The 56,958-nt window shown below is 71.6% G+C and carries 50 protein-coding genes (2 of these 50 cut by a window edge); 21 read left to right on the top strand and 29 right to left on the bottom strand.

The window, feature by feature from the left end; genetic code table 11:
* Window positions 1-1,141, top strand: the 3' portion of a protein-coding gene (locus IL992_RS32205) for an alpha/beta hydrolase (protein ID WP_319018962.1). It extends 107 nt beyond the left edge of the window; 1,141 of the gene's 1,248 nt are visible here — the last part of the coding sequence; its start codon lies off the left edge, out of view; the stop codon is at window positions 1,139-1,141.
* Window positions 1,142-1,205: 64 nt separating this feature from the next.
* Here the strand turns inward: IL992_RS32205 and IL992_RS32200 are convergent, their stop codons facing one another.
* From IL992_RS32200 to purN, 4 genes are all read right to left on the bottom strand, one after another.
* Window positions 1,206-2,051 (bottom strand): bifunctional methylenetetrahydrofolate dehydrogenase/methenyltetrahydrofolate cyclohydrolase, encoded by an 846-nt coding sequence (locus IL992_RS32200; RefSeq protein WP_193207087.1) that lies wholly within the window; start codon window positions 2,049-2,051, stop codon window positions 1,206-1,208.
* 38 nt (window positions 2,052-2,089) lie between these two features.
* Complete coding sequence (locus IL992_RS32195) at window positions 2,090-2,239, bottom strand: hypothetical protein (RefSeq protein ID WP_193207112.1); 150 nt, start codon at window positions 2,237-2,239, stop codon at window positions 2,090-2,092.
* Between the two features lie 143 nt (window positions 2,240-2,382).
* On the bottom strand, window positions 2,383-3,924 hold the full coding sequence (gene purH, locus IL992_RS32190; RefSeq protein ID WP_193207086.1) for a bifunctional phosphoribosylaminoimidazolecarboxamide formyltransferase/IMP cyclohydrolase: 1,542 nt from the start codon (window positions 3,922-3,924) through the stop codon (window positions 2,383-2,385).
* A complete protein-coding gene (purN, locus tag IL992_RS32185) occupies window positions 3,921-4,577 on the bottom strand; it encodes a phosphoribosylglycinamide formyltransferase (protein ID WP_193207109.1) in 657 nt (218 codons plus the stop codon). Before purN ends, purH begins: the two co-directional genes overlap by 4 nt.
* 167 nt (window positions 4,578-4,744) lie before the next feature.
* Between purN and IL992_RS32180 the strand changes: the two genes are divergently transcribed.
* Window positions 4,745-5,149: a hypothetical protein gene (locus IL992_RS32180; protein WP_193207085.1), complete on the top strand. Its 405-nt coding sequence runs from the start codon at window positions 4,745-4,747 to the stop codon at window positions 5,147-5,149.
* Between the two features lies 1 nt (window position 5,150).
* Here IL992_RS32180 and IL992_RS32175 read toward each other — a convergent pair whose 3' ends face one another.
* Window positions 5,151-6,626, bottom strand: a complete 1,476-nt coding sequence (locus IL992_RS32175) for a PucR family transcriptional regulator (RefSeq protein WP_193207084.1) — start codon at window positions 6,624-6,626, stop codon at window positions 5,151-5,153.
* Window positions 6,627-6,852: 226 nt separating this feature from the next.
* Here IL992_RS32175 and IL992_RS32170 point away from each other — a divergent pair, with 226 nt between their 5' ends.
* The 4 genes from IL992_RS32170 to IL992_RS32155 all read left to right on the top strand — a co-directional run bounded on the left by IL992_RS32170 (window position 6,853) and on the right by IL992_RS32155 (window position 11,062).
* The gene (locus IL992_RS32170; RefSeq protein ID WP_193207083.1) at window positions 6,853-7,950 is read left to right on the top strand and encodes an alcohol dehydrogenase catalytic domain-containing protein; all 1,098 of its coding nucleotides are present in this window, start codon (window positions 6,853-6,855) and stop codon (window positions 7,948-7,950) included.
* Between the two features lie 121 nt (window positions 7,951-8,071).
* Complete coding sequence (locus IL992_RS32165) at window positions 8,072-9,505, top strand: APC family permease (RefSeq protein WP_193207082.1); 1,434 nt, start codon at window positions 8,072-8,074, stop codon at window positions 9,503-9,505.
* A gap of 111 nt (window positions 9,506-9,616) precedes the next feature.
* Window positions 9,617-10,648 carry an MDR family NADP-dependent oxidoreductase gene (locus IL992_RS32160; RefSeq protein ID WP_193207081.1) on the top strand — a complete coding sequence of 344 codons (1,032 nt, stop codon included), beginning with the start codon at window positions 9,617-9,619 and terminating at the stop codon, window positions 10,646-10,648.
* An 18-nt stretch (window positions 10,649-10,666) separates the two neighbouring features.
* Window positions 10,667-11,062: a MerR family transcriptional regulator gene (locus IL992_RS32155; protein WP_193207080.1), complete on the top strand. Its 396-nt coding sequence runs from the start codon at window positions 10,667-10,669 to the stop codon at window positions 11,060-11,062.
* On the opposite strand, the gene IL992_RS32150 is transcribed toward IL992_RS32155, so the two are convergent.
* From IL992_RS32150 to IL992_RS32130, 5 genes are all read right to left on the bottom strand, one after another.
* Window positions 11,041-12,702, bottom strand: coding sequence for a cell division protein PerM (locus IL992_RS32150; RefSeq protein ID WP_193207079.1), 1,662 nt, complete (start codon window positions 12,700-12,702; stop codon window positions 11,041-11,043). The genes IL992_RS32155 and IL992_RS32150 overlap by 22 nt on opposite strands.
* Window positions 12,703-12,889: 187 nt before the next feature.
* Entirely contained in the window at window positions 12,890-13,765 is an 876-nt protein-coding gene (gene sucD, locus IL992_RS32145) for a succinate--CoA ligase subunit alpha (RefSeq protein WP_079318281.1), read from the bottom strand.
* Window positions 13,765-14,946 (bottom strand): ADP-forming succinate--CoA ligase subunit beta, encoded by a 1,182-nt coding sequence (gene sucC, locus IL992_RS32140; protein ID WP_193207078.1) that lies wholly within the window; start codon window positions 14,944-14,946, stop codon window positions 13,765-13,767. Before sucC ends, sucD begins: the two co-directional genes overlap by 1 nt.
* A gap of 157 nt (window positions 14,947-15,103) precedes the next feature.
* On the bottom strand, window positions 15,104-15,505 hold the full coding sequence (locus IL992_RS32135) for a cobalamin B12-binding domain-containing protein (RefSeq protein WP_076433118.1): 402 nt from the start codon (window positions 15,503-15,505) through the stop codon (window positions 15,104-15,106).
* 73 nt (window positions 15,506-15,578) lie between these two features.
* A complete protein-coding gene (locus tag IL992_RS32130; protein WP_193207077.1) occupies window positions 15,579-16,022 on the bottom strand; it encodes a MarR family winged helix-turn-helix transcriptional regulator in 444 nt (147 codons plus the stop codon).
* Between the two features lie 174 nt (window positions 16,023-16,196).
* On the opposite strand from IL992_RS32130, the gene IL992_RS32125 reads away from it, so the two are divergent.
* Complete coding sequence (locus IL992_RS32125; protein ID WP_193207076.1) at window positions 16,197-17,087, top strand: hypothetical protein; 891 nt, start codon at window positions 16,197-16,199, stop codon at window positions 17,085-17,087.
* A 275-nt stretch (window positions 17,088-17,362) separates the two neighbouring features.
* Here the strand turns inward: IL992_RS32125 and IL992_RS32120 are convergent, their stop codons facing one another.
* From IL992_RS32120 to pcrA, 5 genes are all read right to left on the bottom strand, one after another.
* Window positions 17,363-18,760, bottom strand: coding sequence for an APC family permease (locus IL992_RS32120; protein WP_226874155.1), 1,398 nt, complete (start codon window positions 18,758-18,760; stop codon window positions 17,363-17,365).
* Window positions 18,761-18,919: 159 nt separating this feature from the next.
* Window positions 18,920-19,504 carry a TetR/AcrR family transcriptional regulator gene (locus tag IL992_RS32115; protein ID WP_193207074.1) on the bottom strand — a complete coding sequence of 195 codons (585 nt, stop codon included), beginning with the start codon at window positions 19,502-19,504 and terminating at the stop codon, window positions 18,920-18,922.
* Window positions 19,505-19,628: 124 nt separating this feature from the next.
* The gene (locus IL992_RS32110) at window positions 19,629-21,698 is read right to left on the bottom strand and encodes an AMP-binding protein (protein ID WP_193207073.1); all 2,070 of its coding nucleotides are present in this window, start codon (window positions 21,696-21,698) and stop codon (window positions 19,629-19,631) included.
* A gap of 9 nt (window positions 21,699-21,707) precedes the next feature.
* On the bottom strand, window positions 21,708-23,156 hold the full coding sequence (locus IL992_RS32105; RefSeq protein ID WP_193207072.1) for an amidase: 1,449 nt from the start codon (window positions 23,154-23,156) through the stop codon (window positions 21,708-21,710).
* Window positions 23,157-23,742: 586 nt separating this feature from the next.
* Entirely contained in the window at window positions 23,743-25,986 is a 2,244-nt protein-coding gene (gene pcrA / locus IL992_RS32100) for a DNA helicase PcrA (protein ID WP_449843672.1), read from the bottom strand.
* A gap of 66 nt (window positions 25,987-26,052) precedes the next feature.
* On the opposite strand from pcrA, the gene IL992_RS32095 reads away from it, so the two are divergent.
* The 4 genes from IL992_RS32095 (at window position 26,053) to IL992_RS32080 (ending at window position 29,346) form a co-directional block, all read left to right on the top strand.
* A complete protein-coding gene (locus IL992_RS32095) occupies window positions 26,053-26,799 on the top strand; it encodes a PIG-L deacetylase family protein (protein ID WP_226874131.1) in 747 nt (248 codons plus the stop codon).
* 109 nt (window positions 26,800-26,908) lie between these two features.
* Window positions 26,909-27,397 carry a hypothetical protein gene (locus IL992_RS32090; RefSeq protein ID WP_193207071.1) on the top strand — a complete coding sequence of 163 codons (489 nt, stop codon included), beginning with the start codon at window positions 26,909-26,911 and terminating at the stop codon, window positions 27,395-27,397.
* Window positions 27,398-27,406: 9 nt separating this feature from the next.
* Window positions 27,407-28,564 (top strand): sensor histidine kinase, encoded by a 1,158-nt coding sequence (locus IL992_RS32085; protein WP_193207070.1) that lies wholly within the window; start codon window positions 27,407-27,409, stop codon window positions 28,562-28,564.
* The gene (locus tag IL992_RS32080) at window positions 28,561-29,346 is read left to right on the top strand and encodes a response regulator transcription factor (RefSeq protein WP_193207069.1); all 786 of its coding nucleotides are present in this window, start codon (window positions 28,561-28,563) and stop codon (window positions 29,344-29,346) included. Before IL992_RS32085 ends, IL992_RS32080 begins: the two co-directional genes overlap by 4 nt.
* On the opposite strand, the gene IL992_RS32075 is transcribed toward IL992_RS32080, so the two are convergent.
* The 6 genes from IL992_RS32075 to IL992_RS32050 all read right to left on the bottom strand — a co-directional run bounded on the left by IL992_RS32075 (window position 29,310) and on the right by IL992_RS32050 (window position 35,515).
* Window positions 29,310-30,104 (bottom strand): CPBP family glutamic-type intramembrane protease, encoded by a 795-nt coding sequence (locus tag IL992_RS32075; protein ID WP_193207068.1) that lies wholly within the window; start codon window positions 30,102-30,104, stop codon window positions 29,310-29,312. The two genes, IL992_RS32080 and IL992_RS32075, sit on opposite strands and share 37 nt — an antisense overlap.
* A gap of 603 nt (window positions 30,105-30,707) precedes the next feature.
* Window positions 30,708-31,175 (bottom strand): hypothetical protein, encoded by a 468-nt coding sequence (locus IL992_RS32070; RefSeq protein ID WP_193207067.1) that lies wholly within the window; start codon window positions 31,173-31,175, stop codon window positions 30,708-30,710.
* Between the two features lie 265 nt (window positions 31,176-31,440).
* Window positions 31,441-32,127 (bottom strand): neutral zinc metallopeptidase, encoded by a 687-nt coding sequence (locus tag IL992_RS32065; RefSeq protein WP_193207066.1) that lies wholly within the window; start codon window positions 32,125-32,127, stop codon window positions 31,441-31,443.
* 59 nt (window positions 32,128-32,186) lie between these two features.
* Window positions 32,187-33,647: a glutamate--cysteine ligase family protein gene (locus tag IL992_RS32060; protein WP_193207065.1), complete on the bottom strand. Its 1,461-nt coding sequence runs from the start codon at window positions 33,645-33,647 to the stop codon at window positions 32,187-32,189.
* 57 nt (window positions 33,648-33,704) lie between these two features.
* Window positions 33,705-34,343, bottom strand: a complete 639-nt coding sequence (locus IL992_RS32055) for a response regulator (protein WP_193207064.1) — start codon at window positions 34,341-34,343, stop codon at window positions 33,705-33,707.
* Complete coding sequence (locus IL992_RS32050) at window positions 34,340-35,515, bottom strand: ATP-binding protein (RefSeq protein ID WP_404804802.1); 1,176 nt, start codon at window positions 35,513-35,515, stop codon at window positions 34,340-34,342. Before IL992_RS32050 ends, IL992_RS32055 begins: the two co-directional genes overlap by 4 nt.
* 143 nt (window positions 35,516-35,658) lie before the next feature.
* Between IL992_RS32050 and IL992_RS32045 the strand changes: the two genes are divergently transcribed.
* The 6 genes from IL992_RS32045 (at window position 35,659) to IL992_RS32020 (ending at window position 42,588) form a co-directional block, all read left to right on the top strand.
* Window positions 35,659-37,698, top strand: a complete 2,040-nt coding sequence (locus tag IL992_RS32045; RefSeq protein ID WP_193207062.1) for a PspC domain-containing protein — start codon at window positions 35,659-35,661, stop codon at window positions 37,696-37,698.
* Window positions 37,688-37,894: a hypothetical protein gene (locus tag IL992_RS32040; protein WP_193207111.1), complete on the top strand. Its 207-nt coding sequence runs from the start codon at window positions 37,688-37,690 to the stop codon at window positions 37,892-37,894. Before IL992_RS32045 ends, IL992_RS32040 begins: the two co-directional genes overlap by 11 nt.
* Window positions 37,895-38,028: 134 nt before the next feature.
* A complete protein-coding gene (locus IL992_RS32035; protein ID WP_193207061.1) occupies window positions 38,029-38,565 on the top strand; it encodes a PadR family transcriptional regulator in 537 nt (178 codons plus the stop codon).
* A 56-nt stretch (window positions 38,566-38,621) separates the two neighbouring features.
* A complete protein-coding gene (locus IL992_RS32030; RefSeq protein WP_193207106.1) occupies window positions 38,622-39,302 on the top strand; it encodes an ABC transporter ATP-binding protein in 681 nt (226 codons plus the stop codon).
* Complete coding sequence (locus IL992_RS32025; RefSeq protein ID WP_193207060.1) at window positions 39,299-41,914, top strand: FtsX-like permease family protein; 2,616 nt, start codon at window positions 39,299-39,301, stop codon at window positions 41,912-41,914. The genes IL992_RS32030 and IL992_RS32025 overlap by 4 nt, the downstream gene beginning before the upstream one ends.
* Window positions 41,911-42,588: a hypothetical protein gene (locus tag IL992_RS32020; protein WP_193207059.1), complete on the top strand. Its 678-nt coding sequence runs from the start codon at window positions 41,911-41,913 to the stop codon at window positions 42,586-42,588. Before IL992_RS32025 ends, IL992_RS32020 begins: the two co-directional genes overlap by 4 nt.
* Here the strand turns inward: IL992_RS32020 and IL992_RS32015 are convergent.
* Genes IL992_RS32015 through IL992_RS32000 form a run of 4 tightly spaced genes read right to left on the bottom strand, consistent with a single transcriptional unit; the run spans window position 42,530 to window position 46,465 of the window.
* The gene (locus IL992_RS32015; RefSeq protein WP_193207058.1) at window positions 42,530-43,411 is read right to left on the bottom strand and encodes a sugar phosphate isomerase/epimerase family protein; all 882 of its coding nucleotides are present in this window, start codon (window positions 43,409-43,411) and stop codon (window positions 42,530-42,532) included. The two genes, IL992_RS32020 and IL992_RS32015, sit on opposite strands and share 59 nt — an antisense overlap.
* Window positions 43,408-44,241: a carbohydrate ABC transporter permease gene (locus tag IL992_RS32010; protein ID WP_319018961.1), complete on the bottom strand. Its 834-nt coding sequence runs from the start codon at window positions 44,239-44,241 to the stop codon at window positions 43,408-43,410. Before IL992_RS32010 ends, IL992_RS32015 begins: the two co-directional genes overlap by 4 nt.
* Entirely contained in the window at window positions 44,238-45,125 is an 888-nt protein-coding gene (locus IL992_RS32005; RefSeq protein WP_193207056.1) for a carbohydrate ABC transporter permease, read from the bottom strand. The genes IL992_RS32010 and IL992_RS32005 overlap by 4 nt, the downstream gene beginning before the upstream one ends.
* 14 nt (window positions 45,126-45,139) lie before the next feature.
* Entirely contained in the window at window positions 45,140-46,465 is a 1,326-nt protein-coding gene (locus tag IL992_RS32000; protein ID WP_193207055.1) for an ABC transporter substrate-binding protein, read from the bottom strand.
* Between the two features lie 374 nt (window positions 46,466-46,839).
* Here IL992_RS32000 and IL992_RS31995 point away from each other — a divergent pair, with 374 nt between their 5' ends.
* The 3 genes from IL992_RS31995 to IL992_RS31985 all read left to right on the top strand — a co-directional run bounded on the left by IL992_RS31995 (window position 46,840) and on the right by IL992_RS31985 (window position 49,907).
* On the top strand, window positions 46,840-47,841 hold the full coding sequence (locus IL992_RS31995; RefSeq protein ID WP_193207054.1) for an SIS domain-containing protein: 1,002 nt from the start codon (window positions 46,840-46,842) through the stop codon (window positions 47,839-47,841).
* Window positions 47,842-47,906: 65 nt separating this feature from the next.
* Window positions 47,907-48,785, top strand: a complete 879-nt coding sequence (locus IL992_RS31990) for a PfkB family carbohydrate kinase (RefSeq protein WP_193207053.1) — start codon at window positions 47,907-47,909, stop codon at window positions 48,783-48,785.
* A 24-nt stretch (window positions 48,786-48,809) separates the two neighbouring features.
* A complete protein-coding gene (locus IL992_RS31985; RefSeq protein ID WP_193207052.1) occupies window positions 48,810-49,907 on the top strand; it encodes a LacI family DNA-binding transcriptional regulator in 1,098 nt (365 codons plus the stop codon).
* Window positions 49,908-49,925: 18 nt separating this feature from the next.
* Here IL992_RS31985 and IL992_RS31980 read toward each other — a convergent pair whose 3' ends face one another.
* Window positions 49,926-50,966: a sulfotransferase family protein gene (locus tag IL992_RS31980; protein WP_193207051.1), complete on the bottom strand. Its 1,041-nt coding sequence runs from the start codon at window positions 50,964-50,966 to the stop codon at window positions 49,926-49,928.
* 124 nt (window positions 50,967-51,090) lie between these two features.
* The gene (locus IL992_RS31975) at window positions 51,091-51,981 is read right to left on the bottom strand and encodes a CDP-alcohol phosphatidyltransferase family protein (RefSeq protein ID WP_193207050.1); all 891 of its coding nucleotides are present in this window, start codon (window positions 51,979-51,981) and stop codon (window positions 51,091-51,093) included.
* A gap of 155 nt (window positions 51,982-52,136) precedes the next feature.
* Between IL992_RS31975 and IL992_RS31970 the strand changes: the two genes are divergently transcribed.
* Complete coding sequence (locus IL992_RS31970) at window positions 52,137-53,717, top strand: stealth family protein (protein ID WP_193207049.1); 1,581 nt, start codon at window positions 52,137-52,139, stop codon at window positions 53,715-53,717.
* On the opposite strand, the gene IL992_RS31965 is transcribed toward IL992_RS31970, so the two are convergent.
* On the bottom strand, window positions 53,684-55,324 hold the full coding sequence (locus IL992_RS31965; protein ID WP_193207048.1) for a glycosyltransferase family 39 protein: 1,641 nt from the start codon (window positions 55,322-55,324) through the stop codon (window positions 53,684-53,686). The genes IL992_RS31970 and IL992_RS31965 overlap by 34 nt on opposite strands.
* Window positions 55,321-56,958, bottom strand: partial view of a bifunctional glycosyltransferase/CDP-glycerol:glycerophosphate glycerophosphotransferase gene (locus IL992_RS31960; RefSeq protein ID WP_193207047.1) — the 3' portion only. It continues 1,308 nt past the right edge of the window; the window shows 1,638 of its 2,946 coding nt (coding positions 1,309-2,946); its start codon lies beyond the right edge, outside the window; it ends in the stop codon at window positions 55,321-55,323. Before IL992_RS31960 ends, IL992_RS31965 begins: the two co-directional genes overlap by 4 nt.

Below are 56,958 nucleotides of genomic sequence, written 5' to 3'. Positions count from 1 at the left end.
CGTGCTGGTCGCGGACCAGACCCTGCTGCTGCTCGCGGTGGCCGTCGTGATCAACGCGTACTTCGGGTTCTTCGGCTCGTGGGGAGACCTGCTGGGCACGAACGCGGCCGACGCGCCGGCGATCACGGCGGGTACGGCGGGTATGGCGGGCACGGCGGCCGGCGGGGCGGGCCTCGTCCGGGTGCTCGGCAGCAGACCGGTCGAGGTCACCAGGCCGAAGGCCGGCCTGCCCGCGGGTCGCCTGGAGCAGGTGACGATCACCGGGGCCAGGACCGGGCTGAGCTCGCCGGCGTACGTGTACCTGCCGCCACAGTATTTCGACAAGAAGTACGCCGGGCGGCGCTTCCCCGTGATCCTCGGGCTGACCGGCTATCCGGGCGACGCGGAGAACCTGGTCACCCGGCTCGACCTGCCCACGCTCACGGCGACCTCGATCCTCGCCCACGAGATCGGCCCGACCGTCCTGGTCCTCATGCGCCCCACCGTCGCACCGCCCAGGGACACCGAGTGCGTGGACGTGCCGGGCGGCCCGCAGGTCGAGACGTACTTCACCTCGGACGTGCCGCACGCGATGGCCGCGGCGTTCCGGGTCGGCACCGAAGCCGCGAACTGGGGCATTCTCGGCGGATCGACCGGGGGCTACTGCGCGCTCAAGCTGACCATGCGGCACCCCGAGGCGTTCTCGGCCGCGGTGTCCCTGTCCGGGTACTTCCACGCCCTCATGGACATGACGACGGGCGACCTGTTCGGCGGGAACCGGCGGCTCCAGGACGAGAACGACCTGATGTGGCGGCTGGCCAACCTGCCGGCCCCTCCGGTGTCGGTGCTGGTGACCAGCAGTCGTCAGGGCGAGTCGAACTACCAGGCGACCGAGCAATTCCTGGCGGCCGTGAAGCCGCCCATGCGGGCGTCCTCGCTGATCCTGCCGAGCGGGGGCCATAACTTCGCCACCTGGAACAGGGAGCTTCCCCAGGCCCTGCCCTGGCTCGCCCAGCAACTGCACGCGCCCGCGCAGCCACCGTCCCCGCCCGCGAGCACGGAGGGTCCCAGGCGCCTCGCCCGCGAAGCGCCCCTGCGCCTCGCTCGGCGGCCTCGCCCCGGCCATCACGCGCCCCGGCACAAGGTCGCGAAGAAGCGGTAGGCCGGCGAGAGGAACGTGCCGGTGCCCGCCTGTTCGCGGCCGGCGGCTGAGTGAGGGCGGTGGATCAGCCCCGCTCGGCGGCCTCGACGACGTTGGCCAGCAGCATGGCCCGGGTCATCGGCCCCACCCCGCCGGGGTTGGGGGCGACGAAGCCCGCGACCTCGCGTACGTCGGGGGCCACGTCGCCGGTGAGCTTCCCGTCGACGCGGGAGACGCCCACATCGAGCACGGCCGCGCCGGGCTTGACCATGTCGGCGGTCACGAGGTGGGGCACCCCGGCCGCGGCGACCACGACGTCCGCCCGGCGCACGTGGGACGCCAGGTCCTGGGTGCCGGTGTGGCAGAGCGTGACGGTGGCGTTCTCCGTGCGGCGGGTGAGCAGCAGGCCCAGCGGACGGCCCACGGTGATGCCCCGGCCGACCACGACGACCTCGGCTCCCTTGAGCGGCACGCCGTACTCCTGGAGGAGGACCACGATGCCGCGCGGGGTGCACGGCAGCGGGGCGTCGACCATGTGGACGAGCCTGCCCAGGTTGACCGGGTGGAGGCCGTCGGCGTCCTTGGCCGGGTCCATGCGCTCGATGAGCGCCTGGGTGTCCAGGTGGCGCGGCAGCGGCAACTGGACGATGTAGCCCGTGCAGGCCGGGTCGGCGTTGAGCTCGTCGACCGCGGCCTCCACGTCCGCCTGGGTGGCGCTTTCCGGAAGGTCCTTGCGGATGGAGGTGATGCCGACCTCGGCGCAGTCGCGGTGCTTGCCCGCGACGTAGATCTGGCTGCCCGGGTCGTCGCCGACCAGGATCGTGCCCAGGCCGGGGGTGACACCTCGGGCCGCCAGGGCCTTCACCCGCTCCGCCAGCTCACTCTTGATCTTGGCGGCGGTCGCCTTGCCGTCCAGAAGCCGCGCGGTCATGGCTCTCCCTGTCCTTCCGGATGGTCCTACCGGATGCTCTACTGTCCCCCCTCGCGACGCTCGATGATCCGCCGGGTGAAGGGGATGAACTCCACGATCCGCCAGCCGAAGTAGGCGGCCAGCGCGGCGATGGGCAGCAGCGCGATGGGGCTGTTCCACACGCCGCTCATCGTCGCGAAGGAGCTCATGATCGTATCAAGGGGCATGGAGGGACTCCGGGGGAGGATGGGGTGGGCGCTTCAGGCTAACCGCCCCATAGGGGTGATCGTGCCGTTTTCACCCCATCCATCCCAACAGACGCCCCTCCGTGGCGGTACGTCGGTCTTCTCGATCAGTGGAAGAAGTGCCGCGTGCCGGTGAAGTAGAGCGTGATGCCCGCCTCCTTGGCGGCCTCGATGACCAACTCGTCGCGGATCGAACCGCCCGGCTCGACGATCGCCTTCACCCCGGCGTCGGCCAGCACCTGCAGCCCGTCGGGGAACGGGAAGTACGCGTCGGAGGCGCCGACCGACCCGGCCGCGCGCTCGCCGGCCCGGGAGACCGCCAGCCGGGCCGAGTCGACCCGGTTGACCTGGCCCATGCCGACGCCGACCGTCGCCCCGCCGGAGGCGAGCAGGATCGCGTTGGACTTCACCGAACGGCAGGCCCGCCACGCGAAGGCCAGGTCGGCCAGCACCTCGGGCGAGGCCGCCTCGCCGGCCTTGAGCTCCCACGTGGACGGGTCGTCGCCGGGCGCGTCCACCCGGTCCACCGTCTGCACGAGCAGGCCACCGTCGATGCGGCGGAACTCCGCGGCGTTCGACGGCCCCTGCGGGCAGGCGAGCAGGCGGATGTTCTTCTTCTCCCTGAGCACCTCGAGCGCGTCCGCCGCGAACGACGGTGCGACCACGACCTCCGTGAAGATCGGCGCGATCTGCTCGGCCAGCTCGCGGGTCACCTCGCGGTTGACCGCGATCACCCCGCCGTACGCGGAGACCGGGTCGCACTCGTGCGCCTTGCGGTGCGCCTCGACGACGTCGGCGCCCACCGCGATGCCGCAGGGGTTGGCGTGCTTGATGATGGCCACGCACGGCTCGGCGAAGTCCCAGGCGGCCCGCCAGGCGGCGTCGGCGTCCACGTAGTTGTTGTAGGACATCTCCTTGCCGTGGAGCTGCTCGGCGTTGGCCAGGCCGTCCTTGCCGCCGGTGTAGAGCGCGGCGCCCTGGTGCGGGTTCTCGCCGTACCGCAGGGCGGCCTTGCGCTTCCACGCCGCGCCCATGAAGGACGGCCAGTCGCCCTCCGGCGCGTACACATTGGCGAACCAGGACGCGACCGCGACGTCGTAGGCGGCGGTGTGCGCGTACGCCGTGGCGGCCAGCCTCCTGCGCTCGGTCAGCGTGAAGCCGCCCTCGGCGACCGCGGCGAGCACCTCGCCGTACGCCGCGGGGTCGACGACCACGGCCACCGTGCCGTGGTTCTTGGCGGCGGCGCGGATCATCGCGGGGCCGCCGATGTCGATCTGCTCGACGCACTCGGCGTCGGAGGCGCCGGAGGCGACCGTGGCGGCGAACGGATACAGGTTCACCACCGCGAGCTGGAAGGGCTCGATCTCCAGCTCCTCCAGCTGCTTCACGTGGGAGGGGTTGGCGCCGTCGGCGAGCAGCCCGGCGTGGACCCGCGGGTGGAGGGTCTTGACCCGTCCGTCCAGGCACTCGGGGAATCCGGTGAGCGACTCCACCTTGGTGACCGGCACGCCGTAGGAGGCGATCGCGGCGGCGGTGCCGCCGGTCGACACGATCTCCACGCCCGCGGCCTCGAGCCCCCGCGCCAGGTCTTCGAGACCCGTCTTGTCGTAAACGGTGATCAGCGCACGGCGGATGGCGATGCGGGTCACTTCGTGATCCTTCCTGGTGTCGGGCCTTCTGCGGCCTGTCCTGCGACTCGTCCCGTTCCCAGGCGCACGGTCCGCCCGGTCAGGGTCCAGCCCTCGCGGGCCATGCGGCCCACCGTCTCCACGAGGAGGCGTCGCTCGACGGTCTTGATGCGCTCGTGCAGCGACTCCTCGTCGTCCCCCTCCCGTACGGGCACCGCCTCCTGGGCGATCACCGGGCCCGTGTCCACGCCGGCGTCGACGAGGTGGACCGTGCAGCCGGTGACGCGGACGCCGTAGGCGAGGGCGTCGCGCACGGCGTGCGCGCCGGGGAAGGCGGGCAGCAGCGCCGGATGGGTGTTGACGACGGGGAACGCGCCCAGCACCCGGGGGCCGAGGATCTTCATGAACCCGGCGGAGACCACCAGGTCGGGCTTGTGCTCGGCGATGCGCCCGGCCAGCCTCTCGTCCCATTCCTCCCGGGTGGGGTGGTCGCCCACCCTCTCGACGAACGTGGGGACGCCGGCGCGCTCGGCCCGGGCCAGGCCCTCGATGCCGGTGCGGTCGGCCCCGACCGCGACGACGGTCGCGCCGAACGCGTCGTCTGCCGCCGCGTCCAGCAGCGCTTGCAGGTTGGTCCCCGAACCCGAGACGAGGACGACGAGCCGGAAGGACAGAGCGGAACTCCTTCGTGAGCTGCCTTCGTTTTGCAGGTGATTGCCGGGAGATGGTTCCTTAGAGAGTGGTCGAGCGTGGAGGGCCGTCCCTCGACGCAGCTAAAGCGTATCGGGCGCCGGCCATCACGACTGACGACGGGCTATGCGGAACGCGAGGCGAGGAGACCGTGACAACACCCCTACAGACGCCGACCCCTGCGACCGGAGGTCGCAGGGCTCTCGTGCTCGCCATCATGGCGCTGGTCTTCACGCTGATGCTGCCGGCGGCCGGGCTGGCGCTGTCGCTTTTCGCGATCGTCATCGCGATCCGCGACCTGCGCCTGCTCAACCGCGAACGGCGCGGGATCGGGATGGCGACCGGGGCCGTCGTGCTCTCGTCGCTCGCGTTCGTCCTGGGGATCGTGACCACGGGATTCCAGCTCTACTTCTCGGACGAGCTCAACGCGTACAACGAGTGCCGCAAGGGCGCGGGCACGGTGGCGGCCCAGCAGGAGTGCTCCGACCAGCTGATGCGGGCGTTCGAGCGGAAGATGGGCGTGGCCTGGCCGACCGGCGTCCCCGCCCCCGCCTGACCTACTGAGCGTCGCCGAGCTGGAGCGCCTGGAGCGCGAGCCAGGCGATGACGCGGTCCTCGGTGACGGAGACGGACAGGCCGGTCAGCTCCTCCACCCGCGCCATACGCTGGCGCAGCGTGTGCCGGTGGATGCCGAGCTGCGAGGACGCCGCCTCCCAGCTGCTGTTCTCGCTCAGGAAGACCCGCAGCGAGCGGAGCAGGACCAGGGTGGCGTCGTTGTCCAGCAGCGGCAGGAGCGGCGAGGTGAGCGCCGCGCGCGCGGCCGGGTCGAGGTGCTGAAGGATCAGTCGCTGGGTCGGCAGCCCGGCGAACTCGACCACGGGACGGGCGTCCGCCACTGCCACCGCGAGCGCCTGCTCGGCCTGCCGCCGGCTGTGCAGGCTGGAGACCGGCGGCTGCGGGGTGCCGATGCCACACCGCGCGGGAACGCCTTCCCGCTCGACCGCGTCGGACACCCGCGCGGTCCACCGGCCCAGCTCGTCCTCCGGCAGCAGCACGGTGACCAGCGACGACTCCGAGCTGACCAGTGGGGGCAGATCCAGCTCCGCGCACCACTCCAGCACGTTGTCCTCCAGGGGGACGGCGCGCGACCGCGAGCGCAGCAGCGCGACGGCGACGTTCCCGGCGAGCAGGTTCCACCGGGCCGACACCCGGGCGACGAGCGCCGGGTCGCCCGACATCAGCGCGTCCACCGCGTCGGCCCGGGCCAGGCCCCAGGTGTCGCCACCGCTCAAGGGATTGAGGGCGAGGTCGAGCAGGAGCGCGGCGTGCTGCGCCAGCTCCCGGGTCAGCGTGATCCGGTCCGGGCGGGGCGCGACCACGAGGTGGGCTCGGGGCCGGACCGGGTCGCCCACGCCGTACACGGTCAGGGCGGGATGCCGGATGCGGGAGCGCTGGCCGAGCGCCGCGGCCCGGGCGTCGTCGATGTGCACCCGCGCGGCGCCCACGGCCGCGTGGATCTTCCCGTGCCGGTCCATCAGTACGGCCCAGCTCTCGATGCGCGCGGCGAGCGTGGCCACGACCCCCTGCGCCCCGGCGCTCCGCGCCACCATCGTCATGCTGGACACCCCCTCGGCGATCAGCCGCGCCTCCGCGGCTCCGGTACGCAGCAGGTCGGCGTTGACGTGGTAGGTGATGTCCTGGAACGCCACGGCGCTGGGGATCTCCAGCACGGCCAGGCCGTGCTCCCCGGCGCCTTCGACCAGCGCCGGCGGGACGGACGGGTGGCGCACCCCGATTCCGAAGCCGAGCGCGGCGACGCCCGCCTTGCCCAACCTCGCGGCGTACGCCGCCAGATCGTCGGGCGTGTCCAGTTCCAGGCCGAGGGTGAGGAGCATCTCGCCGCCGCGCAGCCAGGGGGTCGGATCCGCCAGCTCGGATATGTGCGTCCAGCGGATGGGGCGGTCCAGGCCCGTCGTCCCGGTCGGCACGCGCAGCCGGAACCGCTGCGCGACGTCGCCCGCCGTCTCCAGCATCCGGCGTCTCCCCTCTCCGGATCGCGCGACGTCCCCGTCGCCGAACTGACGCCGTGTCACCGTGACACGGCCGCGCCAGGGGCGCGAAGTATCGGATCGGCGCACCGAGCGCAGGTGGATGGACATTTGGCCAGCTGCCGCGGCGAGGCCCGCGTTCCTAGCCTGAACCTGTTTCAGTAACACCGGGTGACGGCAGGGCTGTTCCCGGGCCGAGGAAGGGAGCAGTATGCGCGCCGCGGTATTCGAATCCGCCGACCGGCCCGTCCGGGTCGAGCGGGTGGAGCTCGCCCCTCCGGGGCCGGGCGAGGTCCGTGTGAGGATCGCCGCCGCCGGAGTCTGCGGCTCGGACCTGCACGTACGCCGCGGCGAATGGGATGTCCCGCTCCCCCTGGTGATGGGGCACGAGGGTTCCGGCGTGGTGACCGAGCTCGGCCCGGGGGTGACCAGCCTCGCGGAGGGCGACCACGTGGTCCTGTCCTGGGTCGCCCCGTGCGGGCGGTGCCGGTACTGCCGGTCCGGGCACGAGGCGCGCTGCCAGCTCGCGGCGACCGTGGTCGCGCCCGGAGGGGTCCTCCAGGACGGCACCAGCAGGCTGAGCCGGAACGGGGAGACCGTCTACCACTACCTTGGGGTCTCCTCCTTCGCCGAGGAGGCCGTGGTCCCGGCCTCCGGAGCCGTCAAGATCCGCGAGGACGCCCCGCTGGACACCGTGGCCCTGGTCGGTTGCGCGGTGGCCACCGGTGTCGGCGCGGTGACCAACACGGCCGCCGTCCTGCCCGGCAGCACGGTCGCGGTCATCGGCTGCGGCGGGGTCGGGCTCTCCGTCGTCCAGGGCGCCAAGCTCGCCGGAGCCGAACGGATCGTCGCGATCGACACCCGCGCCGAGAAGACGGCGCTCGCGATGACGCTCGGGGCCACCGACCAACTCTCCGGCGCCGACGCGACCACTCCCGAGGCGCTGCGCGACCTCCTGCCGGACGGCGTCGACTACGCCTTCGACGCGGTCGGCCACCAGGCCACGCTGGAGTCGGCCATCCAGATGCTCGGCCTGGGCGGTGCGGCGGTGGCCGTGGGCCTGCCGCCCAAGGGCACGCTCGCGCGCTTCGACCCGCTCGTCCTGGCGGAGGCCGACCAGCGGATCCTCGGGTCCAACTACGGAAGCGTCCGCCCGGCGATCGACATCCCGGCGCTGGTCGACCGCTACATGGACGGCCACCTGCAGCTCGACCAGCTCGTCAGCAGGCGCACGACGCTCGACGAGGCCGGCCACGCCCTGGACGCCCTGGCCAGCGGCGAGGCGCTGCGCACCCTGCTCGTCCCCTGACAGCCTCCCCGAGACGCGTCTCCCGTCATCCCTGCCCGGATCCGCCGCCGCGGATCCGGGCCCCCGCCACCCGTCCCCGCCTCGGCCCGCCAAGGCCCCGTTCGTACAAGGAAAACCCCGCATGACACAGACCACCGCCCCCCACCGGCAAGACGGGCACGGGCTGCGGCGCGGGGCGATGTCGGGCGGCGAGGTCGTCGCCCAGGCCATCGCCAACATCGCCCCGAGTGCCGTCATCGCCTTCTCCGTGGCCGGAATCTTCGCCAGCGCCGGCAACGCGTCCTGGCTGTCGTTCACCCTCGCCACCGTGGTCATCCTCGCCGTCGGCTACTGCATCTCCCAGTTCGCCAAGCGCCGGGCCTCGGCCGGCTCGCTGTACAACTACGCCGCCCAGGGGCTCGGCCCGCTCGGCGCGTACGTCACCGGCATCACACTGATCATCGGCTGTTTCGGCATCGCGTCCGGCTCCCTCGCCGGCGCCGTCTACCACTTCAACGCCTTCCTGGACGGGGTCGGGCTGACGATCCACAACACGCTGTGGAACGTCGTGCTCGCGGTGGTGATCGGCGGCCTCGCCACGCTGTTCACCGTGTGGGGCATCCGGATGTCGGCGCGCATCTCGCTCATCCTGGAGGTCATCTCCATCACGATCATCACGGCGATGCTGGTCATCGTGCTGTTCGCCGGGGACGGGCCGATCTTCGACAGCAGCCAGCTCACCCTCGACGGCGCCACGCCGCACGGCATCGCGGTGGGTATGGTGCTGGCGATCCTCGGGTTCGTCGGCTTCTCCAGCTCCGACGCCCTCGGCCGCGAGGCACGCAACCCGTTCAAGGCGATCCCCCGGGCCATCATGTGGAGCGCCGCGGGCGTCGGCCTGCTTTACATCTTCGCCTCCTACACGCAGGTCGCGGGCTACCGCGCGCTGGGCGACCTGGGCACAAGCGGCAACCCGCTGGACGAGCTCGCGGTGGCCGTCGGTATGCCCGGCTGGTTCCGCCCGGTGCTCAGCCTCGGCGTCACGGCGTCGTTCTTCGCCGTCGTGGTCGCCCCGATCAACGTGATCGGCCGCATCGTCTTCGTCATGGGCAAGGAGGGCGTGCTGCCCGCCTCCCTCGGTCGGACCCACCGGACCCAGCAGACCCCGCATCGGGCGATCCTCGCGGTCGCGCCGATCGCCGTCGCGCTGACCGCGCTGCTCTTCGCGCTCGGCATGGACGGCATGGAGATCGTCGTCAACGTCGACACCTACGGCACGTACGGCTACATGGTGGCCTACGCCGTCGTCGCGCTCGCCGCGCCGATCTTCCTGCGCCGGGAGCGAGCGCGGATCCCGCTCATCTGGCCCTGCGTGATCGTCTCGGTGGTGGGCATGGCGTACGTCTTCTACGTCAATGTCGTGCCGTGGCCGGCCTGGCCGCTGAACTTCGTGGTCCTCGCCTTCCTCGTCACCGTCGCCGTGGCCCTCGTCTGGTACGGCTACCTCCGCGCGGCCCGGCCGTCGGTCGTCCAGACCATCGGCACGACCGAGACCGACTTCGCCGAGATGGCCTGACGACCACGCCGTGCCCGCTTGCCTTTGACGCGCGGGTCAGGGGTTAGCGTCGCGGGGCCGTGCGGGCTGTGCCGCACGAGCGGTCCCTTTCCGACACCGTGGGAGTTCCCCATGCCCCAAACCCCGCCCCGCGCCGCACGGGAGATCCGGCTCGCCGAGGTTCCGTCCGGCCTTCCCGGCCCCGAGCACCTGACCGTGGCCGAGGTCCCGTTGCCCGTGCCGGGGGCCGGTGAGGTCCTGGTGCGCAACCGCTGGTTCCAGGTCTTCCCCTCGCTGCGCACGCTGATCGCCGGAGGCGTGCCGGGCACGCCCTTCCCCCCGCTTCGGCCCGGGGACACGCTGTTCGGCCCCGCCGTCGGCGAGGTCGTCACGGCCCCCTTCGTCAAGGGCACGGCGGACAGCGGTCTGCGGCCGGGCGACCTGGTCGCGCACTTCCAGGGCTGGCGTGAGTACGCCGTGGTCCCCGTGTCCGCGCCGCTGGGCGACGCCCTGCCCGACCCGGCCGCGCACCTCGCGTCGGGCGCCACCGCGTACGCCGCCCTGACCCGGATCGCCCGCCTGCGCGCGGGCGAGACGGTGCTCGTCACCGGCGGCGCCGGCGGCGTCGGGTCGCTCACCGGCCAGATCGCCCGGCTGCTGGGCGCGGCCCGCGTGATCGGCACCACCGGCTCACCGGCGAAGGCCGAGCGCATGGTCGCCGAGCTCGGCTACGACGCGGTGGTGCTCCGCGACGGGAGCCCGATCGTCGGGCGGCTGGCCGAGGCGGCGCCCGACGGCGTGGACGTGGTCGTGGACACCGTCGGCGGCGAGCAGCTCCAGGCCGCGGTCGCCGCGGCGCGGCCCGGTGCCCGCCTCGTCGTGGTCGGCACCCTGGCCACGCAGCTGTCGGCCGCGTCCGGCGGCACGACGGCCCCGGTGGAGCTGGACGCCTTCCAGCTCATCGCCAAGAACATCACGCTGCGCGGCCTCACCGGCGTCGACGACGAGACCCACGCGGAGTGGACGGAGCGCTTCGGCGCCTGGCTCCGCTCGGGCGCCATCGCCTTCCCGCACACGCGGATCACGGGCATCGAAAGCGCGCCGCGGGCGTTGCGTGAGTTGTTCGAGGGACGGCATGTGGGAACGGTCGTCATAGAAGTCTGAGTACAGCCGGGAGGTCTCATGCGGATCGGCGACGCCGCGGCGGCGGCCGGGACCACGCCACGCGCGTTGCGCCTGTACGAGCAGCGCGGATTGCTCCTGCCGCCCCCGCGCACGTCATCAGGCCAACGGGAGTACGGCCCGCGGGACATCGCCCGCATCCGCCTGGTGCGCCAGTTGCTCGCCCTCGGCCTGACCATCGAGGACGTCGCCCGCTGCGCCGACCGCCTGGACCTGCTCGAGGGCGACACCCTGCCGCCGTACGGCGGCCCCGGCTGCTCCGGTGGCAGCGGTGTCGTGCAACGCCGGATCGCCACCCTGGACGCGGAGATCGCCCGCCTGACGGACCTGCGGGACCGCCTCGCCTCGGCCGTCGCCGAGCGGCCCGGGACGGATCAGTCGCGGTCCCAGGCGTAGGGATCGACGTAGATGACGTGACCCCCGCGGTCGTCGGTCTCGTCCACGATGTCCTTGCGCGGCTTCGGCGGGGGGCTCGGGGCACGGCGCTTCGCGGCCGGTGTGCGCGGGACATCGGGGATTCGCGGGGTGGCCCCGGCCCGCCGCGCGCCCATGTCGTCGAAGGTCTCCGCCGCCGCCGCGGCGTGCTCGTCGGTCCAGTCGTCCCTGATGACCGGGATCGGCTGGGTATCCGCCTCGGTGGCGTCCAGCCAGTGGCCCGGCAGGTGGGCGCCGCGGGCGGGCCGCACCCGCCCGGCCGCCTTGGCGATCACGGCGCCGGCCTTCCGCACCGGCTCGGGCGGGGTGGCCGGCCGCCGGGAGATCAGCCACCAGTTGGCGATGCCGGCCGAGATGCCGGCGGCCACGCCGACCTCGAGCGTGACCGACAGCGCCACCTCCCAGGGCGACGGCCCCACCGCGGCCAGGCCCGCCCCGCCGAGCGGGCCGCCCGACAGCGCGGCGAGCGTTCCCGCGACGAGGCCGGAGGTGATCCCGCAGACGAACCCCCACAGCGGCGCGGCCTCGATCGACGGGGTCGGCGCGACGCGGGCCGTCACCACGCCGGCGACCGCCCCGGCCGCGAACGGCACCGCGATCACGGCCATGACCCAGGTGGGCGCGGCGCCGGACGACGGCAGGGCGCCCAGCAGCGGCAGCATGGGCACCGCGCTCAGCTTGACCCCGGTGGGCGCGACCAGCGTCCCCGCGCCCACCGCGAAACCGGGCCCCGAGATGTACGCCATGCCCCAGATGACGGCGTTGAAGAAGTAGAGGACCTCCAGGAGCAGGAGCAGCAAACCGCCGACCACTCCGGGGCTGAGGACCTCCGACATCTGCTGGATCCTGGCGAAGTTGACCACCACGGCCCCGAGCACCAGCACGGCCCCGGCCACGAGCATCAGCGAGGTCGCGACGGCCGTGCCGGCCACGAGCGACCGCGGCCGCTCGGGCAGCAGGCGCAGCATCGACCGCCAGGGCCCGATCGTGCGGGCCGTGGCCACCGACCCGGTGACGAAGGCCAGCAGCAGGTGGCTGACCAGCGCCTCCCCCAGGAACGGCTGCATGATCTCGTTGCCGGAGACCAGGGCGATCACCCCGGCGAGCAGCGCGTACGGCGCGGCCAGCGAGATGCCGGCCTGGGCGATGAGCACGAGCTGGGCGCGGCGCCGGGCGTTCTCGAGGTCGCGCGGGGTGCCCTTGGGCAGCCGGGCCGGCATCCGCACTCGCAGGTCGGCGTCCCGCGCCATCCACAGGCCGGCCCGGTAGAGCAGCGCCCCCGGCAGGATCATCAGCCCGATGGGCAGCAGGCCCACCCGGCCGCCGGGGATCGCGAAACCGGCGTGGTGGGCGGCGAGCCAGAGCTGGCAGGCCGTACGGAAGACGCCGGGCAGGCCCTCTCCGAACGGCCCGCGGGGCGCGGCCATCCAGCCGATGAGCGTGAGCGTGGTGAGCACGGCGAGGCCGACGCCGAGCGTCCCGACCGCGGCCAGCATGCCGGAGACGGGGAGCGGACGGCGGGTCTCCTCGTCGTCGCCGCCGCCCATGCGGCCGAGCACGGCCCGGGGAGCGGTCCTGAACTGATCGAGAAGGCCCGTCACGCTACCGCATCATCCCAGCCCCGCGGCCTCCCTCCACGTCGCCACGCCGAGGAGTACGCAATCCGGACGCATCGGCACGCGTACCGGCCGGGCCGGAAAACGACCACGACCTTGCGCTCCCACCACCGCGGCGGTGGGAGCGCACGGGACACGACCAAGGTCGCGGACGACAGTCGATGCGTCGCGATCAGCGGCTGGACATGATCTCGCGCATCAGGCGGGCGGTCTCGCTGGGGGTGCGGCCGACGCGGACGCCGACCTTCTCCAGGGCCTCCTTCTTGGCCTGGGCGGTGCCGGCGGAGCCGGACACGATCGCGCCGGCGTGACCCATGGTCTTGCCCTCGGGCGCGGTGAACCCGGCGACGTAGGCGACGACCGGCTTGGTCACGTGCTCGTCGATGTAGGCCGCGGCGCGCTCCTCGGCGTCGCCGCCGATCTCGCCGATCATCACGATCGCGTCGGTCTCCGGGTCCTCCTGGAACGCCTGGAGGGCGTCGATGTGCGTCGTGCCGATGACCGGGTCGCCGCCGATGCCGACGCAGGTGGAGAAGCCGATGTCGCGCAGCTCGTACATGAGCTGGTAGGTCAGCGTGCCGGACTTCGACACCAGGCCGACGCGGCCCTTGGTGGTGATGTCGGCCGGGATGATGCCCGCGTTGGAGGCGCCGGGCGAGGCGATGCCGGGGCAGTTCGGGCCGATGATGCGGGTCTTGTTGCCCTTGGAGACGGCGTACGCCCAGAACTCGGTCGTGTCGTGGACCGGCACGCCCTCGGTGATGACCACGCACAGCGGGATCTCGGCGTCGATGGCCTCGCGGACGGCGGCCTTGGTGGCGGCCGGGGGCACGAAGACGACGGACACGTCGGCGCCCGTCTGCTCCATGGCCTCCTTGACGGTGCCGAAGACCGGCAGGCCCTCGTGGGTGATGCCGGCCTTGCGGGCGTTCACGCCGCCCACGACCTTGACGCCGGCGGCGAGCATGCGACGGGTGTGCTTGGTGCCCTCACCACCGGTCATGCCCTGAACGATGATCTTGCTGTTCTCGGTGAGCCAGATAGCCATTACGCACCTACCGCGGCGAGCTCTGCGGCGCGCTTGGCCGCTTCGTCCATGGTGTCGACCAGCTCGACCCGCGGCAGCGCGGCGTCGGCCAGGATCTGCCGCCCCAGGGCGGCGTTGTTGCCGTCCAGGCGGACGACCAGCGGGTGGGTCACTTCCTCGCCCCGGCTCTCCAGGAGCTTGAAGGCCGAGACGATGCCGTTGGCGACCGCGTCGCAGGCGGTGATGCCGCCGAAGACGTTCACGAAGACCGACTTCACCGACGGGTCGGACAGGATGATCTCCAGGCCGTTCGCCATGACCTCGGCCGAGGCGCCGCCGCCGATGTCGAGGAAGTTGGCCGGCTTGGGCTGGCCGGGGAACTCCTCGCCCGCGTACGCCACGACGTCGAGCGTGGACATGACCAGGCCCGCGCCGTTGCCGATGATGCCGACGTTGCCGTCGAGCTTGACGTAGTTGAGGTGCTTCTCCTTGGCCCGGGCCTCCAGCGGGTCCTCCGCGGCCTTGTCGACGTACGCGGAGTGCTCCGCCTGGCGGAAGTTCGCGTTGTCGTCGAGGGTGACCTTGCCGTCGAGCGCCTTCACCTGGCCGTCGGCCGACAGGATCATCGGGTTGACCTCGACGAGCGAGGCGTCCTCGTCCACGAAGACGGCCCAGAGCTTCTCGATCAGCTCGGCCGCGCCGTCCAGCGCCTGCTGCGGCAGGCCACCGGCCACCGCGATCTCGCGGGCCCTGGCGCGGTCGACACCCGTCAGCGGGCTGACCGGCACCTTCGCCACCTTCTCCGGCGCGGTGTGCGCGACTTCCTCGATGTCCATTCCGCCGGAGGCGGAGCAGATGGCGAGGAACGTGCGGTTGGCACGGTCGAGAAGGAAGGAGAAGTAGTACTCCTCCGCGATCTGGCTGGCCTCCTCGATCAGGACCTTGTGGACCGTGTGGCCCTTGATGTCCATGCCGAGGATCTGCGTCGCCTTCGCGTGCGCGTCGGCGGCGTCGTCGGCCACCTTCACGCCGCCGGCCTTGCCGCGCCCGCCGGTCTTGACCTGGGCCTTGACGACAACGCGTCCGGTGAGCTGCTCGGCAGCCGCCCGCGCCTCCTCCGCGGTGTGCGCGACGATTCCGCGCGGCACCGGGATGCCGTACTCCGCGAAGAGCTCCTTCGCCTGATGTTCGAACAGGTCCACGAGGGTCCGTCCCTTTTGATGTCCGAGGCCGGGCGCCGTCGTCCCGCCCGGCGTTTCCGCGCATGAAGCCTAGTCCCCGTACGAGCGTGGCCGCGTCGTCGGGTCCCGCTGGAGCCTTGCCAACAACTCTTGAGTACGGCAAGGTTGGGCAAAATGCCTAAACGGTGGCTGGAACCGCCGAACGGACCCATTCCACGATCTCCTGCGTGGTGGACCCCGGCGTGAATATCCTCGCGACCCCCATCTTCGCCAGTTCGGGGATGTCGGCCTCGGGGATGATGCCGCCGCCGAACACGACGATGTCCTCGGCGCCCTCCTCACGCAGGACCTCGAAGAGCCGGGCGAACAGCGTCATGTGGGCGCCGGACAGGATGGACAGCCCGATCGCCGCCGCGTCCTCCTGGATCGCCGTACGGACGATCTGCTCCGGCGTCTGGTGCAGCCCTGTGTAGATGACCTCCATGCCCGCGTCGCGCAGCGCCCGCGCCACCACCTTGACCCCGCGGTCGTGCCCGTCGAGCCCCGGCTTCGCGACGACGACCCGAATCCTGCCTGCCATGAAGACCTCCCTACGGTGCCCGCTGCCCGAAGCGTAACCGCCGCCCGTGGATCCCCCGTGGAACGGCCCCGCGTCAGCCGCCCGCCGGCCGTCCCCGCAGCAGCGCGCGCAGGCCGTCCACGAGCCCCTGCCTCTCCTGCGGGGTCATCGTGCGCACGGCCGCCGCCAGCGGGTCGTCGCGATCGGCGTCGTCGCGACTCGCGTTGACGGTCGCGGTGCGGCCCGTCTCGGTGATGCGGACGTACACGCGGCGCCGGTCGTGCTGGTCGCGCACCCGTGCGACCAGCCCCCGGCTCTCGACGCGGTCGAGGAGTTCGGTGGTCGCGGCCCGCGACAACCGCAGGCGCCCGGCCAGGTCGCCCACCGTGAGCGGCCCGTACGCCACCAGATGGCGCAGGACCGACAGCATGCGGGCGGTCACGTCACCCCCCGGCAGGAGGCGGCCGGACGTGCGCAGGCGCCGGTGGACGGCGGGGTAGAGCCGCGAGATCTCCTCGACCGCCGCCTTCTCCTCCATGGCGTCCTTTCGCGTCCGAACTTTTCGCGGCGAAATAATAATCAGCCCGCATACCGAGCCACTAGCTGAATACTCACAGGAAATCCTTATTTTCGTTACTTTCCTGTGATCATGAACCGCAAGGATTCCCAAGCTGCCCTCCTGATCTTGAGGGCACTTACGGGAGGAATCACCTTGAAGCGAGCACTCATGGCGCTGGCGTGCGCCGCGACGGCCGCGCTCGTGGCGCCCGCCGTCGCCGCCCCCGCGCAGGCTCAGACCTCGGCGCAGGCGCCGGCCCCCGCCGCCGACCCGGTGGCGGCGCTGCGCAAGCAGTTCGTCGCCGGCCACGGCGTGCGATTCGTGTCCTCGGGCACGCTGAGCATGGCCGGCGTCACGGCCATCAAATTCACCTCGAACGGCGGCTACGCCTTCGGCCGGTCCGGCGTCATCGCCGCCGACAGCACGCAGAAGACCAAATACAGCGAGCTGCTGAAGGACGAGGACCTGAAGGACGCGGAGAAGCCCCTCCGCATGATCGTCATCGGCAGCACGGGTTACCTCTCGGGCGGGGTCTACTCGAGCATGCTCCCCGAGGGCAAGACCTGGCTGCGACTCCCCGGACTGCGGCCGAACTCCTCGTTCAGCCCGGTGAACCCCACCGACTGGCGCAACCTCAAGGCGGTCCTCGCGACCACCAAGGCCAAGGGGCCGGGCGGCAGCGTCAACGGCGCGAAGACCACGCTCTACCGCGGCACCATCACGCTGAGCCAGCTCATGAAGGCCAGCCCGAGCGCCAAGGACGGCCTCGCCAGCCTGGGGTCCAACCCCGGCAAGACCGTCGTGTCCTGGAAGCTGTGGATCGGCGCCGACCAGCTCGTCCGCCGCGCCTCGGCCAGCGTCGACCTGAAGATGAAGGTCGAGGGCGATTCCTTCACCTTCACCCTGTCCGAGGTCCAGACGCTCGCCGGCTGGGGCAGGAACGTCACGGTCAAGGCGCCGCCGAAGAGCCAGGTCGCCAACCTGTCCGACCTCGACAGCGACGTGCCGGAGGTGCCGGGCACCGTCATCCTGCCCAACAACTGAACCGGCGGGCGATCAGGCACCGAACCGCGCGGCCGAGCCCCCCGCGCGGCGCTGAACAGAGGCGGTCGGCCCCCGGGTGATCACCACCCGGGGGCCGGCCGCTCCGCTCTACCCGGCCGAGCGCGCCGGCACTGGCTGGAGCCGCGACGAGTTCGTCGGCGAAGGTGAATCAGTCGGGTGCCGACGTGGCCGGGGTCACCTGGCCACCAGCTCTGATTCGATCCTCTCGGCCTCCTCGCCGCCGATCCGGCGGTAGACCTCGGGCCTGGCGCGCTTCAGAAACAGGGCGACGGAGAAGCCGATGATGCGGCCAGAGGCACGACGAGCAGCACGGCGTTCGTCACGGTGCCGGCGTCGGTCATCAGGTCGATGTTGTCGATGACCAGGGCCAGGAGCACGGTGAGCAGGATGGTGGCGGCGGCAGCGACCGTCGCCGTCTTCGGCTGTCGCACTCGCCGCCAGAAGAACGCGATCGTCGCGGCCGAGGCGAGGCATTGAAGAGCGAGGATTCCAACGGTGCCGGGTGTGCTGACCCAGATGGTCATCTGCAGGTAGGGGTCTGCCCGGCCGATGGCGAAGCCGGCGATCACGAGGACGGCGAGGGCGCTCTGGATGGCGCCGGCGCGGGACGGGGAGCCGAACTTCGGGTGTGTCCGGGCGAGGGCACGGGGCAGGAGGCGTTCGGACGCCAGGGACCTCGTGTAGCGGTTGATGGCGTTATGGAAGGCGACCTGCGAGGCGAAGATGCTGGTCACCAGGAATATGTGGGTCACGTCGACGGCCCATTTACCAAGGTAGCCGTCCACGACGGCCGTGAGCATCGCAGTCGGGTCGGTGCCGGCGACGGATACGGCTTTCGTCTCTCCCACGGCCTGCACCAGCGTCCACAGGACCAGCGCGTAGAACACTGCGAGGAAGGCCAGGGCCGCGTAAGTGGCGCGGGGAATGGACCGGTCGGGCTGGACGGCTTCGCCCCGGTACAAGGCCGTTGACTCGAAGCCCATGAAACACATGAACGCGATACCGAGCGCGGCGAAAGTGCCCGCTCCGTGCCATGCCTGGGGGGTGAAACTGGTGAAACCGAGCCCGTCGTGCCCGCCGCGGCCCAGAACGGCCACGACCAGGGCCGCGAGCAGCACGGTTTCCACGATGAGCAGGAAGCCGAGGATTCGCGCGCTGAGCTCGATTCCCCGGCGCCCGAGGAGCCAGACGGCGGCTGCCGCGGCGAGGGAAAAGACCCACCACGGCAGCCGGGCGCCGGTGAACGCTTCGCATGCTGCGCTGAACTGCGCGCCCAGCAGGCCGTACCCACCGAACTGCACGGCGTTGTAGGAGACCACCGCGAGTACGCCCGCCGCGGCGCCGCACCGACGCCCGAGACCGAGAGTGATGTAGGTGTAGAAGGCTCCGCTTCCACGAGTGACACGGGTCATGCGGGTGAAACCGAACGCGAAGACCGCCAGTACCGCCCCCGCGATCAGGAACGTGGCCGGCGCCGCCAGGCCGCCGACAGCCAGTGCGAAGGGGGCGGTGCCCGCCATGACGGACAGCGGGGCGGCAGCCGCGACAACCATGAACATGATGGCCGGAGCGCCCAGGCGCTGTGTGGGGCTGAGTCCGGACACAAAGCCTCCAGGGGATGGCGAATGAGGCTGTGCGCGACGGCTCGGCATCGCCACAGTGACTCCGTGCAGAGCGGGAAACAGAGGCCACTTGATCAGCGGCCGATTTATTCAGTGCGTCATACAACGCGTGTTTCACACCATAGGTCGATGGCTCCACGCGCACAAGAAGCGGATGAGGACGAGAGCCGATTGCGCTCTCTGCCAAGATCAGGAAACGACGGAGCGGAGCCCGTCGATCGCGCGCGCGACCACTGCTTCCTGCCGTTCGGGTGTCCACTTGTCGGGATGTTCGACCGCGCCCAGGCAGAGGCCGTTCGTGACGGTCCGCAGGAAGTCCGTGACGCTGTCGATTTCGGCTGCAGGCACCAGCGGTTCGAGGTGGGAACGGAGCAGCTGCCGCACCTCTCGCTCCCATTCCTCGAAGAAGTGCGCGATTTCGGGCTCGCTGTCGCGGGCTTGCATGAGGTTGAGCCGCGCGTGCTCCTCCCGAAGGCTCTGCGGGTCGTCGGGGACCAGCCACAGCAGGAGCGTGTGCAACCGGGCCAACGGATCGTCCACGTCGTGCTCGCTGACCGACAGTTGGGCCTTGCCCTTTTCGATCGTGTAGCTCGTCAGATCCACCAGCATGTCCCGGCGGGACCGGTAGTAGTGCGTGACGAGGGTGGAGGACCCGCCCAGCCGCTGGGCGATGGCACGAAAGGAGAGTCCCTGCAGGCCGGACTCGGCGAGGATCGCCACAGCGGTTTCCAGGATGTCCCTGCGACGGGCATCGGAGTCGACGAGGCGCGGCATCAGCGCCTGCCGGCCTCTCCGGTTCGCCCGTTCATATCCGGATCCATCGCCCCGCCTCGGTCGTCGTCATGAGGATCATACCGGGGCTGCGTCTGAGCGGTCCGAAACGGCAAAGGTGCGGGAATCACTCCACCAGCTGCCAGAAGACCAAGCTGTCGACGACGTAGGCGGGCCGGTCGGCTCCCTGCAGCTCCACCGTGACGGAACTGCGCACGAGATACCCGCCTGTCCGGGCGCGCACCTCGACGACCTCGCCCCGGGCCCGGATGCGGTTGTGGGCTCGGACAGGGGTGATGAAGCGGAGGCGGTCGAGGCCGTAGTTCCAGGGCATCACCCGGGCCCCCGTCACCACCAGCAGCGGGTTGGTCAGGTGGTCCAGGAGGCTCAGGAGGTGGAAGCCGTCCAGCAGATCGTCACCATACCGGTCGTGCTCGTAGCTGTACGGGTTGCGGTTGACCAGGCTCGATTCCTCGAACATGGCGATGTGGTCCACGTCGATCGACAGCCAGTCACTCAGGAACGTCTGCCCGACGACGGTGGGCAGCTCGTGGAACGCAAGGCGGATGCCCACACCTCGGCTGATCCGATCCCAGGCGCCGCTCGTGCGGTGCTTGCCGTCGACCTTCAGCCTGTTCTTGGGAATGCGTTGGCTCGGCGTCCTCGGGAAGGGCTCGGTGCGCAGCCGGATGTACCGGGGAACCTTGAAGGCGGCCAGCCGGCCGGCACAGAACTTCGCGAGTTCGGCGGCATCGACCGAGGACCCCTCCCGTACCTGTACGTAGGCGAGCACCTCCTCGCCTCTGAGGTCGTCCTCGACTGGTACGACAGCGGCGTCCACGACGGCCGGATGCAGGCGCAGCACAGCTTCCACCTCCGCGGGAGCGATGTTCTGCCCGCCACGGCGTATCAGCTCCTTCACCCGGCCGACGAAGTAGTACATGCCGCGCTCGTCGCGGCGGGCCAGGTCGCCAGTGCGAAGCCAGCCGTCGTGCAGCACCTGCCGGGTGGCGTCCGGGTTGCCGAGATAGCCGGTGAAGACGATCTCACCGGTCAGCTCCAGCTCGCCCTGGCCGGGTCCGTCGACGACAACGCCGTCGGGGTCGACCAGCCGCGCCTGGACGTCCGGATACGGCACACCGATGGCTCCCGATCCGACGTACTCCTGTGCGACGTCGTCGGGCATGGACAGCGCCGGACCGGACTCGGAGGATCCGTACATCTCGCACCAGGGAAACCCGAACCGTTCGTTCAGCTCGCGGTGCCTGCCGGCGGGAACACCGACGGCCAGAGCGCCCCTGATGTGGTGGTCCCGGTCCGCCGGTGCCGGGGGCGCGGCCAGCAGCAGGTTGGGGATGGCCCCGATGGTGTAGAGCTGGGTGACGCCGAATTCCTTGGCGACCGTCCAGAAGCGAGACACACTGAACTTGCGCATCACCACGACGGCGACGCCCGCATGCCAGGACGCCAGCGTCAGATAGAGGCCGTCGCCGTAGTGGTACTGCAAAGGCACCAAGATGCGGTCGTCCGCTTCGAGCGGCCGGGTACGAAGGATCACGTCGACGTAGCGCAACGGCTCGGCGTGGTCACCGCCGAGAGCCTTCGGCATCCCGGTCGTTCCCGAGGTGTAGCCGATGTCGACCAGGTCGTCGATCTCGCACGCCGCCTCTGTCAGGGGCAGCCGAGAGGCGTCCCGGTAGTGGTGCGCCAGGCCGTCCGGCTCACCGTCACGCACGTCCAGTACCTCTTCCAGCGGGGTCTCCCCGACCAGTCCGCGCAGGACCTCGGCGGCGCGACCCTCGGCCACCGCGAGCCGGCATCCCGCATCGTCGATCATGAGCGCGGCGTCCGCAGGGCCGATGTCGCACCCCATCGTGACGACCGTGCCGCGGACGAGGACGATGCCGAAGTACGCGATCAGGTACTCGGCCCGGTTGCCGACGGCGAGGGCGACCCGGTCGCCGACGGACACGCGGGACCGGAGGAAGCCGGCGAAACGCTCGATACGTTCGTGCAACTGGGCGAAGCTGACCGTGACCCCGTCGTCGAAGATCAGCGCGGGCGCGTCGCCGCCCGCGCCGAAACAGCGGGCCGCGAAATCGGCCAAGGTGGTGCGCGGTACGACGGTCCAGGCATCGGCCATGTCCGGCGGCCACGTGATCAGGCCGGCGGCGGGAACGCTGACGTCGGTGGACATTAGGTCTCCTCAGAACTGGGGCCGAAGGTGCGCCCAGGGCGCGATTGACTCAAAAACCGCGGCTGCTTGCAGCACGGCCGTGTCGGCGCCGCGGGCTGCCGCGATCTGCAGGCCCACCGGCAGGCCGTCCCGGGTGAACCCGGCGGGCACCGTAATGGCCGGGCAGCCGGCGTGTGCGATTGCTTCGGTGAGCCGCTGGTTCTCCATGGCCGGCCAGCGGGCGGGAACGCCGTTGATCTCCGCCGGGCCGCCCAGCGGGCCGGGATGCGGGAACGCGGGCATCGGCGTGGTCGGCCAGACCAGCAGGTCGTACCGGGCGAAGAGGTCGGCGAACGCCCGGAAGATCTGCGTGCGCGTCACCATCTGGACGTGAGCGAATTCCCCGGCGCTGAGCCGGGACGCCCGCTCGTAGAACCGCTGCATCTGAAGAGGGAGGTCGGCCAGGGCAATGCCCTCCGTGACCAGGGCGTCAACCTCCTGGGACAGGTAGGGCCCCCACCACTTCTCGAAGTAGTCATAGGGATCCGGCAGGCTGATGTCGACCTGTTCCACGGCCGCGCCGCCGTCCGAGGCGAGTCGCTCAACCGCCGCCCGTACGACCCGAGTGGTCTCCGGATCGACCGGTCCCCACCCAAGATCGGGGCTGTATGCCACCCGCTTGCCCGTGAGCGAGGCGGCCGCGAGCGACGCCAGGTAGCCGGCCCCCTCATCCAGCAGACAGACGGCGTCGAGAGCATGGGGTCCTGACACCACGTCGAGCACCAGGGCGGCATCCGCGACGGTCCGCGTCATCGGCCCGGTCACCGTCACCGTCTCGTACGCCCCGGCGCCCTCCGAGCCGAAGGGGATCCGGCCGCTGGTGGCCTTGAGTCCGACGACGCCACACATGGACGCCGGCACGCGGATGGAGCCGCCCCCGTCGCTGCCCGTGGCCAGTGGCGCCAGGCCGCTCGCCACCGCAGCCGCGGCGCCGCCGCTGCTGCCGCCGGTGGTGCGCGAGAGGTCCCAGGGGTTGTTCGTGATCCCCGTCAGCCCGCTCTCGGTGACCCCTGCCATCCCGAACTCCGGCGTGGTGGTCTTCCCCACCAGGATTGCCCCGGCGTCGCTGAGGCGCTGCCAGATGGGGGCGTTGCACGTCGGTACATACTCGGCGAAGTGGCGTGACCCGAAGGTCGTACGTACTCCCGCCGTCTCCTCCAGGTCCTTCACCGTGACCGGAACACCGTGCAGCGTCGGCAGCTCGTCGGCGGGTGTCGACATGACGAGCTTCTCGGCCGCCTCGGCGGCTTTCACGGCTTCCTCGGGGAGGACCGTGACGAAGCAGTTCAGCAGCGGCTGCAGACGTTCGATGCGGGCAAGGACGGCTTCGACGAGCTCGACCGGAGACAGCTCTCGGCCACGGATCGCGGCCGCCAGATCGATCGCCGGAGTGAAACAGAGGTCCTCGTCAGACGTCATTGGGGAAGCAGAAGCGTCTCTCAGCCTGGCGGCGTTCGTGTGCACACAGTCCTCCTCGACGGACGTCGGCGCCGGCGCGCTCACGAGGAACCGGCAGGTCGGGGAGCGGGAGCGCCGTTATGCAACGAACGTTATACATCGAGTGTCGCATTGTGAAGATGTCCGACTCCAATTCATCACCTTCCGCATCTATGAGCGCGGAGGCGGACGGCTCGAGAAGGTTCGGCAGCACCCATCGGCCGTCGGCGTGACGCGGTCCTCGCTGACGCCCCAGGTTTCCATCCAGGAGGTCTCCCGGCGGCTCGGCCACAGATCCATCGAGGTCTCTGTGCCGCCCCGATCCGGGTCGAGAAGGAAAGCCGGGTCCGGAGCCGCTCACCGCCCCCCACGAGAACACCCGTTTCCAGCCCGGCATCCGCTGGGCCGGTTTCCTTCGCGCGCTCGAAGCTGAGGCCGCCGCACTGCCGAGGACCTTCCCACGGCAACGCGCCGTGCCGCCATTCCGTCCATGGCACCCTCGGCCCACGGCGGTCCGCACGACCGGCCGTGGCCGAGGGCCCGGGCGGCGGCGGTCAGAGCTTGTGGATCAGAGCTTGTCGATCGGCGCGTAGGCGAGAAGCAGGGTCTTCTCGCCCTCGCTCCCGAAGTCGATCTTCACTCGCGTCTTCTCGGCCTGACCGTCCACCGCCACCACGGTGCCGAGCCCGAACGTGTCGTGGGTGACCCGGTCGCCCGGCGACAGGTTCGGGATCTGCCGGCCGCCGGGCTTCTGCGCGGGAGCCGTACGGGCGGCCGGGCGGGAGGTCGCGGCGGACCAGGCGGTCTTGCCCGGGTCGCCGCGCCACTCGAGCAACTCTGCCGGCACCTCCGACAGGAAGCGCGAGGCGGGGTTGAACGACGGCGCGCCCCACGCCGAGCGGACCGCCGACCTGGACAGGTAGAGCCGTTCCTTGGCCCGGGTGATGCCGACGTACGCCAGCCTGCGCTCCTCCTCCAGCTCCTTCGGGTCGCTCAGCGAGCGCATGTGCGGGAAGACGCCGTCCTCCATCCCCGTGAGGAACACCACGGGGAACTCCAGGCCCTTGGCGGTGTGCAGGGTCATCAGCGTGACCACCCCGCCGCGGTCGTCCCCGTCCGGGATCTGGTCGGCGTCGGCGACCAGCGAGACCTGCTCGAGGAAGTCGACGAGCGTGCCCTCCGGGTTCGCCTCCTCGAACTCGGCGGCCACCGAGATCAGCTCGTTGAGGTTCTCCAGCCGGCTCTCGTCCTGCGGGTCGCCCGAGGTCTCCAGCTCCGTCCGGTAGCCGGTGGCGCTCAACACCTCCTCGGCCAGGTCGGACAGCGGAAGCTCCTTGGCGCGCAACTCGTCCAGCAACGTGACGAAGTCGCGGATCGCGTTCAGCGAGCGGGTGGCCACGCCCGGCGCCTCTTCGGCCCGTCGCAGCGCCTCCCAGAAGCCGATGCGCTCCCGGTTGGCGAACGCCTCGATCATCGCCTCGGCGCGGTCGCCGATGCCGCGCTTGGGCACGTTGAGGATGCGCCGCAGCGACACCGTGTCGTTCGGGTTGGCCAGGACCCGCAGGTAGGCGAGCAGGTCCTTGACCTCCTTGCGCTCGTAGAACCGCACCCCGCCCACGACCTTGTACGGCAGGCCGGTGCGGATGAAGATCTCCTCGAACACGCGGGAGGCGGCGTTCGTGCGGTAGAAGACCGCGACGTCGCCGGGGGTGACGCCGTGGTCGTCGCTGAGCCGGTCGACCTCCTGCGCGACGAACATGGCCTCATCGTGCTCGTTGTCGGCCGCATAGCCGATGATCTTCGGGCCCGCACCCTGGTCGGACCACAGGTTCTTCGGCTTGCGGCCCTCGTTGCGGGAGATGACCGAGTTGGCGGCGTTCAGGATCGTCTGCGTGGAGCGGTAGTTCTGCTCCAGCAGGATCGTCCGCGCGTCCGGATAGTCGCGCTCGAACTCCAGGATGTTGCGGATCGTCGCGCCGCGGAAGGCGTAGATCGACTGGTCGGCGTCGCCGACGACCACCAGCTCGGAGGGCTCGACGCCCTCCCGCACCACGTCGCCGTCGGCGGTGCGCACCTCGGGCCGCCCGACCAGCTCGCGGATCAGCATGTACTGCGCGTGGTTGGTGTCCTGGTACTCGTCGACCATCACGTGCCGGAACCGCCGCCGGTAGTGCTCGGCCACGTCGGGGAAGAGCTGGAACAGCGTGACCGTCAGCATGATCAGGTCGTCGAAGTCCATCGCGCCGGCCTCGGTGAGCCGCCGCTGGTAGGTGCGGTACGCCTCGGCGAGCGTGCGCTCCAGATGGGTCGAGGCCCGGTCGGCCGCCGTCTCGTAGTCGATCAGCTCGTTCTTGAAGTTGCTGACCTGGGCCGAGAAGGACCGCGGCGGGTAGCGCTTGGGGTCGAGGTCGAGCTCGCGGCACACCATCGCCATGAGCCGCTGGGAGTCGGCCTGGTCGTAGATCGAGAAGCTGGAGGAGAAGCCCAGCCGCTTCGCCTCGCGCCGCAGGATCCGCACGCAGGCGCTGTGGAACGTCATGACCCACATGGCCCTGGACCGCGGCCCGATGAGCTTGTCGACCCGCTCCTTCATCTCGCGGGCGGCCTTGTTGGTGAAGGTGATCGCGAGGATCTCCCCCGGCTGGACGTCACGCTCCGCCAGCAGGTACGCGATGCGGTGCGTCAGCACCCTGGTCTTCCCGGAGCCGGCCCCGGCGACGATCAGCAGCGGACTGCCCTGGTGGATGACGGCGTCCCGCTGCTGCGGGTTGAGGCCGTCGAGCAACGGATGAGTGGCGGCTCGGGTGGACACCTCCTTAGGTTATGACCGCGCGCCGACATCCGGAGCCCACTCGCCCGGCAAGTCCCGTTTAAGGTGATGTGCCGGACCCTGAGGAGGCTGCTCGTGCTGGACGAGGCGGAAATCAAGAAGGTGCTGGTGGTCGTCGCGCACCCCGACGACATCGACTTCGGCGGCGCGGGAACGGTCGCCAGGCTGACCGAGGCGGGCGCCGAGGTGGTGTACTGCCTGGTCACCGATGGCGACGCGGGCGGGTTCGACCGGGCGGTGGACAACGGCGGCATGGCCGCGCTGCGCCGGGCGGAGCAGACGGCCGCCGCCAAGTGCGTCGGGGTGACCGACCTGCGCTTCCTGGGCTACCAGGACGGCGTGGTCGAGCAGACGCTCGGCCTGCGGCGGGACATCACGCGGGTGATCCGCCAGGTGCGGCCCGACCTCGTCATCACCTCGGCCCCGGAGCGCAACTACGAGCGGCTCGGCCCCAGCCACCCCGACCACCGCGCGGTCGGCGGCGCCACTCTCGACGCGGTCTACCCCGACGCGCGCAACCCCTACACCTTCCCCGAACTGCTGGCCGACGAGGGCCTGGAGGCCTGGACCGTCCGCGAGGTGTGGCTCACGGGCGGGATGACCGTCAACCACTACGTCGACGTCACCTCCACCGTGGACCGCAAGATCGCCGCGCTGCGCGCGCACGAGAGCCAGACCGCGCACGTCCCCGACCTGGACGGCATGGTCAAGGGCTGGCTCTCCGGTCACGCCGCCGCCGCGGGCCTCCCCGAGGGCTCGTATGCCGAGGCGTTCCAGCGTGTGATCACCGCCTGAGCAGGGCGGCCGGGCCCTCCACCCGCGGGTGGAGATCGCCTGATCTCCACCCCGGTTCTCCACCCGCGCGCCGATCCGGTGCGCGCCCGGTCTTCCTACCGTCGTGCGCATGGAAAACGCACAGATCGTCGTCGTCGCCCTCGCCGTCCTCGCCCTTCTGATCTACCGGCAGATGAAGCCGAGGCCGGTCGGCAGGCCCGTGGGTCTGATCATCGCCGCCGTGATGGTCGTGGGCGGCCTCGGCGGCGGCGCGCTCGTCGATCCCCGTCACACGGCGCTGAGCATCGCCGTGCTCGTCGCGGAACTCCTCGTGGCCGCCGGCCTCGGCGTGCTGCGGGCCATGACGACGCGGGTGTGGCGCGACCAGCACGGCGTGGCGTGGTCGCAGGGCAACGTCACGACCCTGATCGCCTGGGTGGGCTCCATCGCCGTCCGCATCGCGATGATCGCCCTGACCTCCCTCCTCGGCCTCGCCTCGTCGCAGACCTCCGTGCTCCTGTTCGTCGGGGTGACCCTCGGCGTCCAGTTCCTGGTCGTCGCCCGGCGGGCGAGCGCCCTGCCCACCGTCCCCGTATCGGGTGTCCAGACGGCCCGCTAACGTCGGGACGTGCCCAGTCGTGACGGACATGTCCAGGCCGGCCCGGAGTCCCACCGCAGGAACGCCATCGCCGGCGCGTGCCTGCGGCTGGCCGTGATCGCCCTGCTGGTCGGCGGGCAGGCGACCAGCACGCCGGGGTTCGGCCTGACCGGTGACCCGCTCGCCGTCACCGCACTGACCGCCACGATCGCCCTCGCACTGACCCTCATGGTCGTCATCCGGCTGCGGCCGATCCTGCCGGGACCGTGGAACGACGGGCCGGCGGAGGCCGTCCTCATCGGGCTCACCCTCGTGGCGACCATCGCCCTCGACATGGTCTCGGACAGCGGCCCGGCCGTCGCCGTGCTCATGTTCAGCGTCGGGGCCGCCGCCGTACGACACCCGCTCAGCTGGTCGCTGCCGCTCCTGCTGCTGGCCCTGGTGGGCCTGGGGGCGAGCGTCACGGGACTGCTGCCGCCGGCCACCCCCGACGCGCAGCAGCGCGACCTCAGCCTGTGCGTCTCGATCTGCGTGGTCTTCGCGGTCGCCTACGCCATCAGGCAGCGCAGGGCCGCCACTGCCGCTCAGGCGGGCGAGGCCGTGCTGGCCGAACGCGCCCGGATCGCCAGGGAGATCCACGACATCCTGGCGCACTCCCTGTCCGCGCAGATCGTGCACCTCGAAGGCGCCCGGCTGCTGCTGCGCGCCGACCGGTCGCAGGAGGCGCTCGACCGGGTGGAACGCGCCCGCGAGCTGGCCAAGAAGGGCCTCGAAGAGGCGCGCAGGGCCGTGGCCGCGCTCCGTGACGACGCCCAGCCGCTGCCCGCCGCGCTGGACGCGCTCGCCCAGGAGTTCCGCGAGGCGACCGGCGAGGAGTGCGCCGTCGTCGTCTCCGGGTTCGAACGCCGCCTGCCGCCCGAGACCGAGCTGGCGATGATCCGCACCGCTCAGGAGGCCGTGACCAACGTGCGGCGGCACGCCCCCGGCTCCCCCGCCACCGTACGGCTCAGCTTCGGCGACCGGGAGTGCGAACTGGAGGTCGTCAACCCTCCGAGTGACGAGCCCGGGACGCCGGGGGGAGGATACGGTCTCGTGGGCATGCGCGAACGCGCCGAACTCCTGGGCGGCACCCTGGAGGCCGGCGAGACCGAGGACGGTTTCCGGGTCCGGCTGCGGGTGCCGGCATGACCGCCCGCGTGCTCGTGGTCGACGACCAGGCCGTGGTGCGCGACGGGCTCGTCCTGCTGCTCGGCCTGCTGCCGGACATCGAGGTGGTGGGGTCGGCGTCCGACGGCGAGGCCGCGCTCCGCCTGGTCACGGCCGAACGGCCCGACGTCGTGCTCATGGACCTGCGCATGCCCCGGATGGACGGCGTGGAGGCCACCCGCAGGATCCGCGCCGAGTTCCCGGACACCCAGGTCGTGGTGCTCACGACATACACCGACGACGAGTCGGTCTTCGCCGCGCTCCGGGCGGGGGCGCGCGGCTTCCTCACCAAGAGCGCCGACGCCGAGGAGATCGCCCGCGCCGTCACGACGGTCATGAACGGCGACGCCCAACTCGACCCCGGCGTGCAGCGCCGCCTCCTGAACACCGTCACCGGCACCGCACCGCCCGGCGAAACGCCCGGCACGGCCGCCGCGCCCGCTCAACGGTCGCGTTTCTCGCCGCGCCACACCCGCCAGGCGCCCCGAGCGAACCGGACGCCGAGAGCGGGAACGCCGCCATATGCCGGGACATCGTCCGGCGCCGGGACGCCGCCCGACGGGCTGACTCCGCGCGAGGCCGAGGTGCTGCGGCTCATCGCGCGCGGCATGTCGAACGCCGAGATCGCCGCCGCCCTGTTCATCAGCGAGGCCACGGTCAAGACGCACATCAACAACCTCTTCGCCAAGGCGCGGGTGCGCGATCGGGCCCAGGCGGTCGCGTACGCCTACCGGACCGGCCTGGCCGATCCCCGCGAGGGCTGATCCAGGCCGCGGGCCACCCGGGCGGCGGCGTAGCCGAGGGAGTTCGTCGCCAGATGGAGCAGCGCGGGGGCGAGCAGCCCGGCGCGGTGGCGCAGCCCGTGGAACACAAGCCCGGCGACCGCGGTGGACGCCACCGTCCCCGCCACCAGCCGACCCGTCTCCGCGAGCTGCCCCGCCTTCACGTGCTGTCCCGCCTTCATCAGGGGGGCGGCCTCGTCCGGGGCCTCTCCGGCGGTCAGCCGGCCGAGTGCGGGGTTGGCCCTGGCCATGTCCATGGCGGGCAGCACGTGCCACAGCCCGAACAGGGCGGCCGAGGCGGCGACCGCCGCACGGGCCGGAAGCGAGCGGCCGAGCAGGGCGGGCAGCACGCCGCGGAAGCCTGCCTCCTCCAGCAGCACGGTCCCGAACGGCACCTGCACCAGGGCCTCCTCCAGCACCCGGCGGCGCGACAACGCGAGGGCGCGCTCGTCGTGGAAGAGCGCGCGGGTGCGGGGGTTGGCCACCCCGGCGGCGTACACGGCCACGACGCCGGCGGCGAGCGCGCCCCCGGTCACGGCGCCGGCGCGGGCGCGGCGGAAGCCCAGCTCCTGCCAGGTCAGCCCCTCGCGCCGGGCGAGCGCCAGCAGCGCGCCGGTCGCGACCGCCGAGGTCAGCGGAGCCCACCGCCTGGCGACGCGGTTGTTGAGCACGTTCGCCGCCGCGAGCACCCCGAGAGCGGCTCCGAGCACGCCCGCCCGCCTCGTCCGGTTCGTCGTCATGCCCGCCATGCTCCCATCAGCCCCGGAGCGTACGAGGGGTCCGGCATTCACAAGGCCGGCGGCGGGGTGAACGGGAGGAGCCTCTTGTACGGCACCCGTGCCGAAATGGCGACCGGAGAAGATCGCCGCCACGCCCGCGACGGATGCGACAAGCCGTGAGGCGGGGATTCGTATACTCGGCCTTCCTTTCCGCCGACGTCACGGCGAATCGCTGGAGACCGAGCCGGCCGCCGGCGGGCTGCAGAATTTGTTCGCCTGGCCGCAGGTTCCGGTCGAAGACGTCTTCGACGGGAGTCGAGATATACGAGCCCGATCACGGCGATAAGGCCGGCCAGGAAGGAACATGAGGAGGCTGAGTCCCCTCGCGATCTGCGCGGCCGTTTTCGATGCGTGTGCCGCTCGCACATTCGGTTTTCCCGGATGAGGCACACATCTGGCTGCCACCGCGAACGGGATCACCTTGACCACGTGCGTATTCGTCCGGGCGGCCCGCGCCCTCAAGCGGCAGGGGTCCGCTGCGGCGACAGCGGACCCTCGAAACCCTTGATACGCGCACCAGCCACCTGCCAGATCTGGCTTACGGGCCGGCTGCCCTGCGGAGGGCTACCACCAGGGAGTGCACCGCGTGGTTCCGCCGACGATTTGCCCGCAGGCGCGGAACCAGTAACCATCCTTCGAACTCGTCTTCTGGGCCGCGCTCGTGTTCGTCAGGCCGTCCGCCTGAACCGTGAAAGGACCGCACTGCAGCCAGCCGCCGTTTGTGGCGGTCGTGGTCCAGTCCATCCAGACCTTGTCGCCCTTCTTCGTGGTGCCCCTGATGATGGCCCATCCGCGCTGGACACCGCTGATCGAGCCGTAGTGCAGTTGCGCCTTTCTCCCACCTCCGAGGTCGACGCTGTAAGCGACCGTCCCGGTCTTGTTGTAGGCGATGTCCACGAACCCGTTGGCGCCGTTGACGCACTCGGAAACAGCGGCGTTGGCGGGAGCTGCCGCGAAAACGCCTGTCAATGTGCCGGCGGCGAAAGCCCCCGCAGCGGCGGCAACCGACAGAGACTTACGGATGGATCGCATCTTTCCCCTCTCAGGAATTCTTCGACAGCGTGCACCGACAGCCAGGCGCAGCACGCGGATGCTGAACGCGACTTCGGCTGAGACAGGCGATTCGTTCCTCTCTCCGAGATCAATGAGATGTCCCGTAAGGGGCTAACCGCAACGCCTTTCAGTCCTGGCCGAAAGGGTTCGGCGAAGACTCCGGCGGCACGGGTCCGGTCCGGGTCGAAACCCGGTCAGAGTTCGCCTTCGTCACCTCACCTGTTGCCGCCTGACGCCCGCACCCTCAGCAGGTCCCCACACCCTCGGTGTAGCCGTGGGCGAAGTACTGCTGGCGCTGTCGCGGGGTGCCGTGGGCGTCCGGCGCCCACCAGACGTCGGTGGGGTCGCCCGCCGCCTGGAGGTTGGTGAGCAGCTCCTCCTCGTCGCCCTGCTCCGCGCCCAGCACTCCCACCCGGATCAGGCCGCTCAGCGCGGCGCCCGCATAGCAGTCGGCCTGGAGCTCCCGCTGCACGTTGAAGCGGAAGTCCTCGATGAGCTGGGCCTGCACGGCGTGCCCCAGTTCGTGCGGGATCACGACGTAGACCGCGCCGTCGCCCATCTGGTCGTACATCGCCTTCAGCCAGGTCGCGTCGTAGGCGATGAAATGGCCGTACGGACAGTAGAAGGCGTTCTCGGGCACGGCCGGCTGCCCGCCGCAGTCGGGGCCGTTGTTCCCCTGGTAGGCGACGAAGCGGGTGATCGGGCGGTAGGTGCCGCCGCTCTCCTGGAAGCGTTGCGACCAGAACCACTCGGTGAGGCACCGGGCCAGCTTGACGTCGCCGGGGAAGTCGTCGCCCGTGCCCTCGCACGGCGTCCCCCGGGACGCCGCGTCCCCCGGCTGCGCCCGATCGGGCGGGGAGCCGGTGAGTGTGCCGCAGGAGGCCACGAGGACCACCAGGATCAGGAGCGCGGCCAGTGTTCGGCGGGTCATTTCCGTGTGAATACCCATTTGTGCGGCAAAGATTTGCGCCGCCGCCGAACGCGAGCGTCTCACATGCCCCAGGTGTGGACGGGCTCGTTGGTGTGCATGTGCTGCAGGTAGCGGAGGGTCATGCGGCGCAGCGCCTCGTGGTCCCCGCCGAACGCGCGGGCCGTCCTGACCTGCCAGTCCGCCCCCGTACGGCCGGTCACGCAGCGCCGCTCGATGATGCCGAGCAGCCGGTCGCGCTGGACCGGGTCGACCTCCCACAGGTCGAGCCCGTGATAGGCCATGGGCAGCAGCCTGCGCAGGATCAGCTCGGCGGCGGGCACCTCCCCCAGGCCCGGCCAGTAGAGGCGGGCGTCGAGGCCGTGCCGCGCGGCGTTGCGGAGGTTGTCCTCGGCGGCCGCGAAGGACATGCGCGTCCACACGGGCCGCTCGGCCGCCGGGAGCACGCGCATGAGCCCGTAGTAGAACGCGGCGTTGGCCGCGATGTCGGCCACCGTCGGCCCGGCGGGCAGCACGCGGTTCTCCACCCGCAGGTGGGGGACGCCGTCGGAGACGTCGTAGACGGGCCGGTTCCAGCGGTAGACGGTGCCGTTGTGCAGGCGCAGCTCGTGCAGCTCGGGCACCCCGCCCTCGTCGATGACCCGCCTCGGGTCCTCCTCGTCGCACAGGGGGAGCAGCGCGGGGAAGTAGCGGACGTTCTCCTCGAACAGGTCGAAGACCGACGTGATCCACCGCTCCCCGAACCAGACGCGCGGCCGCACGCCCTGGGTCTTCAGCTCCTCGGGCCGGGTGTCGGTGGCCTGCTCGAACAGGCTGATCCTGGTCTCGCGCCACAGCTCCTTGCCGAACAGGAACGGCGAGTTGGCGGCGACCGCGACCTGCGGACCGGCGATGATCTGGGCCGCGTTCCAGTGGTCCGCGAACGTCTCGGGGCTGACCTGCAGGTGAAGCTGCACGCTCGTGCACGCCGCCTCGGGAGTGATGCTGTCGGCGTAGGTGTCGAGCCGGTCCACCCCCTCGATCATGAGGTGCAGGTCCTCGCCCCGGGCGGCGAAGATCTGCTCGTTCAGCAGCTTGTAGCGGGGGTTGGCCGACAGCGTCCCCTCGCTGACGTCGCTCTCGCGCAGCGTCGGCAGGATGCCGACCAGCATGAGCTGCCCGCCGACGCGCGCCGCCCGCTCCTGCGCCCGGTTGAGGCGCAGCCGTACGGACTCCTCAAGCAGGCGGCTGCCCTCGCCGGACAGCACCTGCGGCGGGATGTTGATCTCGACGTTGAACTGGCCCAGCTCCGTCGCCCAGTCGGGCTCCGCGATGGCGGCCAGGACCTCGGCGTTCTTCATCGCCGGCTCGCCCCGGGAGTCGACCAGGTTCAGCTCGATCTCCAGGCCCATCTGGGGCCGGTCGAACCCGAACCGCGACTCCCGCAGCATCTCGGCCAGGACGTCCAGCGACAGCTTCACCTTGTCCCGGTAGCGACGGCGGTCCTCCCGGCTGAAGGAGACGGAGGGTACGTCACGGCCCATTAACTGAGCGTCGCACGTGAGGGGGCGATCGCACCAGACGGGTACGCACAGATGGGTTCAGACCAGACGTCTGGCGGTGGCCCAGCGCGACAGCTCATGGCGGTTGGACAGCTGCAGCTTGCGCAGCACGCTCGACACGTGCGTCTCGACCGTCTTCACCGAGATGAACAGCTCCTTGGCGATCTCCTTGTAGGCGTAACCCCGGGCGATCAGCCGCAGCACCTCGCGCTCCCGCTGGGTGAGCGAGTCGAGCTCCGGGTCGATGGGCGGGGCCTCCGTCGAGGCGAACGCGTCGAGCACGAACCCGGCCAGCCGCGGCGAGAACACCGCGTCGCCCTCGGACACCCGGATGATCGCGTCGGTCAGCTCAGCACCGCTGATCGTCTTGGTCACGTAGCCCCGGGCGCCGCCCCGGATGACCCCGATCACGTCCTCGGCCGCGTCCGACACCGACAGCGCGAGGAAGCGCACCTGGGAGCCCGAGCCGAGCACGCGCCGCAGCACCTCCTGGCCGCCGCCGCCCGGCATGTGCACGTCGAGCAGCACCACGTCGGGCTGCAGCTCGCCGATCGCCGTCACCGCCGACTCCACGTCCTCGGCCTCGCCGACCACCTGGATCGACGGCCCCAGCTCGGCCCGCACGCCGGACCGGAACAGCCGGTGGTCGTCGACGATCAGCACGCGTACGGTCTTCATTGCTCCCTCTTCATGGTCAGCATGACCTCGGTTCCGTCGCCCGGCTCGGTCCTGACCCGGGCGCTTCCCCCGTTGCGCTCCATCCTGCCGATGATCGACTGGCGGATGCCCATCCGGTCCCCGGGGACGTCGTCGAGCACGAAGCCCTTGCCCCGGTCCCGGACGAACACCGTCACCTCGTCGGGCTCGACCTCGGCGTAGACGGAGACGACCGGAGCCCCACTGTATTTGCACGCGTTGACCATCGCCTGCCGGGCGGCGTGCAGCAGGGCCACCAGGCCCTCGTTCAGCTCGCAGTCGCCCACGCAGACCACCTCGATCTGCACGCCGTGCGCGTCCTCCTCCTCGGCCGCGACCCGCCGTACGGCCGCGGCGAGGGTGGCGTCGGCGTCCTGCTTGGGCTGGTAGAGCCAGTTGCGCAGCTCCCGCTCCTGCGACCGGGCGAGCCGGGCGACCTCCCGCGCGTCGTGGGCGTTGCGCTGGATGAGGGTCAGCGTGTGCAGCACCGAGTCGTGGACGTGGGCGGCCACCTCGGCCCGCTCCTCCTGCCTGATGCGCTCGGTGCGCTCCCGCTGGAGCTCCTTCACGAGCGACGCCAGCCAGGGCGCGGCGATCATCAGCATGCCGCCGACGACGACCGCGGTGAACACGAGCCCGGTCCTGGCCTTGGCCAGCTCGCCGCTCGCGGCCAGGAAGCCGATCGCGCCCACGACGACGAGCAGCGCCCCGATGCCGGTGCGCACCCAGGTCGTGCTGACCTGCTTGACCGCGCCGGACATCCACCGCTGCCGCCGCCCCGGGTCGGCCTGCTGCCACAGGATCAGCGCGCCGATGCCGCCGACCGCGATCGGCCACGTGCCGAACCCGCCGCTGGAGGCGCCCGTCATCCACGCGAAGCCCGCCAGCGCCAGCCACAGCACGCCGTACGCGGCGAGCTGGCCCCACTCGCGGGCCGGCTCCCGGCCCTTCACCTCCTCCTTGGGGGTGAACATCCACAGCGCGGCGTACGCCACGACGCCCAGCCCGTCGACGACGGTGAGCAGCACGAACGCGAGGCGCAGCACGACGGGGTCGAGCCGCAGCTGGGCGGCGGCACCCTGGGCGACGCCCGCGACCACCCGGCCAGAGGCGGGCCGGACCATCCGGGGATACGCCGCGGGGGCGTTAGGCATCTCAGACATCTCGGGAAGCATCGTCACACGTCACACGCCATGAGCGCATCAGGGCATGCCCTGACGCCACCCCTGAGGGGTCGGGGACGAGTCAGGGGTTCCCCCGATGGCAGGGGCACGGCGGGCGAGGCCAGGATGGGACCATGACCGAGGCACCACCGACCCCCGCTCCCGACCCCGCCGGCATGCCCGAGCCCGAGAAGGCGCTGAGCCGCTCCCGGGACGGGCGCATGATCACGGGCGTCTGCGCGGGGCTCGGCAGGTTCACCGGCATGGACCCCGTGCTCTTCCGGATCGGCTTCGCGGTGCTGGTGCTCGCCTCCGGCATCGGCGTCATGCTGTACGTCGCGGCGTTCCTGCTGATGCGCCAGCCGGGCGGCCGCCCCGGCCACCTGGAGCAGTGGACCCGGCGGATGTTCGACGCCGAGACCGTGCTCGCGCTGCTGGCCGCGGTCTTCGCGTTCGGCCTGATCATCAACGTCGCGTCCGGGGGGATCAACCGCGGCACGATCGTGGTCGGCACGTTGCTGGCCATCGTGCTGATGGCCGCCCACGCGCGCGGCGTCGATCTGCTGATGATGGCCAAGTCGATGCCCGAGCGGGCGACCGGACGGCGCGGTATGACCCGGGCCACCCCGAATTTCGCGCCGTTCGCGCCCTTCACCGCGCCACCCACAAGTGAGCCGTACGGGGCGACGACCGGCGCCCCCGGTGCGGGAGCGCCGATGGCGGAGACACCGCTGCGGGAGACACCGGCACCGCAGGCACAGGCACCGCAGGCACAGGCACAGGCGCCGCAGGGGGCCGCAGCACAGGGGGCCACAGCGCAGGGGGCCGCAGCGCAGCGGGCCGCGACGGACACGGCGGCTCCCGGCCCCGACACCCCCGGCGCCACCGCGGACAGAGCCGCGGGCGACACCGCGATCCAGGACGCGATGGTCCAGAACGCGGCCGCGGACGACACCGCGATCCACGACACGCTCATCCAGGATCCGGTGGCGAAGGACACAACCCCGCAGGACCTGGGCACGAAGGGCGCGGCCGTGGACGACACGCTCGTCCAGGAGGCCGTCGCCGGAGACGCGGCGGCACCGGCGGGGCGGGCCGACGGCGACCCGCCGACCCGGCCCTTCGAGTCCGTCGCCCGGCTGGCCGCGGAGCCCGCCCCAGACCCGAATCCACCGCATAACACACCGGGACCGAACACCCCAGGCCCGAACACACCGGGACCGGACGTCTACGGGGCGCCGGCCGGCTGGGCTTCCGGAGCGCCGGGGCCCTCCGCCGCTCCGGCCGGCGACGGCTACCGGCGGCTGTCCGATCTGGCCCGCGAAGCGCGGGCGGGCGCGTACGGCCACGGCGGCGCTCAGGAGCACCGGCATGGCATGGGACACGGAGCCGGAGGGCACGGGTACGGAGCCGGAGGGCACGGGTACGGAGCCGGAGAGCCCTTCGCCCCCCACGGCCCCTACACAAGGCGCGAGCCGTACCAGCCGTACGCCGCGCCCTACCCGCCGAGCCCCTACGCCCCGCCCACGCCACCGCCCGCGCGGCCGGCGAAGCCCAAGCGCCCCAGGTCGTTCATCGGCGGCCTCACCATCTGTCTCGCCCTGATCGTTGGAGGGATCATGGTCACCATGCAGCGGACCGGCTCCGGCTCGGTCGGCCTGCCGGTCGTCGGCGGGGCGGTCCTCGTCACGATCGGGGCGGGCCTGCTGGTCGCCGCGTGGTTCGGCCGGGGCGCGGCGCTGGTCGCCGCCGGGACGATCGTGGCCCTCGTACTGGTGGGAAGCTCGACGGTGAACGGCATCCCCCGCAAGGTCGGCAGCTTCGTCTGGCACCCCGTCGGCTCCGTCCAGTCGCCCGGCACCTACGAACTGGGCATCGGCGAAGGCAAGCTCGACCTGAGCGACGTGACGCTCAGACCGGGCAGCCGGGTCAGGTTCGACGCCTCGGTGTCGATGGGACAGCTCACGGTGATCGTCCCGGCGACCGCCCGCGTGGAGGTGCACGGCTCCTCCAAACTGGGCGAAGTGAAGATCGACCAGAAGGTCGAGGACGGTACGGACGTCAGCTTCGACCGGGTCCTGGAGCCGGAGACGCCCGTCGAGGGCGACGCGCCGACGATCGAGCTGCACGTCAAGGCCGGTATCGGCGACGTGGAGGTGCGCCGTGCGGCCTGAGTCGAAGCCCGAGCGCCCGCGCCGGGTGCACCGTACGGACTGGATGGCCCTGCTGTGCGGCCTGCTGTTCATCGGCATGGGCGTCCGCTACCTGACCGGCCCCGATCCCGACGCCGTCATCATGGCGCCCATCCTCGTCGGGGGGCTGGGCTTCGCGGCCTTCGTCGCCATCCTCGCCAAGGCCATCCGCCGCTGATCCCCTTATCCACTGATCTGCTTCCGGCCGGTGCCGCCTCCGCGCGGCGCCGGCCGTTCGTCTTTTCCCGGTTTTCCGAGATTTTCCTGACGACCAGCGGACGAGAGCATACTCAGTATGCATACTGAGTATTCATGTCGGTACGACACGGCCTGCTCGCCTTGCTGAGCCGGGGCCCGCGCTACGGCTACCAGCTCAGGGCCGAGTTCGAGGCGTCCACGGCGACGACCTGGCCACTGAACATCGGGCAGGTCTACACGACGCTGTCCCGCCTCGAACGCGACGGCCTGGTGTCCCGCGACGACCAGGGCGACCAGGACGAGCAGGGCCGGGTCCGCTACGCCATCACGCCCGAAGGCCGCGACGAGCTCGACCGGTGGTTCGCCAAGCCCGTCTCCCGGGCCGACCGGCCCCGCGACGAGCTCGTCATCAAGCTCGCGATGGCGGTCACCACGCCCGGCGTGGACGTGGCGGCGGTCATCCGGGCCCAGCGGTCCGCGACGATGCGGAGCCTGCAGGAGCTCACCCGCGCCATGCGGAGTCTCGACGCCTCCGCCGAGACCGCACAGCGCCTGGTCATCGATTCGATGATCTTCCATGCCGAGGCCGAGCAGCGCTGGCTCGACCACTGCGAGGCCGTCCTCGCCCGTCCCTCCGAGGAGATTCCGTGACAGAGAACCGACCTCCGGACCGGTTGCCCGCAGCGGACGGCGCGCCGGTCGTGCGCATGACCGGCGTCGTACGCGTCCACGGCGAGGGGGCGGTGGCCGTCCACGCGCTGCGGGGCGTCAGCCTGGACGTCGGCGCCGGGGAGCTGGTCGCGGTCATGGGCCCGTCCGGGTCCGGCAAGTCCACCCTGCTCAACCTCGCCGGCGGGCTGGACCGCCCGACGGAGGGGTCGGTGACGCTCGAAGGCCGCGAGCTGCGGGATCTGTCCTTCAAGCAACTGGCCGCGATGCGCCGCAGGAGCGCCGGCTACGTCTTCCAGGACCTCAACCTCATCCCGTCGCTGACCGTCGCGGAGAACGTCGCGCTGCCGCGCGAGCTGGACGGCGTCCCTACGGCGAAGGCCAGGCGGGAGGCCATGGCGGTGCTGGAGGAGGTCGGGCTCGCCGACCTGGGCGAGCGGTTCCCCGACAACCTGTCGGGCGGCCAGCGCCAGCGGGCCGCGATCGCCCGGGCGCTGGTCGGAGAACGGCGACTGCTCCTGGCGGACGAGCCGACGGGCGCCCTCGACACCCGGGCGGGCGACGAGATCATCCAGGTGCTCCGGCAGCGGGCCGACGCGGGGGCCGCCGTGCTGCTGGTCACGCACGAGCCGCGCTACGCCGCCTGGGCCGACCGCGTCGTCTTCCTCAAGGACGGGCAGATCGTCGACTCCGCCGACCAGATGGAGACCGCCCGATGAAGGGTGTCAGGGCCGCGTTGCGGATCTCCCGCCGCAACGCCCGGCGGTCGAAGTGGCGCAGCGCGCTGATCCTCGCGATGATCGGGCTTCCGGTCGCCCTCGCCTCCTTCGTGCTGAGCGCCGTCTTCGGCCCAGGGCCGATGCCCGATCGTCAGCGCTACCCGCTCGGGCAGGCCGACGCACTGATGATCGGCGCCCACGAGTGGGCGAACCTCACCCAGGACGTGTGGGGAGAAGAGGTCTCCTGGTGGGACGGGCGGAAGCAGACGCCGTTCACCAAGGCCGAGATCACGGCGGTCCTCTCCCCCGGCAGCCGGGTCATCCCGGTCGCCCAGGCGGATTTCCGATACCTCACTCCGCAGGGGTACCGCAGGGGGCACATCCGTCAGGTCGATCTCAGTGATCCGCTGTCCCGGGGCACCTTCCGGCTGACCGCGGGCAGGCTGCCCGCCGCACCCGGCGAGGCCGTCGTGTCCGCCGCGATGGTGGGCTCGGACACGGCTCCCGGCGTCACGCTTTTCGCCGGGGAGGAACGCCGCCCGCTCCGGGTCGTCGGCGTCGCCCTGTTCGACCTGATGGGGATCCCGCCCGACCTCATGGTTTTCCCCGGCAGCCTGCCCGACAGCGCGTTCGGGCGGTTGGATCCCACGCTGATGTCGCACGCCTGGCTCGTGGACACACCGCGTCCGGTGACGTGGGCGGACGTGCGTCGGCTCAACGCACGCGGCCTCGTGGTCGTCAGCCGCGCCGTCCTCGACGGGGTCCGGCCGGACGAGCCGCCGTCGCGTGGGCCCTCCCTCCCGCAGACCGCGCCCTGGGTCGCGATCATGCTGCTGGAGGTCGTCCTGCTGGCCGGGCCGGCCTTCGCCGTGGGGCGGCTGCGCAGGTCGCGCGAGTTCGCGCTGGTGGCCGTCCAGGGCGGCTCCCCCGGGCACCTGCGGACGATCGCGCTCGCCGACGGCCTGCTGTTCGGCGTCGCCGCCTCGGTGCCCGGCGCGGCCCTGGGCGTCGGCGCGGCCTGGCTCGCGCGGCCGCTGCTGGAGCAGCGGGCCGGATACCTGCTCCCCCCGTTCACCGCCCCCTGGGCGGCCGTCGCGACGGCCGCGGCGCTGGGCGTCGTCGCCGGGTTGCTGGCCGCACTCGCCCCGGCCGTCGCGGCGAGCCGTACGGACCCCGTCGCCGTGCTGTCGGGCAGGCGCGAGCGAGGCCGTGAGCGCGCGGGCCGGCCGCTGCCCGGGATCGTGCTCGTCGTCGCGGGCACGGCGGCGACCGTCGTGAGCGCCGGTCACGAGCTCGGCTGGATCGCGACCTCGGCCCTGGTCACCCAGCTCGGCCTGGTGGCTCTGACGCCGGCGCTCGTCGCGGCGGTCGCCAGACTCGCCGCCCGGCTCCCCCTGCCGCTCCGGTTCGCCGCCAGGGACGCCGCACGCAACAGGGGCCGTACGGCGCCCGCCGTCGCCGCGGTGATGACCGCGGTCGTCGCACTGACGGCGGTGGGAGTGACGTGGCAGAGCCGGCTCGCGCAGAGGCCGGCGTACGCGCAGGACTACCCGCAGGCGCCCACCGGAGCGCTGTGGATCGCCGGGCCCGACCTCACTCCCGGGCTCTGGGATCGCGTCCGCGCCGCCGCACGCGAGGAACTGCCCGCCGGCGTGCCGCTGGTCGAGGCGCGGACGCTCATGACGAAGTCCGGCGTCCCCGTGTACGCCTCGGTGCCGGACACCGCCCCCGACGTCAGCAGGGTGGAGTGGTCGGACCAGAGCCGATCCGGGGGCCTCCTCGTCGGGAACGACGACCTGCTCCGCTACGTGCTGCGGCGCGACGACCCCCACGCGGAAGCGGCGCTACACGAGGGGAAGGCCGTCGTGCTCAACCCGGAGGTGATCCGGGGCGGACAGCTGAGAATCGAGCTGACACCCGACGCCGGGCCGGGCGACCTCCCGCCGCTCACGCTGCCCGCCGTCGGCGTACGGGCCACCGGGGAGGGCTGGGCCCGCGCGGTCGTCGCGCCCGAGGTGGCCGCGAAGAACGGGTACGGCACCGTCACCACCATGCTCGTGGTGGATCCCGCGGACTTCCGCGTCCCGAGGGCGACGGCGGACCGGATCGCATCGAAGGTGGAGCGGATCAGCGGCAAGGCCACGGTGCGACTCGAGGTCCCGGAGGCTCCCGACGAGAGGATCCTCCTGGTCGTACTGGGCATCGCCGCGGCCGTGCTCGTGCTGGGGATGACGTTCGTCGCCACCATGCTGGCCGCCGTGGAGGCGCGTCCGGACCTGGAGACCATGTCGGCCGTGGGGGCGGCCCCGCGCGTGAAACGCGCGGTCGTCGCCGGACAGGCCCTGGTGATCGCACTGCTGGGCTCGGTCGCGGGCGTGCTCGCCGGCCTCGCTCCGGGCATCGCCGCGGCCCGTTACCCCGATCCCCACCCTGCGGTGTTCCTGCGTCCCGACGGGGTGCCGACGACCATGCCGGTGGACGCCGCGCCCGCGGTCGCGACCCCCTGGGCGCTCGTCGGCCTGCTCGTCGTCGTGCTTCCCCTGCTGGCCGCGCTCGGCGGCGCCGTTCTCACGCGGTCGCGCCTGCCGCTCCCCCGGCGGAGGGCGACGTGACGGTAACCGCGAGAAGCGGCACCTCCTGGGCGGGGACTCTGGTGCGCGCCCTGGCGGCCGGAGCGGCATTCGGCGCGGCGACCTCCCTGGTGAACGCCCTCTCCGGCAGCCAGGCCGACCTCGAGAGCCGCGCCTACACCACCAGCGGGTGGTCGGTCGCGGAGATCATGAGCGTGCTGCTCGACTCCGGCTGGGCGTGGGCGGGTCTCGCGGTGGCGGTGGGGTGGCTGGTCACCCGCGCCGGGGAGGGCCGTCCCGCGGCACCGGCGGGGCGTGGCGCCGCCGCCGGCGCACTGGCCCTGCTCGCCGCCACGGCCGCCTACAGCATCGTGGACACCATCCGCAGTGGCGGGGAGGTCCCCTGGTACGCGTCGGAACCACTCCCGTGGTGGATCGCCGCCGTCGTCTTCGGAGCGCCTCTGGGTGCTGTCGGCGCGTGCGCCGGGCGACCGGGAGTGATCGGTCTGCTCGCGAGACTGACCGTGCCGGTCGGCGCCGCCGTTCAGATGGCCGTGCTCCCGCCCGGCAGGAACGAGGTGGTCCAGGCCATAGGGAAGGCGATCGTGTGGACGGCGGCCGCCGCGACCGTCGGCGTCATCGTCGTCCGCTTCCTCCTCACGGAGCGACGCCGGCGCTCTCCGGCGGCTGGGGATGGGAAGTCGCGCCCGGCGTGAGGGCGGCCTCCACGGCGGACAGGCAGCGTTCGACGACGGGCCGGGGGGCGAAGGCGTAGGTGCCGTCGCCGAACAGCTCGAACGTCATGAACCCGTCATAACCGCGGCGGGAGAAGGCGGCGAGGTAGCCGGCCAGCGGCAGCTCCCCGTCGCCCCACGCCAGGTGCCCGGCCGGGCGGCCGTCGATGAGGTGCACGTGGCGGACCCGGTCGCCGAGCGCGTCGAAGTAGTCGTCCACGCTCTCCCCCGCGACCGCCATGCCCACGGTGTCGAGCACGGCGGCGAGGTTCGGCGCGCCGACCTCGTCCAGCATCCGGGCGAGCGCCCGCGAGTCGTTGAGCAGGTTCGACTCCACCCGCTGGAGCGGTTCGAGCACGCAGGTCACCCCGAACCCGTCGGCGTACGAGGCGATCTCGGCGAGCGCGTCGGCGGACCTGCGCCACGCCGCCTCCACCGGCTCGTCCTCGTATCCCCGGCCCGGCGTGAGCAGGAGCAACTCGGCGCCGAGCTCCGCGCACAGCTCGGCCGCCCGGCGGAACATCGCGATGCTGGAGGCGCGCAGCCGCGTGTCGGCCGAGGCGATGTTGACCGGATACATCACCTGCTCCGGGGTGAGGCAGCGCACCCGCAGGCCGCGTGAGGCGGCCCGGCGGCGTACGGCGCGGGCCTCGGCGTCGCTCACCTGCGGCACGTGGAAATGCGGGGCGATCCCCCACAGCTCCAGTTCCTCGCGACCGAGGTCGGCGGCGTCGTCGAGGAACCGCTCGAACGGCAGGTGCTGGTAGGAGAAGTTCGCTCCGGTGATCTGAGGCATGGGGCTCATTTTCCGACTCCGTCCGCGAGTCCTTTGACGATGTACCGCTGCCCGGCGAAGAACAGCAGCACGACCGGGAAGGCCGCGATCGCCATGCCGGCGAAGACGACAGGAAACTCGGTGCCGTGCTTGCTCATGAGGCTCATCAGGCCGACGGGAAGGGTCTGCACGCCCGCGCCGCTGGTGAAGACCATCGCGAACAGGTACTCGTTCCAGGCGAACAGGATGTGCAGCAGCACGGTCGAGGTGATGATCGGCTTGCACATGGGCAGAATGATCCGCCAGAAGGCGGTCCACCGGCCGCAGCCGTCCATCTCGGCCGCCTCGTCCACCTCCCGCGGCAGGTCGAGCATGTACGCCCGGATGAGGAAGGTGGTGAACGGCACCCGGAAGGCCGTGTAGAGGATGAGCAGCGCCCAGAAGCTGTTGTACAGGCCCATGGCCTGGAACATCTTGACCAGCGGCACGAGCGCCACGCTCGGGGCGAGCATCAGCCCGCCGAGGATGACCCCGGTGGTCAGCTTCGAGAACGGGATGTTCACCCGGGTGAGGCCGTACGCCGCCCACGCGCTGACGAACACGGTCGCGATCGTCGAGGTGACGGTGACCAGCACGCTCGTGGTGAGGTAGTTGCTCACCCCGCGGTTCCATGCCTTCTGGTAGCTGTCGAAGCTCCAGTGGGAGGGCAGGGAGAAGGGGTTCCCGAAGATCTCGCCGTTGGTCTTGAACCCGTTGAGCACCATCCACAGCAGCGGATAGACCACCACCGCCGCGAGGCAGAGCAGGAACGCCCACAGGAACACCCGGGTGACCACCCCCAGGAAGCCGATGCGACTCACCACGCCACCCTTCTCCTGCGCGCGACCCACAGTTGCGCGACGGCGATGCCGAGCGTGATCACGAAGATGACGGTCGCGATCGCGGCGGCGTAGCCGAAGTCGTTGCGGACGAAGCCGCTGCGGTAGAGCCAGGTCCCCAGCACCTGGGTCGAGTTGTCCGGCCCACCGCTGGTCATCACCATGACCTCGTTGAACACCTGGAACGCCCCCGAGATCGTGACCATCGACATCACGCCGGTCATCTCTCGCACCAGGGGAACGGTCACGTGGAAGAAGCGGCGGACCGGGCCGGTGCCGTCGAGGGCCGCGGCCTGGTAGATCTCGCGGGGAATCCGCTGGATGGCGACGGCGAACAGCAGCGTGGAGTAGCCGAAGCCCTGCCACTGGCTCATCGCGATGATCGCCGGCATGGCCGTGCTCTCCTCGCCCAGCCACGAGTGGCTGAGTCCGCCGAGGCCGACCGCCTGCAGCAGGTGGTTGAGCAGGCCGAGGTCGGGCTCGTAGATGAAGTAGAAGAGCAGGCCGGCGACGGTCAGCGAGATCGCGGAGGGGATGAAGTAGATCGCCCGCAGGGCGCGCTGCCACCGCTCGCCGCGCACGCCTTCGATGAGCGCGGCCAGCACGAGCGCGCCGAACACCTGGAACACGATCGACACCACGGCGTACAGCACGTTGTTGCCGAGCGACCGCCAGAAGACCGGGTCCTCGACGAGCTTGGTGTAGTTGGCGAAGCCGACGTACTCCTGGCTGCCGCTGTAGATGTCCCACTTGAGCGTGCTGAACCCGAGGTTCTCGGCCAGCGGGAAGTAGACGAACACCCCGACCAGCACGAGGGCGGGAACGACCCACGCGAGCCCGAGCGCCCGTTTGCCGATGGTGCGCACCTGCTCTCCTCCGGCTACTTCGCCGACGCCGAGGCCTGGCGGACGCTCTCGAGCACCTGCTCGGGGGTCTTGCCGCCGGTGATCAGCGCCTCGCCGCCGGAAAGCCAGGCGTCGGAGACGTCGGGCACGGTGACGGTGTCGAGCCAGGCGGCCAGCTTCGGCGCCTTGTTGACCAGGCCGACGCCCTCGTACACCGCCTTGCTCGAGGTCTCGGGCGTGACGGCCCCGATGACCGTGCTCGGCTGGCCGTACGGCGGGGACGACAGCGTCTTGGCGTTCTTCTCGCTCGTCACGAACTTCATGAAGTCGACGGCGAGCGGGATGCGCGGGGAGGCCGCGTTGACCAGGTATCCCTCGGGCGCGCCCTCGATCACCGTGGGGTCGCCCTTCGCCCCCTGCGGCGCGGGCAGCTGGAAGATGCCGAAGTCGTCCGTGGGGAGCTTGCCCTTGGCGGTCTCGTTGTCGAACTCCAGGATCTCCTGGTAGTACATGGCCGCCTTGCCGTCGGCGAACTTCTCCTGCGCCGAGCTGTAGAGCACGCCGTTGGTGCCGCTCTTGGTGTCGGTGCAGGTGTCGACGAGGGTCTTGAACCGCGTCAGCGCGGTGACGTAGCCCGGGTCGTCCAGCTTCGCCGTCGCGGGCTTGAGGTCGGCCTGCAGCGTGTCCCAGGGCACGTCGTAGGCGAACATCTGCTGCAGGTAGTGGAGGGCCGGCCAGCCGTCCTTGTTGCCGAACGCGATCGGCTCGTACCCGGCCTTGCGCAGCGGGCCGCAGGCGGCGATCAGGTCCTCGAACGTGGCGGGCACCTTCACCCCCGCCTTGGCGAACGCGGCCTTGTTGTAGCCCATGAACTTGCCGTTGCCGTACAGCGGGATCCCGTAGTACTTGCCGTCGTAGGCGAAGGCCGACAGCGCCCCCTCGCTGAAGGTCTTCCCCCACTCCGTGCCGGGCCCGATGACCTTGCTCAGGTCGGCCGCGCGGCCGCCGCGGACGAAGTTCTCCGCCCAGTTGCCGGTCCAGGTGAAGTAGACGTCCGGCAGGGCGTTCGACGCGGTCAGCGTCTTGGTCTTGTCCTTGATGCTCTGGTCGGTCTCCTGGATGAGCTGGATCTTCACCCCGGGGTGCAGCTTCTCGTACTCGGCGGCCAGGTCCTGGAAGTACGGCTCCAGCGGCTCTCCGGCGAACTTGGTGAGGATGCTCAGGGTGCCCGAGTACTCGGGGGCGGCGGTCACGTCGGCCGCGGGAGCCTTGTCCGCCTGCCCGCCGCCGGTGCAACCGGCGAGGGCGAGCACCGACGTCCCGGCGAGTGCCGCGAACGTCGTCAGTGCGCGAGGGCGCATTGGCTTCCTCTCTCTCTGGTCTGTGTGGGGGGCTGGTCCGTCTGGGGAGGGAGGACCGCCGGTGCCGGGGCCCTGGGATGCCGGGAGGCACTGGGATCCGCCGGGACGCGCCGCCGGCACGACCCGCTGGTGTGGGGTGACTGTACAGAGCATCTGATACCGGTACCAGCCCTAGTTCCAAGAATTTTTTCCCGCAGGACGCCTCCGGGACCGTCGACGGCCGGAAACAGCAGCTAGCTGCCGTTGCAGCAGCAAGAAGAAGGCCGTGGTGTTGACGCCGTACGTTCACCTGTGCCAGCGTGACCCCCGCGTGATACCGGTATCAGGCCGCAGGGGCGCCGCCGGTCCGCAGGTGATCCCGAAAGGACGCGACAATGCTCGGATTCAACGAGCCGGAATTCCTCTCCCAGCTGGCGAGCGCGGTGGCGCTGCGCCCGCAGATCGAGGAACTGGTCGATCGGCTCGTGGACGGGGGATTCGACAACCTCTACCTCGTCGGCGCCGGCGGCACCTACGCCCAGATGTGGCCGTACGAGCGCCTGGCGCGCCAGCGGTCCACCCTCGACGTGCGCGCGGTGATCGCGGCCGAACTGGTCGCCGCGGACGAGAAGGCGCTCGGCGAGCGCTCGGTGGCGATCTTCACCTCGGTCTCGGGCACCACCGACGACGTCGTCCGGGCCATCGAGTTCTGCAAGTCGAAGGGCGTCTACACCATCGGCTTCACCGGCTACCCCGACTCGCCGATCGCCCGGAACGTCGACCTCGCGCTGCTGACGGAGCCCAAGACGTGGCCGTTCGACATGCAGATGCTGCTCTTCATGGGCCGGCTGCTGTCGCGGCGGGGCGAGTTCGACGGCTACGAGAAGTTCGCCGCCGAGTTCGGCGACATCCCGCGGATCCTCCTGGAGGTCTCCAAGCAGGCCGAGCCGGTCGCCGAGGCGTTCGCCGACGCCCACAAGGACAGCGACTACTACTTCCTCATCGGCGGCGGGAACCTGTGGGGGTTCACCTACCTCTACTCCATGTGCATCCTCGAGGAGATGCAGTGGCTGCGCACCACGCGGGTGCACAGCGCCGAGTTCTTCCACGGCTCGCTCGAACTGGTCGAGGAGAACACCAGCGTGATCGTCTTCCAGGGCGAGGACGAGGCGAGGGCGCTCACCGACCGCGCCGAGGCCTTCGCCAAGCGGATCTCCAAGGACGTCACCGTCTTCGACACGAAGGACTACCCGCTCGACGGCATCAGCCCGGAGTTCCGCGGCCTGCTCGCGCCGCTCGTCCTCGACACCGTCATGAGCCGCGTCAGCAAGCACCTGGAGCGCGTGCGCGACCACTCGCTCGACCTGCGCCGCTACTACCGCGTCATGGACTACTGATCCCGCCGTCCCCCCTTCCGGGCCCTCGCGCGTGCTGCGCGGGGGCCCGTCCACAGGAGAGTCCTTTGAGAGTCCTCGGCTTCGGCGACAACATCGTCGACCGGTTCGTCGACCGCGGCGTGGAGTACCCGGGTGGCAACAGCGTCAACGTGGCCGTCTACGCCCGCCGTCTCGGCCTGGACGCGGCCTACCTGGGCGTGTTCGGCGACGACGAGCTCGGCGACTTCCTGCGCGCCTCGATCGCCGCCCAGGGGGTCGCGATCGACCACTGCGTCGTGCGGGCCGGCGAGAGCGGCGTCTCCACCCTGCGCGTGGACGACGGCGACCGCGTCTTCCTCGGCTGGAACGGCGGCGGCGTCACGCTGCGGGAGCCGCTCGTCCTCGGTGACGACCTGCTGCGGTACGCCGCCTCCTTCGACCTGGTGCACTCCAGCGTGTACTCCCGCAGCGAGAGCGAGCTGCCCAAGCTGGCCGGGCTCGGCCCGCTGGTGAGCTTCGACCTGTCCAGCGAGGACGAGTTCCGCGCTCCCGGCTACCTCGACCGGGTCTGCCCGCACGCCGACCTCGTGCTGTTGTCGTGCTCACACCTCGACGAGGCCGCCACGCGGGCGCTGCTGGCCGAGGCCGTACGGCGCGGCGCGCGGCTCGCGCTGGCCACGCGCGGCGTGGAAGGGGCGATCGCGCACGACGGCAGGGTCACGGTCGCGACCGCCGCGCGCCGGGTTGAGGACCCCGGACTGATGGTCGACACGATGGGCTGCGGCGACGCCTTCCTCGCCGGGTTCGCCGTCTCGCTGCTGCGCGGCGGCTGGACCACCGGCACGTCCCCGAACCGCGACGCCGTCGAGCGCGCGCTCCACGACGGCGCGCGGTCGGCCTACGAGCAATGCCTGGTGGAGGGCGCGTTCGGCCACGGACGGCCCGTTCTCACTAAGCTTCCTTAGAGCCGAGAGGGAGGAACGCCAGCCATGCCAGCTGAGCGGAGCCAGGCCGCCGGGCGGGTGACGATCTCCGAGGTGGCGGCCGAGGCGGGCGTCGGAAGGGCGACCGCCGCCCGCACGCTCGGCGGGTATGGACACGTCAGCCCGGAGCTGCGCCAACGCGTGCTCGCGGCGGCCGAGAAGCTCGGCTACCGCGCCAACGCGCTCGCCCGCAGCATGTCGACGGGTGTGAGCCACACCATCGGCGTGATCGTCGCCGACATCGGCAACCCCTTCTTCGCCGGACTGGTTCGCGGCGTCTGCGACGCCTCCCGGGCCCGCGGCTTCGACACGATCGTGCTGAGCACCTACGAGGACCTCGACGAGGAGGTCGCCGCCACCAACGTGCTGATCGACAAGCGCGTCGACGGCATGATCATCGCGTCCGCCGCGGTCAGCGGCCGGGAGGTCGGCCACGTCAAGGAGGCGCTGACGCGCGGCCTCCCCGTCGTCCTGGTCGACCGGGCCATCCCGGCGCTCGACCTCGACGCGGTCGTCATCGACAACCGCGACGCGGCGCGTGAGGCGGTCGAGCGGCTGATCGCGGCGGGGCACCGGCGGATCGGCTTCGTGTGGGGCCCGCCCATGGCGCAGCCGCCGGCGACCCGCCGCGAGCTGCTGGCGGCGGCGTCCCGCAACCTGTGGACCGACGGCGAGCGCCTGCGCGGCTACCTCGACGCGCTCGACGACGCGCGGATCCCCTTCGACCCCGAGCTGGTGATGGTCGGGCGCAAGGTCGAGGAACAGGCGACCCAGGAGGTCGCGCGCATGCTCGCCCTGCCCGACCGCATCACCGCGCTGTTCTGCACGGAGACCGAGGCGGTGACGGGGGCCCTGCGCGCCCTGCGGGCCGCCGGGCTCTCCTATCCGCGCGACGTCGCGCTCATCGGGTTCGACGACAGCGCCTGGGCGGCGGTCATGGATCCGCCGCTGACGATGATCGAGCAGCCGGTGCACGAGCTCGGCGCGAAGGCGGCCGAGGTGCTCCTCGACATCGTGCAGGGGGCCGAGGCCGGCCGCGAGACGCACACGCTCCGCTCGCGCCTCATCGTGCGGTCGTCGGTCGGCCCCCCGCCGGGCGCCTGAGATGGCCGAGAGGGGAAGTCAGCGGGGAAGCAGTTCGTAGGAGCGCTGCTGAGGCAGGCCGGCGAGCCGCCGCTGGCCCTCGGTCAGCAGCGCGGCGATGGGACCGGGCTCGCGCAGCCGGGTGAGCCGGTCGCGGTTGTACTTGCGCAGCCGCGCCGCGCGGCGCTTGGCCGCCGCCGCCTTGAACGCGGCGACGTGCTCGCGGTCGGGCTTGCGCGCGCCGGTCAGCTCGTAGCCGTACGCGGTGAGCCGCTCCCCGAGCACCTCCTCGCACAGCGAGATCTCCCAGGGCTCCAGCCGGGAGGCCCACTTGCCCGAGTGGGCGGTGGTCACCTCCTCGTGCGTGTTGCTGTGCCACACCTTGTGCTTGGGCACGGCCAGCTCGGCCATGTGGCGCGGCTCGCACATCGCCGGGTCGTACTCCTCGCCGAGGAACACGCACAGCTTCTTCAGCTCGGTCTCCGGGTCGGCGGTGAGATCCTCGTACCGCAGCTCGTAGAAGCTGTCGGCCGGCAGCTTGCGCGCGTGCCGGCGGCCGAAGTCGATCGCCTCGGCCCAGTTGGCCATGGCGTGCACGGCGTCCGCCTTGTACCAGGGCATCTGCTTGAGCGAGGCCACGCAGTCGCGGCCGTCCCTGACGAGGTGGACGAACTGCGCGTCGGGGAACATCCGCATGAGCATCTCGACGTGCCGGTAGTAGCTGGGCCGCTTGTCGCCCCAGCGCGGCTTGCCGAAGCGCTCGGCGTAGCACTTGAAGACCATGCCGATGACCGAGCCGAAGCTGCCCGGGCCGAGCATGGCCGCCTGGACGAAGTCGGGGCCGCTCAGCCCGAGCTCGTGGAACTTCGTGGTCCGGCCCTCGGCGATCCAGGTCGCCAGCCTGCGCCTGTTGTCGGCCAGCCGCATGTCGCCGTACGCCCGGCGGGAGAAGTAGGCCGGGACGAGGAACCGCGTCTCGGGCGGGACCGCGATGCGCGGGTGCGAGTGCAGCATGAGCTGCAGCATGGTGGTGCCGGAGCGCGGGCAGCCGACGACGAAGACAGGTCTGTCCGAATGCATGAGTTCTATCCCCCGTGGTGAAATTGCCGGACGCCAGGCCGCCGCCCTCCCCCGGGCGCGGCTCGTGACGCGGGTCCTACGGCGTCACGCCGTACGAGCGTGCCGATCCGGCCGAGACGGCCGGTCAGACAAGGATCTTCTGTTTCTCGGCGGCGGTGCGGGGCACCTGGCGCGCCGCCAGCCAGACGCGGTAGACGAGGCTCATCTCGAACGCCAGCAGCAGAGCGCCGGCCACGACCGAGACCGGCACCAGGGCCTTGGCTCCGAACAGCGGGCCCACGACGAAGACCGCGGCGTGGAACTCGATGCCGCTCACCACGTGGGTGCGCACCCGGTGCCGCACCAGGAAGACGCGGAACCGGTCGTACCAGGGGAAGCGGGCGTGGAACGCCTTCTGCAGGTCGACCACCGCGGCGCCGTCGTCGGCGCCGACCTGGCCGAACTCCGCGGCGGCCTGCCCCAGCTCGGTCCGCGGCCTGGAGCGCAGGACGCTCTCGGCGAGGACGTACTGCCCGTCCAGCCGCGCCTCGAGCAGCGCTCGCGTGGCGTCCTTGACCCGCTTCAGCTGCGGGCCGTTGATGTAGCGGAACAGGTCGAGCACGACGACGCCGATGGCGGCGAGCACCACGTCGGTGTCGCCCGTGCGGGTGTACTCCCCGAACCCCCACCCGAAGGCGCAGCAGACCACCCGCACCCGGTCGCCGACGTAGTCGAGCCAGAGGCCGAAGGGCGTCCCCGTGCCCTTGAGCCTGGCGATCTTGCCGTCCATGCAGTCGACCGTGAAGCTCAGATAGAACAGAGCCGCCCCGGCGACGAGCATGCCCTCCGCGAATGCCGCCGCCGAGGCGAAGCCGATCACCATGGACAGCCTGGTCAGCCCGTTCGGCGTGACCGAGGTGTGATTGGCCACGAGCAGCGCGAGCCGGCAGGCGAGCGGATCGACCATGAAGACGGTCCACCACGAGTCTCTCGGCTTGCGCGTCGCGAGTATGTCGTCCAGCGTGAAGCCCCCCATGCAGGCAAGAATGACTACAAGCGGTAGCCGTTGGCCTGCTCTTCTGTAACAGGCAGGCCATCTCGTTGCCGGTTCTTGACCGTCTCCCCCATCTACGTAAACCATCCGCCAATCCGGTCGCCGATCGGTTACAGTCCGTGTTCGAGGGGGAGACCATGCCCGTTGTCACGTTGTACCGGCGGCTGCAGGGGCGGCTGCCGTCGTGGGAGCCCGCGCCGCGGGCCGCGCTCATCCGGGCGGACGCTGGTCCGCTCCAGGCCCAGCGCGAGACGCTGGACGTGGTGTGCGCCCTGCTGACCGAGGCGCGCGTGCCGTACTTCTGCGTGCGCCCGCTGCCCAACCGGCCGCCGGTGATCGCCGTGCCCGAGGACGACCGCACGCGCGCGCTCGCCGCGCTCGCGGCCGGCAGTCATCCGCTGTTCGCGGCGCGGCAGCCGTACGGCAGGCAGGGGGCGCGGGCGCGCCAGGCGGACGCGGGCCGGATGCGCCCGGTGCGGCGGGCGGCGGCGCTGCTCGGCGACGCCAAGGTCGTGCGGCTGGCCATGTATTTCGCCAGCCCCTCGCGGACGCTGACGCTCGGCCCGGAGAACGGGTGCGACCTGGAGTTCTGGTCCCGGGAGGGCGACGAACTGGTCGCCCCGAGGCCGAACCCCGCCTGCGACCGCGTCCCCGCCGACGGCCCCGCCGTGGACGGCGGCGAGGAGCTGTTCACGCCGCTGGCGTGCGCCGCCCGCCGGGCCCGCGCCTACCGCACCCGGCCCGAGTTCGTCCGGCGGCTGCTGGACGACATCGACTTCCCGATCGACGCCGTCTACACGTGGGTGGACGGCGCCGACCCGGCCTGGCGGGCCCGCCGCGACCAGGCCGAGCGCGACGAGGCGCTGCGCAGCGGCGGCCCGCTGAGCGAGATGGCGACCACGGAGGCACGGTTCACCAGCAGGGACGAGTTGCGTTACTCGCTGCGCTCCCTGCTGATGTACGCCCCCTGGATCAACCGGATATGGATCGTCACCGACGGCCAGACGCCTCCGTGGCTCGACACCACCCACCCCATGGTCGCGGTGGTCGACCACAAGGAGATCTTCACCGATCCGTCGGTGCTGCCGGTGTTCAACTCCCATGCCATCGAGACGCAGCTTCACCACATCGACGGGCTCAGCGAGCACTTCCTGTACTTCAACGACGACTTCTTCCTGGGCCGGGCGCTGCCTCCCCGGACGTTCTTCGAGGGCAACGGGATCACCCGCTTCTTCCCCAGCACCGTCCACGTGCCGTTCGGCGTGCCGGAGACCGAGGAGTCCCCGGTGCACGCCGCGGGCATGAACAACCGGCGCATCCTGGAGAACCTGACCGGCCGCACGATCACGCAGAAGCTCAAGCACGTGCCGTATGCGCTGCGCCGGTCGCTCATGTACGAGCTGGAGGGGCGTTTCTCGGCGGAGTTCACGGCGACCGCCCGCAGCAGGTTCCGCACGTCGCGGGACATCTCGGTGGTGTCCTCGCTGGCGCACTACTACGGCTACCTCAGCGGGCGGGCGGTCCCCGGCACGGTCGACTACACCTATGTGGACCTGTCGCTGCCGAAGACGCCCGCCAAGCTGCGCCGCATGCTGGCCCGGCGCAGGCACGACGTGTTCTGCCTCAACGACACCGCCCCCACCACCGCCGATCAGGACGCGCTGCTGGCGCGGTTCCTGGAGGCCTACTTCCCCACCCCCGCGCCGTTCGAGCGGTGAGGGTGCCGCAGGTCGAACCTGTCCACGAACAGCCCGCGGAAGGTCCAGCGGCCGGCGGGGGCGAACGAACGGGCGACCAGGGCGCGGCGGCGGGCGGGCATCGCGTTCTTGCCCGTGTGGCCGACGACCCAGAGCGTACGCAGCCCGTCGAGCCGGGCGGCGAGCACCCGGGTGCCCACCTCGCGGCCCGGGAAGCTGCCGTCCTGCTCGGGTGACCGGGCCAGTGCCACGTCGCGGAGCCTGCCGAAGACCGACGGGTAGACCGCCTCGTACTTCCTGACCTTGGCCGGGACGAACAGCACCCCGTCCCCCGGCTTCGCCTCGGTCGCGAGCAGCGCCATGACCGGCCGCGGATCGTCCTGCCTGCCGTCCGGCCCCCGCGTGGCGAACTGCCCGGGAGCCGACAGGCCGAGCCAGGCGGCCAGCACGGCGGCGGCGAGGCCGGGGGGCAGCGCGGCCAGGCCCGCCCCGGCGAGCAGCGCCGCCGCAGGGACGCAGCAGAAGACGTAGCGGAACACGTACACGGGATGGAGGGCCCGGGAGGCCGCGAGCAGCACCAACGCGGGCATGAGCAGCCACGGCAGCGTCAGCCGCATGAGCGCCGCGGGCGTCTCGGCACGCTCTTCGGTGGGTGTCTCGGCGAGCTTTTCCGCGCGACGGGCCGCGCGAGCCCGGCGGACGCCCACGACCGCGGCATACGCGAGGCCGAAGAGCGCGAGCGCCCAGGTCAGCGGGGCCACCCCGGGTCCCGTCGCCCCACCGAGGTCGCCGAACAGCTGGACGGCCAGCCTGCCCACGTCGCCCGCCTCCGGCCGGGAGATCCACCCCACCTGCGCGCTCTGCCGGGAGCCGAGCCAGGCCAGCGGCACCACGGCCGCCAGGGCCGGCGTCGCCGCGCACGCCCACCGGAGCAGCGGTCCCCTCGACAGGATCAGGGCGACGCCGTGCGCCCCCACGACCAGGAACGCGAACAGGTTGAGGTAGGCCAGCACGGTCAGCGCCGCCGCGTACGCCGCCAGGACCGCCGACGTGGGCGACCGCAGCACACGCAGGAACAGCAGGGTCACGCCGACGGCCGCCGCCGCCGTCATCGCGTACGGCCGGGCCTCCTGGACATACCTGGAGAAGATGGGCATGAGGGCCAGCAGCACGCCGCCGTACAGACCCGCCCGGGGGGCGCCGAGGGCGCGGCCGAGGGCGCCGGTCCCGGCCGCGGCCAGCGCGCCCGCGACGACCGACGGGATCCGCAGCGCCACCTCGGCCGTGCCGGACAGGCCCGCGACGACGTGCATCAGCGCGTAGTAGAGGCCGTGCACCGCGTCGACCGACTGCAGCAGGTGCGCCAGCTGGGGAAGGGTGCGGCCGACCGCGCTGACGGTGGCCGCCTCGTCCCGCCACGGCGGCGGCCCGCCGAGGTCCCACAGCCCGGCGGCCAGCGCGAGAACGGCCGGCACGACGGTCACGACAGCGAGCCGGTCCAGCCGGGCGGGCCGCCCGGTCACCTCGGCGGGGGACGCCGAGGGGGCCTCGGGCGCGCCGGGCTGCGACGGCATCCCGGTGCTACGGCGGGGCAGACGACCGGCGACGTGCCGGGATGCGCGGGTCATGGCCGCATGCGCGCGACCACGCGCGCCGAGGCGTGTCCGTCGTCCCAGGGGCAGTATCTGCGGGCGAACCGCTCGTAGCGCGCCGCGAACCGCCCGAGGTCGCCGTGCCGCAGCACGTCGAGCACGTCGTCGCCGGTCCTGAGGACGGGCCCGGGGGCCTCGGCCTCGAAGTCGAAGTAGAAGCCGCGCACCTGGTCGCGGTAGCGCTCCAGGTCGTGGGCGAAGAACACCATGGGCCTGCCGGTGCACGCGAAGTCGAACATCGCCGACGAGTAGTCGGTGACCAGCACGTCCGCGGCGGCCAAGAGATCCGCCATATCCGGAAATTTGGAGACATCGCGGATGCGGTCGCCGTTCGGGATGGCCAGGTCCCGCGCCACCAGGTAGTGCGCCCGCACGAGCAGCACGTCGTCGTCACGCAGCGCCCCGGCCGTCCTGACCGGGTCCAGCGCGAGCCGCCCGGTGGTCTCGTCGTCCCGCCACGTCGGCGCGTACAGGATGACCCGCCGGTCGTCCGGCAGGCCCAGCCGCCGCCGGGCCGCGCGGGCGCGCCCGGGATCGAACAGCACGTCGTTGCGCGGGTAGCCCGACTCCAGGATCTCCCCTTCGTAGCCGAACGCTCCGCGCAGCGCGGAGGTGGCGAACGGGCTCGGCGACAGCAGCAGGTCCCAGGTCGCCACCTGCCGCGCCAGCTCGTCGCGCGGCACCCGCCGCGCGTACGGCATGCCCTCCAGGTCGAGCCCCAGCCGCTTGAGCGGCGTGCCGTGCCAGGTCTGCACGACCGTCTGCCCGCGCGGCTTGCGGTACCACCCCGGCTGGGTGCGCCGGTTGGCCACGACGAAACGGCTGGTGCGCAGCGCCTCCTCGTGCTCGCGCGAGCCGTACAGGACCAGGCGCACACCCGGCGGGACCGCGAACTGCCCGTCCCGGGTGACCCAGACGATCTCCACGTCGGGGTGGCGGCGCGCCAGCTCCTCCGAGACGGCCCGGGGATTGCACGAGTACTGCCCGCCGCCGTAGCTGTCGAAGACCGCGGCGTTCCGCAGGGTCACCCTGCGTGGTGCCGCCGCCCGCCGCATGCGCGTCGCGTACGGCCCGCGTTCGTGCGGGCCGAGCGCCGGGCGCACCGCGAGGCTCAGGTCGCCGTCGCGCGAGGTGCGGGCGGAGATCTCGTGAAACCCGGTGACCCGCGGCCTCGGCGGGTCGGCGATCAGGGCCGGGCTCAGGCGCACGCGCTCGTCCCTGCCCGCCGATGACAGGGTCAGCGCCCGCCAGGTCCCGCTGCGGAGCGGAAGTCCGTCGGCCGTCCTGCCGATGGCGGCCGTCCACGTCGCCTCGTCCTGGCGGACCGGCCAGGAGTGCCGCTCCGCGCCGCACTCCAGGACGATCCGGCCGGCCGGGCACCGGCCCGCCCCCTCCAGGACCAGCTCGCCGGACTCCGTCCACCGGACTGCGCTTATCGTGCCGTCGGACTCCGTCCTCCGAGCCGTGTTCACATGACCGCCGGGATCGGGCTGCGGGCCGTCGGCGGCGCGGGGGCCGAGCGTCAGCCCGCGGTCGCGGGTGAGGGAGACGCGCACGTTCCCGGCGTCGAAGACGCGGTCGCCCGGGGCCCCGATCGCCCGGCCCGCCCG

Source organism: Microbispora sitophila (assembly GCF_014892245.1).
Lineage (GTDB): Bacteria > Actinomycetota > Actinomycetes > Streptosporangiales > Streptosporangiaceae > Microbispora > Microbispora siamensis.
The sequence above is the reverse complement of the archived record's forward strand: the minus strand, read 5'-3'. Positions and strand labels throughout refer to the sequence as shown.

What these genes read in the sequence shown, in the direction of transcription:
- IL992_RS32200 (WP_193207087.1), bottom strand. Translation starts at nt 2,051, where the DNA reads ATGACCGCGCGGCTTCTGGACGGCAAGGCGACCGCCGCCAAGATCAAG.
- IL992_RS32195 (WP_193207112.1), bottom strand. Translation starts at nt 2,239, where the DNA reads ATGAGCTCCTTCGCGACGATGAGCGGCGTGTGGAACAGCCCCATCGCG.
- IL992_RS32175 (WP_193207084.1), bottom strand. Translation starts at nt 6,626, where the DNA reads ATGCTGGAGACGGCGGGCGACGTCGCGCAGCGGTTCCGGCTGCGCGTG.
- IL992_RS32170 (WP_193207083.1), top strand. Translation starts at nt 6,853, where the DNA reads ATGCGCGCCGCGGTATTCGAATCCGCCGACCGGCCCGTCCGGGTCGAG.
- IL992_RS32165 (WP_193207082.1), top strand. Translation starts at nt 8,072, where the DNA reads ATGACACAGACCACCGCCCCCCACCGGCAAGACGGGCACGGGCTGCGG.
- IL992_RS32160 (WP_193207081.1), top strand. Translation starts at nt 9,617, where the DNA reads ATGCCCCAAACCCCGCCCCGCGCCGCACGGGAGATCCGGCTCGCCGAG.
- IL992_RS32155 (WP_193207080.1), top strand. Translation starts at nt 10,667, where the DNA reads ATGCGGATCGGCGACGCCGCGGCGGCGGCCGGGACCACGCCACGCGCG.
- sucD (WP_079318281.1), bottom strand. Translation starts at nt 13,765, where the DNA reads ATGGCTATCTGGCTCACCGAGAACAGCAAGATCATCGTTCAGGGCATG.
- IL992_RS32135 (WP_076433118.1), bottom strand. Translation starts at nt 15,505, where the DNA reads ATGGCAGGCAGGATTCGGGTCGTCGTCGCGAAGCCGGGGCTCGACGGG.
- IL992_RS32130 (WP_193207077.1), bottom strand. Translation starts at nt 16,022, where the DNA reads ATGGAGGAGAAGGCGGCGGTCGAGGAGATCTCGCGGCTCTACCCCGCC.
- IL992_RS32120 (WP_226874155.1), bottom strand. Translation starts at nt 18,760, where the DNA reads ATGCCGAGCCGTCGCGCACAGCCTCATTCGCCATCCCCTGGAGGCTTT.
- IL992_RS32115 (WP_193207074.1), bottom strand. Translation starts at nt 19,504, where the DNA reads ATGCCGCGCCTCGTCGACTCCGATGCCCGTCGCAGGGACATCCTGGAA.
- IL992_RS32110 (WP_193207073.1), bottom strand. Translation starts at nt 21,698, where the DNA reads ATGTCCACCGACGTCAGCGTTCCCGCCGCCGGCCTGATCACGTGGCCG.
- IL992_RS32105 (WP_193207072.1), bottom strand. Translation starts at nt 23,156, where the DNA reads ATGACGTCTGACGAGGACCTCTGTTTCACTCCGGCGATCGATCTGGCG.
- IL992_RS32095 (WP_226874131.1), top strand. Translation starts at nt 26,053, where the DNA reads ATGTGCCGGACCCTGAGGAGGCTGCTCGTGCTGGACGAGGCGGAAATC.
- IL992_RS32090 (WP_193207071.1), top strand. Translation starts at nt 26,909, where the DNA reads ATGGAAAACGCACAGATCGTCGTCGTCGCCCTCGCCGTCCTCGCCCTT.
- IL992_RS32080 (WP_193207069.1), top strand. Translation starts at nt 28,561, where the DNA reads ATGACCGCCCGCGTGCTCGTGGTCGACGACCAGGCCGTGGTGCGCGAC.
- IL992_RS32075 (WP_193207068.1), bottom strand. Translation starts at nt 30,104, where the DNA reads ATGACGACGAACCGGACGAGGCGGGCGGGCGTGCTCGGAGCCGCTCTC.
- IL992_RS32070 (WP_193207067.1), bottom strand. Translation starts at nt 31,175, where the DNA reads ATGCGATCCATCCGTAAGTCTCTGTCGGTTGCCGCCGCTGCGGGGGCT.
- IL992_RS32065 (WP_193207066.1), bottom strand. Translation starts at nt 32,127, where the DNA reads ATGACCCGCCGAACACTGGCCGCGCTCCTGATCCTGGTGGTCCTCGTG.
- IL992_RS32060 (WP_193207065.1), bottom strand. Translation starts at nt 33,647, where the DNA reads ATGGGCCGTGACGTACCCTCCGTCTCCTTCAGCCGGGAGGACCGCCGT.
- IL992_RS32055 (WP_193207064.1), bottom strand. Translation starts at nt 34,343, where the DNA reads ATGAAGACCGTACGCGTGCTGATCGTCGACGACCACCGGCTGTTCCGG.
- IL992_RS32050 (WP_404804802.1), bottom strand. Translation starts at nt 35,515, where the DNA reads ATGCCTAACGCCCCCGCGGCGTATCCCCGGATGGTCCGGCCCGCCTCT.
- IL992_RS32045 (WP_193207062.1), top strand. Translation starts at nt 35,659, where the DNA reads ATGACCGAGGCACCACCGACCCCCGCTCCCGACCCCGCCGGCATGCCC.
- IL992_RS32035 (WP_193207061.1), top strand. Translation starts at nt 38,029, where the DNA reads ATGTCGGTACGACACGGCCTGCTCGCCTTGCTGAGCCGGGGCCCGCGC.
- IL992_RS32030 (WP_193207106.1), top strand. Translation starts at nt 38,622, where the DNA reads ATGACCGGCGTCGTACGCGTCCACGGCGAGGGGGCGGTGGCCGTCCAC.
- IL992_RS32025 (WP_193207060.1), top strand. Translation starts at nt 39,299, where the DNA reads ATGAAGGGTGTCAGGGCCGCGTTGCGGATCTCCCGCCGCAACGCCCGG.
- IL992_RS32015 (WP_193207058.1), bottom strand. Translation starts at nt 43,411, where the DNA reads ATGAGCCCCATGCCTCAGATCACCGGAGCGAACTTCTCCTACCAGCAC.
- IL992_RS32000 (WP_193207055.1), bottom strand. Translation starts at nt 46,465, where the DNA reads ATGCGCCCTCGCGCACTGACGACGTTCGCGGCACTCGCCGGGACGTCG.
- IL992_RS31995 (WP_193207054.1), top strand. Translation starts at nt 46,840, where the DNA reads ATGCTCGGATTCAACGAGCCGGAATTCCTCTCCCAGCTGGCGAGCGCG.
- IL992_RS31985 (WP_193207052.1), top strand. Translation starts at nt 48,810, where the DNA reads ATGCCAGCTGAGCGGAGCCAGGCCGCCGGGCGGGTGACGATCTCCGAG.
- IL992_RS31980 (WP_193207051.1), bottom strand. Translation starts at nt 50,966, where the DNA reads ATGCATTCGGACAGACCTGTCTTCGTCGTCGGCTGCCCGCGCTCCGGC.
- IL992_RS31975 (WP_193207050.1), bottom strand. Translation starts at nt 51,981, where the DNA reads ATGGGGGGCTTCACGCTGGACGACATACTCGCGACGCGCAAGCCGAGA.
- IL992_RS31970 (WP_193207049.1), top strand. Translation starts at nt 52,137, where the DNA reads ATGCCCGTTGTCACGTTGTACCGGCGGCTGCAGGGGCGGCTGCCGTCG.
- IL992_RS31965 (WP_193207048.1), bottom strand. Translation starts at nt 55,324, where the DNA reads ATGACCCGCGCATCCCGGCACGTCGCCGGTCGTCTGCCCCGCCGTAGC.